The following is a 57671-nucleotide window of genomic DNA, read 5'->3' as shown; positions in this document are numbered from 1 at the left end:
ATTACTTGAGTATCACGCTATCTTTATACTCAAAATAAGTCGAGAGCACCAATAAAGCAATGAAACGCACCTTCAGGCTACATAAAACCGTTATTATCGTTATCTGCGTTGCGCTGGTAACTTTACTGATGCACGGCATTTCTTATTTGGGTTATAGCCAAAATCAAAGCCGAATCGAGCAATTTAAACAATTGACTTATGTTCTTGCCGAGCAAGTTGCTTTCAGCTTATCTGATTATATTGTTCCCGGCAGCAAAGATTTTAATTTAGAACGAATTAATGCCAATTTAAATAATGTGGCAAAAGACCGCTATATTTTGGATGCCAGTATCTACACTGCAAGTGGCACACTGGTCACCCAAGTTGGCGAACCTACAACGGTCAAAGAACGCCTCGCCATCGACAATAATTCTTCGTTACAAAATTTTCAATATCAATTAGTTGTCCCTATTCAGGGTGCAAAAGAGCCGAAAGGTTACTTGCGACTCACCATTGATACCGAATTACTGTCAGCGGAAATTCAGCAAGCAGATAACAGCACCAATGTATTACGGATTTTTATTTTATTCGCGCTGTGTATAGGTTTTGTTTTAGCTAATACTTTGCTGAAATTGAAGAAAAAGAAAGGTCACAAACAGCCGCCGCCATTAGTGGTTAATACAGAAGAGAATAACGAAGAAAATGAATCAGATAGCCAACCAGCGCTCCGAGCAAAACCCGTTCGTCTGCGGCGTAAAAAAGAACCTCGGCCTTATCGACCAAAGCGGCCTGCGCCAAAACGCAAGCCATCACAATCGGAAAAATAAGCCTTAAATTGAGGTTGTATCAAACACAATCGGGGCGATAAATTCCACGCGCCCATCGATTAACAAGCTTTCGGGCGGTACTGGGAAAGGAGCCGCACGTGAAATCGTCGCAAGGGCTTCTTTATCCAATATTTTTGTACCTGATGAATTAAACAAACTCGCGGCCACGACTTCCCCTTTGCTATCCAGCACCACTTTTACTTGGGATACCCCTGTTGAGCGAAAACGTAGCGCAGCACGTGGGTAACGCTTAGTTTTTGCAATACGCTGATGCACTTCACTTTGCCACCCTTGGTGGCCGCTCACTGCCATGGAGGCATTGCTAGAAAAGTTTGCGCTACTACTGGATTCACTGCCTGATGCAGGCGCTGATGTCACCGCAGATTCTTGGGTGGTCACAGGGGCATCTTCAAATACTTTTTTCTCTTGGGGAATTTTTTTCTTCGGCGGACGTTTTTTCTCCGTCACTTTCGTTAACGTGCCGTTCTCCACCAGTGCGGTTTCAGGCAGTTTTTCTGCTTTTTCCACCACCTCTGGCAAGGTTTCCTCGCGAGTCGCCACTTGCTGCTTAGGCGCGTGATTCACCTCGGGCTCCGCTTGTTGTTCTAGCTGATAAACCCCGAGCTGCAAAGAAATTGCGGGCGGTAATACGCCTGTTTTGGGGATGGAAGATGTAAACCATCCAATAAAAATAATTGCTAGTGTTCCGTGGAAAAGACAACTCAACGCCAAACCGCCCAGTGGACGGAAAATCGGGCGTTCTAACTTGCCCGTCATACTGCTCATATTCTGCCTCACGACTTTATTTTTTGCAGATTATAGGCATAATACAAACAAAAATGATATTCATTATTATTATTAAAAACACAATAAATAAAATAACATATTGATTTATAATAAAAAGTAATCTGAGCGGATTATTCATCAGCGCATTTAGGGCTCCCATCCTGTTATTTGCGCACTTTTGATAACATTGACACCAGTAAAATGACCATCGATAAATCCCTTGCCCGCAAAATTAGCGGTGCGTATCAGTCAACTTATAGCCAACTTGTACGGTTTTTCCGCAATCGGCTAGACAACAGCAACGATGCTGATGATTTATCACAGGATGTGTTTACACTATGGCTTAATCGCAAGGAACAAACACCGGTAAAAGAGAGCCGCGCTTACCTGTTTAAAATTGCAAATCATGTGCTGATTGACCATTGGCGGCGTAACCAGCGCCAGACCAAATCAGAAACCTCCATTGATGAGGTCGTGCATGAGCACAGTTTTGAGCAACGCGAAGCTGATCCCAGTGAAATACTGGAACATCAGCAACGCATTCAACGGTTAAGTGAAGCCCTTGAAACTTTGCCTCCTCGTCGGCGAGAAGCATTCTTGTTATATCGATTTGATGGGTTATCGCAAAGTGAAATCGCTGAACGAATGGAAATTTCAATCAGCATGGTGGAAAAACATATTGCGGCAGCATTAGTACATTGTAAAAAACACCTTGATAATCAGGGCAATAAATAGTCATGACACACGAGCCTTTGCACCAATCAGAGGATACAGACCGCATTGATGAAGAGGCTGCGCTTTGGTTTACCCGAATGCACAGCCAACGCATCAGTGAACAGGAAACCGCGCAATTTAAACAATGGCTTGCGGCGTCCTCTGAACATGCAAAAGCCTATGACTCAATGGCGTCAGTGTGGCGTGATTTTGATGCAATGCCTCGCCCTGCCAGTGCCAAAAAAGAGGAAAGTGAAAAACGTCCTTTTTTTCGTCTCTGGCGGCCGCTGGGTAATACATTAGCCGCATTTTTTATTGCCGCTATTTTATTTTTACCTTATAGCCATTTACCGTCTATGTTACTGAATAACATGACGTTGGTGACGACTGATACACCAAAAGAAGTCACGCTCCCCGATGGTTCTCAATTATTTCTCAACCGCCATACCCGTGTCCGTGTTGCCTATGAGACACCTGTGCGTAACTTGTACCTCGATGAAGGCAATGCCTATTTCAAGGTAAAATCAAACCCTTACCGCCCCTTTGTGATTCAAACTGACCAACGGCGCATTCAAGTTGTCGGTACCGAATTTGAAGTGGATAAGGCCGCACAGCAGGTTTCGGTGAATGTTAGCCAAGGTATTGTGAGTTTCCAAAGTGAACAAAACGCCCACCCCGTTTTTTTGCTCGCCGGGGATAGCGCGGTCAGTGCCAGCCCAAGCAGCAAAATTACCCGACAACACGTAGATGTACAGGATGTGGCACGCTGGCGGTTTGGCGAATTGGTTTTTGTGGATAAACCCCTTGCTGAAGTCCTTGCTGAACTCAAAAACTATTCTGCCGTCAATGTTGAGCTTTCACCTGCCACATTAGCGAACAGTAAAATCTCAGGGCGTATCAATATCCGCCAGCCAGATCTGTTTTTTCAAGCCCTTCCTTCCCTATTACCTGTCCAAGTTGTCTATCAAGATAAAAATAACATTTTGATTATCAACAATAAAAAAAATAAATGAAAAATATTTTCATTTGCAGGTGAGGATAATTCTCATTTCCCCCTCTTCTTAAGTAGTTAGTTTTTTACTGACCATTTTCCGCACACTTTTTGTGCAGCTTAAGAATAAGGGATATCCATGTCTATTCAGTTTACTCAAGGCCGGTTAAAGCCGCTTGCCCTTGCTGTGGCAGTTGGTAGCGCAATAGTTTGCCAATCCGCAGCTGCACAAGAGCTGGCATTTTCACTACCCGAACAATCACTTGCAACCTCCGTTGCAGAAATTAGCCGCCAAGGCCAAATTCAACTGCTGTACGATAAAAGCCAGCTTAATGGCTTACGTGCGCCTGCCCTGTCTGGCAACTACTCCCCACAAACCGCATTACAAAAAATACTTATCGGTAGCGGGTTAGAGCTAGTCAGTGAAAATGGCGTTTTCGTTATTCGTCAGCAAAATTTAAACCAAGGCACATTGGTTTTACCTGAAACCCAAGTCTCAGGCGTGGTACAAAATCACCCTGCAACCGATGTGATGTCAGCACCACAGTATGTTACCGCCGAAGAGATCAGCCAAAAAAATACGGGGGATGGCAACATTACTGACCTGATGAAAACCAACCCTGCGGTACAATTTGCCAACAACGATAGCAACTCCATGAACCAAGGGGAAATTAAACCTTCCCGCGTCTCAATCCACGGTTCGAGCAGCTACCAAAATGCCTATCGCCTTGATGGCGTCAGTTTTAATAATGACTTTGACCCTGCCGATAGCGGTTTAGGGGAAACCTCAACCCGCTTAAGTAGCAGCGACCAAGGGATTTACATCGATAGCCGCCTGATTGACAGCATGACGGTGTACGATAACAACATTCCTGTTGAATTTGGTGGCTTTACGGGGGGAACCGTTGAAGTAAATAGCCGCCGCTGGCAAGGAGAAAACAGCGCCCATGCCTATTACCGCTTAACACGTTCGGGTTGGAACAACTTATTCCACGATTCAACCCAAGGCATTGATACCACTAAAAATGACACATCAAACCCCGCGCGTTTCCAAAATCGCTACGATAAAAATGACTTTGGTGGTTGGTTTGAATTAGGTGTTAGCGAAAATTCAGGGTTAGTTTTCTCAGCCTCACGCCGCAGTTCGACCATTCCGATGACCGTCACAGGGGGTGAAGCCTTTGTGCTGGAGAATAACCAAATTGAACCAATTTATTCTGATTCTGGTAAGAAAAATCAGCGTCGTACTTCGGATAACTACTTTTTAAAATATTCATTGGATCTATCCGATAAGAGCTCATTAGATTTGTCCGCTAATTACGCCAATTATGATAGCCGCCTTTTTTCGTCTTCAATCAGTAACTCAGGCTATGATTCAACACACAATGGCCTAGGTTTTACCGCCTTATTCAAACACCAGCTAGATTTGGGCCAGTTAGAAGTCACGGCGAATACCCAAGATTTAAAAGATGATCGAAAAAATGATCAGAAATATTCTTTAATGGTCAGAGCAATAAAGTTTGATGATGACTGGAATTACCTCGGCATGACTGAGCGTAATAGCGGCGGACTTGGTGATTTGGAATCCAAACAAAAAACACACGGGCTAAAAACTGTGATGCGGTTTAATGCACAAGAAGATGGTTTCGGCTTAGTACACCAACCAACGCTTGGTGCAGAAGTTAACTATACCAAAGGTACCTATGTTCGTGACAATGATTACCTTCGATATACTTATTCTGGAAATGTTTTTGGTGACGATTATACAGGCCATCTAGTCAACATTAACCGCTTTAAGAAAGGCTCCTACTCTGCTGACTACACGAATTACGCAGTTTTCCTCGACGACAGTATTCAATATGGCAAATTGAATTTACGCCCAGGAGTACGTTTAGATCGCGATGATTTTGTCAATCGTACAAATATTGCCCCTCGATTAAGTGGGACTTATGATGTCTTTGGCAATGGTGCAACCCAGTTGATCGCAGGTGCAAACCGTTACTATGGTCGTTCAATGCTCACTTATGCATTGTACGGCGCACAAAATGGCGGAATGCAAAATTGTAATGGTAGTGAATGGGATCCTTGTTCCCTAATTTTAGACAATAACGATTGGGATAATAAAAAAGATTATGAGGGTATTGATTCACTAAAAACCCCCTATAACGATGAGCTCACCTTAGCACTGCAACAAGAGATCCTTTCGACTACATGGCGCTTACAATACGTACACCGTGAAGGGTATGACGAAGTTAGAACTCGCACCAAATATGACACCCGCGATGCTGATAAACGCAGTATTCGTACCTTCGATAATGGCGGGCGCAGCTCCCACGATACCGTCACTTTATCCGTGAAAAATAGCCAACCATGGGAATGGGCGGATGCTTCTCATGTTATGAATGCGTCTTTCACATGGCAACAAACAGAAAGTAATACACCAAAAGATGCTGGCTATAACTCCTTTGATCCTGCCAATAAAGTGAATCTGAATAAAGTTTGGTATGACGGTAAAGTTATTGATGCCTCAAAACTGCCTTCAACCAGCTTTAACTCACCAATCAAGTTAAATCTCGAGCTTACCAGTGTGTGGGATGAATACGACGTTACTTGGTATAACCGCATTCAATGGTGGGGAGCCCGCAGCCAAGCTGTTCGATACGACAACGCCTACGCTGTTGATCCTGAATATGGTCAATTACGCAAATACACCAAGCAAAACTTTGCCAGCAAATACACTTGGGATACCCGCCTAGGCTGGAAACCCGACTTTGCCCATGGCTTTGGTTTCTCGGTTGAGGTGAACAATATTCTAAATAATAAAAATGTTGCTGACCGCTTTGTTTTCGAAGACCGCGTGTTGAAGTCTTACGACCCGGGCCGTCAGTTCTGGTTACAAGTGAATTACGACCTGTAATACCCGTATGCCTGTCGGCAATGTGAGCCATTAAAACAACAAATGAATAAAACGTCATGAAGACATTGAAACAATTTTTCTATTTAGTAAAACCTTTTTGGGGGCAGCGTGCTGCCCTTTTGTGCTGGATACTGCTTATCGCCTCGCTGGGGCTAACGCTATCATCCGTGTGGTTCAACGTCAAAATGAACATGTGGAACGGCGACTTTTATAACGCACTGCAAAAGCTTGATGGCCAAGCGCTGTACGGCTTATTGCAGTACTTTGTTATCTTAGTCAGCGGGTTAATCTTTGTAGTGGTGATGGGGAATTACCTCAAACAAATGTTGATTATCCGTTGGCGTAAAGGCATGACTGAACAAGTCCTTGGCCGTTGGTTATCCCCCAACAGTAAACACTACCTATTAAGACTGACCGCCCAAGAGCCCGACAACCCCGACCAACGTATTGCCGAAGACATTCGCTTATTGATTGAATCGACACTCAACTTGGTAGTGACATTCCTGCACTCAATGTTAACGCTCGTTTCATTCGCGGCAATCTTATGGACACTCTCCGGTAGCCTGTCATTTAACTTTGCTGATAGTGATTGGACTATCCCCGGTTATATGTTCTGGGCTTGTATCATTTACACCCTAATTGGTATCGCCTTCACTCAGTGGATTGGTTTTCCACTACGCCGTTTGCACATGGACAAGCAGCGCCGTGAGGCAGATTACCGTAGCTCACTCATTAACTGCCGCCAACACGGTGACGCCATCGCAGGGCAGCGCGGTGAAAACCAAGACAGAAAAGAGTTAATGGGGCGTTTTGGTGAAATTATCACTAACTGGAACCGTTTGATCCGCTGCGAGCGGAATTTATCTTTTTACACCGTGGGTTACCAGCAAGTCACCGCATTAGCGCCTGTTTTATTAGCCTTGCCTAAATTCCTTGCTGGGGAAATTATGTTAGGTGGATTGATGCAATTACGCCAAGCGTTCACTAGCGTTGCCACCTCTTTAGGTTGGTTTATTTTCGCCTATAAAGAAATTGCGGCATGGCAAGCTACCGTCTCCCGTTTATATAACTTCGTGGTGTTATTGGAAAACGACAATAAAGCGCAAGTCACTGTTGATGAGCAACATGCGCCGTTAACTGCCAAAATTAGCGTATCAACGGCAGATAACCGCCTACTGGTTGAAGATGTTAATTTCACAGCCAAACAAGGCGAACTGACATTAATTTCAGGGCGATCTGGGATTGGTAAATCCACTTTACTGCGCACACTCAGTGGGCACTGGCCATTCTTTAGCGGTACGATTTCACGCACAGAGCAGGTCATGTGGGTCCCACAGCGCTTGTATTTACCTGTCAGCCGCTTAGATAACTTATTAGCTTATCCTCAAGCTACCAGCCAATTTAGCCAACACGATTTCCAGTATGCGCTGACCTTGGTGGGGCTAGAAAAACTGCACCATCAGCTCGCCTTAGAAACGGACTGGAACAACCGCCTATCTGGAGGCGAGCAGCAACGCATCATGTTTGCGCGCTTATTGCTTAACCGCCCGAAACTGTTATTGCTTGATGAAACCACATCGGCGCTGGATGAAAACAGTGCATTGGAATTACTCGCACTGTTAAAGGCGGAATTGCACGATAGCGCGATTGTCCTCGTCAGCCATCAAAGCTTTGTCGCGCAATTTGCAGAACAAAAAATTCACCTTTCAGAGTCTGCCCGTACTGACTCTTTAATGACAGGAACACCAGAATATGCTTCGTAAAATCACTTTTGCTACCTGCATCAGTTTAGTATTAGGTGGCTGTGCAGGCCATGTTGCCAACAGCCAAAATGCTCAAGCTTTACTGCCTGTGCGTAGCGACCTACAGCATTATCAATTAGATAACGGCCTGCAAGTTTACCTTTTACAACGTAGTCAGCCGGGTGTTGAACTGCGTTTATTGGTGAGCAGCGGCTCATTGCAAGAAAATGAACAACAACTTGGCCTCGCTCACTTTACCGAGCACATGGCATTTAAAGGCACTAAACATTTTCCCGGCACAACGGGCTTTAAACAGCTGGAACAGCAAGGGTTGAAGTTGGGTAGCCACGTCAATGCCATCACCAGTTTAAATTCCACTTTGTATAAGTTGTCGTTACCCGATGCAACCGCAAAACAAGTGGAAACTGGCTTGCAAGTGATGGCAGATTGGGCTGCGAATATGACGTTCGACCAAGACGCATTTGAAAAAGAACGCCCTGTGATTGTCGAAGAGTGGCGCTTACGCCAAGGGATGGGCTATCGCATTAATGATAGCCTTGAAAAATTACGTTACCACGGCAGCCGTTATGCAGAACGTAACCCAATTGGCTCCCTCGATATCGTACGCCAAGCCCCGATTGAGCAAGCAAAAAATTACTATCAAACATGGTACCAGCCACAGCGCATGACCCTGTTAGTGATTGGTGATTTCAATCGTTCTTCAGTTCGCAATCAGGTCAATAGTTTATTTGCCTTACCTAAACCTGAAAAAGTGGCGGAAGATAACCCGCAATGGAAGCAATTTACTAGCTCCACCAATATGTTAGTGCAAGAGGTGTTTGATAAAGAGCAAGGTGCACGTTATGTTCAATTCGCATTGCAAAAAGATGTTAGCGCACCACTGAATACCCGCTTAGGCCAGCAAGAAGACCTACTAGACAGCTTATGGCTCGCTATTTTAAACCAACGCTTCACCGTGATGGTGGATAATGGCGTTCTGCCGTCAATCAGTATCAATGAGCAAGGGGCAATGCTGGATAACCAACGTTTACAGCAATTGATGATTATCCACCCGAAAGGTAATGACTATGCTGGTGCCACGCAAATTCTGTTTACGGAATTACAGCGGTTAGCCACAGAGCCCGTGACCCAAGAAGAGCTCGATAGCGCAAAACAAGCGATGTTGAAAAAGCTCAGCTTACAAGCTGCTTCTGAGCAGCGTTACAGCAATGATTATCTGGCAGGGCAACTGACGACCGCCCTTGAGTATGACATGCCAATGTGGAATAAACGCCAGCAATTGGATGGTAGCTATCAATTGATTAATGGAATAAAACCACAAGCATTACAGCAACATGTGGCAAAATTCCTGCAAGTCGCTTCCCCGCGCTTAGCGCTAATTGGCCCAGATACCGATGCCCCAACTGTGGACAAATCCACATTTAATACCCAATGGCTCAACGCTCGTCAAAGCTCACCGGGGCCATTTACGTTACGCTCAAAAGCGATTACCTTGCAACTGCCTGAAGTGGCAAAAGGCGCTATTGTTGATCAAGCCAAATTACCGGTCGATAAAACCGAGCAATGGACATTAAGTAATGGCATCAAAGTGATTGTTAAAACGGATAAAAATCTTAAAGATGATATTCAGTTTAACCTGCAATTACCGGGAGGTCGTTCCTTAGAAACCCAACAAACCGCAGGTTTAACGGACTGGGCGCTGAAACTGCCTGAAAGCAGCGGTTATGGGAATTACAGCGCCCGTGATTTAGCGCTACTCGCGAAACAAAACCAAATATCGCTACGCCCTTACAGTGAGTTACTGACACACGGTTTTCGCGGTAAAACCCCTGTCGATAACCTCGAAACGGCATTACAGCTGCTGAATTTAAAGCTCACGGCACCGCAATTTAGTGGGGAAAAACTCGAGCAACAAAAGCAGTCTTTCGCGTTAAATTTATCGAAAACCCCGGTAGAGCGAACGTTCCTCGATAATATTAATCAGGAAAGCTACACCCACGGTGAATTTTTAGTCATTAACCCACAAGGTGGCTGGAACCAATTCACCGCGCAGCAATTGCAACAAGCCAACCGCCAGTTGCTAACCTCAACGGCGGATATGACGTTAGTGATTACTGGGGCGATGAGCAGCAAAGACCTTAAACCACTACTGGAAAAATGGATTGCTTCACTACCCTATAACGACCAAAAGTTGGTCTCGCGCGATCAAGGCATCATGCCAAAAATGGCGAGCTTCAATAAAACCTACCCAATCAGTAGCAGTGACAAAAGCATGGTAAGCATTCAATTTTCGGCGCCAGCGGTTTGGTCGCAACAAGATCAACTCGCATTGCAATTGATTGATACCCTTGTTAGCCAACGCTTACGCAGCGAGTTACGTGAAAAAGCCAGCGGAATTTATGCCCTCGGTTTTTCGCAGATGTTAGCAAAAAAACCACAGCCTTATTATCTTGCTCGCTTGAACTTCACCACCTCCCCTGAGCGTGCGCAGGAAATGACGGCAATCGCGCAAAAAACCATTGCGCAAATTCGCCAATCAGGAGTGAGTGAAAAAGAGTTAACGGAAGCCAAAAATATTTGGTTAACGGAGAGTTCGCAAGTGACTGACAGCGCTAGCTATTGGACAGAAGCACTGGCACAAATTGCCTCTGATGATGGGCAATATCAACGTTTAAACCAAGAGCAAGCCATTGTGCGACAGCTCACAGTTGAAGATATAAACCGTTTGGCTCGCCAATATTTAGGGCAAAATAGCAAAGTGTTTATGATGACGCCTTAATATAAAAAATAATAGCCAACAGTCCATATATGAATGTTGGCTATTATTTAAAAAAACTAATAGAATCAAACAATCCCCATTTAAGAACGACCCAATTTAAATTTAATTAATTTATTTTTCAATCTATTTAAGGCGTTAAATAATTTAAAACGAATCATATTCAACGTTACTATTATTGGGTTTAAAGGCTTAACATTGATACCCTCAAATATTGGCACCTCCTTATCCTCGTCAATTTTCACCTGAACATGCCCATCTAATTTTGTTTTTATTTTATCAAGCGTTTGTTTTGATAACGTTGAATGCGCTTGTCCCAATATACTATCGAACTTAAATTTAAATACAGCTGGTTCCTCATTTCTTTTTAATTCAACAACCCTATCCCTAAAGTCATTTAATAATTTATCAGAAATATCTTTTTCTCTATTTAACTCAGACACCATCAAGCTAAGCTCAAAAAATAAATTTTTCGAGTCATCCTGATTTAAGCTAATCGGTAACGTACTAATAGCATTTTTAATTGATGTATTACTTTGAATTTCATTGTCTATCTCAAGAGGCTGATTTAATTTGTCCGTTATTGTGTTAATTTTCATTGTAACTTGCCTTTCATCAGACATAACCTCCAATAAATCATAAATCCTTGTAGAAATTTCATCTGAAGATACCTGCTTTTTAACATTTTCCATTTCTAATTGAATAATCGCCAAATCTTCTTTTTTTATCTTATTTTTTTCTAATGAGCGATAAAATCTTTCTTCTAGCTCATCTGGGTTTAAAATAGCATCAATTAAGTGAGGTAGTTTTGGTCTAACCAATATCGTTAACTCTGATTCATTTCTTTCTACAATCGCCAGAATCGTACTTTTGGGGAATTCATCATATTTAATTTTATCAACTAATTTATTTTCCGCTTCTATTTTACTTTTACATTTGAATAAATTTAAAAAATTATTTTTTCCTACCTGAGCTATTTTTTTGATTTTCTTATTAAAACCAGCTTTATTTTTAGATAGAACGTTATCCTTAGGATAATTAGCCTTATCAATAGAACTTTGCGTGTTTTTATCGCTTTTTAATTCAAACATAATCAGCATTCCTCTAGTATCTTTTAATGAAATTTACCCAAAATCATATATAAGCCAACAGACTTTCGATATCAGATAGCGATTTCCTTATCGCCTTTTAAATTCAACTAATAAAATGTAATGTGACTAATTGATTTATATACCCTTGTTAAGTTGACAGAATATGGTTTTAATGTGATTAATACTCATCTAAAAGCGATAATAAGAGAAAATCATGAGCGACGTAATCATACGCAGAGCAACAATGGCAGATATCCCCGCCATCACACAAATCCACGCAGACTATTCGGCTTACGCCAATACATTACAACTGCCATACCCAACAGAAAAAACATGGGAAGCGCGTCTTGGGTTGAATGATCCGCTTGTAACGCAGTTTGTCGCCACTATTGATAATATTGTTGTAGGATTACTGGTTATCAGCCAACCAGGTCAAGTTCGCCGCCGCCATGTGGCCACCTTTGGCATCACAGTTAGCGAAGCACACCAAGGGAAAGGCATTGGCTCAAAGCTGATGCAAGTGATGGTGGATTACTGCGATAACTGGCTGAATGTACGCCGTATTGAGCTCGAAGTGTTTGCCGCAAATGGTAGCGGAGTTGGGCTATATGAAAAATTTGGCTTTGTGCAAGAAGGCCGGATGCGAGACTACGCCTTTCGTGATGGGCAATACATTGATGCCTTGATGATGAGCCGAATAAAAAGTTAGTCCTAAAATTCGCCCTATTCATTGCGAGTGGCTTGGAGCTATCTTAAACTAATAAATATTCTGTGCCCCCATAATTTGAGATAATAAATAAAATGCAAAATCATTTATCTAAGCCATTAAATCAAACACTTCCTCATAAGAGTCCTGTTGCTTTAGTTAAATCAGCACCTAAATCGGAATGGAAAGAAATACATAAAATCGCCATTGATGCATTCAATGAATTCGAAGAGCAAGAGGGTCTATTTACCGATGATGGTGAGTATGGAGTAATTTGATGCCGCAATATGCCGTATACCGTAATAAGTCCATTAAGTCTAAAGAACAATACCCTTATATTATTGATATCCAAAATAACTTACTTGATGACTATCATTCACGAGTAATTATGCCTATTGCTCCGCTATCACAAAAAAATGCGCAAATAAAAGTCTTATCACCAATAATCACAATTCACGGCATCCATCATGTAATTATTACAAAATCAATTACAACCGTTTCTAAAAATAAACTCAAACCAAATGACCTTGTTTGTATTATACCAAGCATTCATACCAAAATTATTTCTGCTGTTGATATGATCCTTTCAGGCATCTAGTCGCTATTTAAGCAAAAAAATGCCACGCAATACGTGGCATTTAGAGAACTCTTTTTTATCGAATCAAACGATTATTTATCGCCTAACAGAACAGAATCCAGTGCGATTTCAATCATTTCATTAAATGTGGTTTGGCGCTCATCAGATGTGGTTTGTTCGCCAGTTTTGATATGGTCAGATACGGTACAAATTGCCAGTGCACGCGCACCGTATTCCGCAGCAACACCATAGATACCCGCCGCTTCCATTTCAACACCTAAGATGCCGTATTTTTCCATCACTTTGAACATGTCTGGATCTGGTGTGTAGAACAGGTCAGCAGAGAACAGGTTACCCACACGGACGTTAACTTTTCTTGCTTTTGCCGCTTCAACCGCGTTATGAACTAAGTCATAGTCTGCGATTGCCGCGAAATCTTGGTCTTTGAAACGCAGGCGGTTAACTTTAGAGTCTGTACAAGCGCCCATACCGATAACAACATCACGCAGTTTCACATCATCCATCACTGCGCCACATGAACCTACACGAATAATCACTTTCACACCGAAATCGGTGATCAATTCTTTTGCGTAGATTGAGCAAGAAGGGATACCCATACCGTGACCCATGACAGAAATTTTACGACCTTTATAAGTCCCTGTAAAACCTAACATGCCACGAACATTGTTCACTTGGCGGACATCTTGCAAGAAAGTTTCTGCGATGTATTTTGCACGTAATGGGTCGCCTGGCATCAGAACGACATCAGCGAAATCACCCATTTCTGCATTAATATGTGGAGTTGCCATGATTATTTCCCTTTAAACGATAAAATATTTTTAAAATGAATAAGGTGGTTTCCCACCTTATTCATAAACGTAATTTTTGCTCTTAAAGCATTGGTTTACCATACTCCATCGGCGACAAATCAAAATACTTAGCGACTGTCTGACCAATATCTGCGAATGTTTCGCGGTGGCCTAATGAACCTGGTTTAACTTTTGGCCCATATACGAGAACAGGGATGTGTTCACGTGTATGGTCTGTACCCGGCCAAGTTGGGTCACAGCCATGGTCAGCGGTTAAAATCAGAATGTCATCTTCTTTAACCAGTTTCATTAATTCAGGTAAACGGCGGTCAAATAACTCAAGCGCGGCGGCATAACCTGCAACATCGCGACGGTGACCATATGAAGAGTCAAAATCAACAAAGTTAGTGAACACGATAGTGTTATCACCAGCCAGCTTCATTTCTTCAATTGTTGCATCGAATAAAGCATCTAAACCCGTTGCTTTAATTTTCTTCGTGATACCAACGTGCGCATAAATATCTGCAATTTTACCGACAGAAACAACTTCACCTTGTTTCTCTTCCACTAATTTTTTCAGTACCGTTGGTGCTGGTGGCTCAACCGCTAAGTCGTGGCGATTACCTGTACGCGAGAAGTTACCTGCTTTGTCACCCACAAATGGACGCGCAATAACACGGCCGATGTTATAACCACCTTTGGTTAACTCTTCACGGGCGATTTCGCACAGCTCATACAGTTTGTCTAAACCATAGGTTTCTTCGTGGCACGCAATTTGGAACACGGAGTCAGCGGAGGTATAGAAAATCGGTTTCCCAGTTTTCATATGCTCTTCACCCAGTTGGTCGAGAATGACTGTACCTGATGAGTGGCAGTTACCTAAGTAGCCCGGCAGATTCGCTTTTTCAACTAAGGTATCCAGCAATTCTTGTGGGAAGCTATTTTCTTCATTGGAGAAATAACCCCAATCGAATAACACAGGCACACCTGCAATTTCCCAGTGACCTGATGGGGTATCTTTACCGGAAGAAATCTCGCTCGCATAACCATATGCACCGATAATTTCTGCATTAGGATCAAGACCCGCAGGGAATGAACCGCTTGATTCTTCTCCTGCTTTACCTAAACCTAATTTTGTTAAATTAGGTAAATGCAGAGGCCCTTTACGACCAATGTCCGCTTCGCCGCGTGCGCAAGCATCTGCAATGTGACCCAACGTATTTGAGCCTTCATCACCAAATTTATGTGCATCGTGTGCAGCGCCGATCCCAAAGGAATCCAAAACCATAATAAATGTGCGTTTCATATTTTTCTCCTGCGGTATTTATTAGAACGATATACCACTAAAATCTATGTGTATTACTCGCTGATTTGGCGATAAACCATCGGCGTTTGCTCAGGGGAATTTTCACCAATAACCATGGCTGCGCGCACTTCTTTTGCCGCTTCTTCCCATGCTTTTTCACTGTTCGCATGGATAATTGCCAATGGTGTTTGTGTATCCACTTTCGCGCCTAACGCTGCGATATCACTCAAACCAACACTGTAGTCAATTGGGTCTGTGGCTTTGCGACGACCGCCACCTAATGTCACAACGGACATGCCCAATGCACGCGTATCCATTTGCGTGATAATACCGTCTTTCGGTGCATAAACAGCTTTGCTCAGCACGGCGGTTGGCAGGTATTTGTCATAATTTTCAACAAAGTCTGCTGGGCCTTTTTGTGCAGCAACCATACGACCAAACACTTCGGCTGCTTTACCGTTATCCAGTACCGCTTGCAGTTTTTGACGTGCTTCTTCACGGGTAGCCGCGAGTGAGCCTGAAACCAACATTTCCACACAAAGTGCCATCGTCACTTCATACAGACGTGGGTTACGGTATTCGCCAGTTAAGAATTGCACTGCTTCGCGTACTTCAACCGCATTACCCGCACTGGATGCCAGCACTTCGTTCATGTCGGTTAACAATGCCGTCGTTTTACAACCTGCGCCGTTTGCCACTTTAACGATTGACTCTGCCAGCTCTTCTGATTTCTCATAGGTTGGCATAAATGCGCCAGAGCCGACTTTCACATCCATGACCAAGGCATCAAGGCCTTCAGCCAGTTTTTTACCTAAGATAGATGCCGTGATCAGCGGAATCGAGTCAACTGTTGCAGTAATATCACGGGTTGCGTAAAAACGTTTATCTGCAGGTGCTAATGAATTGGTTTGCCCAATAATCGCCACACCCACATCTTTGATAATGTCACGGAAACGAACATCATCGGGGAAAATGTCGAAATTAGGAATAGCTTCCAGCTTATCCAGCGTACCACCTGTATGACCCAGACCACGGCCTGAAATCATTGGAACATAACCGCCGCACGCCGCCACCATTGGGCCAAGCATCAAGGAAGTCACATCACCGACACCACCTGTGGAGTGTTTATCCACTAATGGGCCATTGAGGTTGAGCGATTTCCAATTCAGAACCGTTCCTGAATCACGCATTGCCAGCGTCAACGCGACACGCTCAGGCATCGTCATATCGTTAAAATAGATGGTCATTGCTAATGCAGCAATTTGACCTTCCGAAACAGAGTTATCACGAACACCATTGATAAAGAAGCGAATTTCCTCTTCGCTTAATGGTTTGCCATCGCGTTTTTTACGAATAATTTCTTGTGCCAGAAACACGATATACTCCTTTAAAGTCGAATTTATCGGCTAACAATAATGCGAAAATTAATAACTGCTGCTTGATTTTTTAACGTCGTAACCCAGCGTGTTTAATAAATTTGCTAATAAGCTTGATGCACCAAAACGGAAGTGGCGGCTATCAGCCCAATTGTCACCTAAAATTCGGCCTGCTAATGCTAAGTAATCAGCAGCTTCTTCAGCAGTACGTACACCACCGGCAGGTTTGAAACCAACGGTTTTTGCAACACCCATATCACTGATGACTTGCATCATGATTTCTGCGCTTTCTAATGTTGCATTAACAGGAACTTTACCTGTTGAGGTTTTGATAAAATCAGCACCCGCTTTAATTGAAATTTCAGACGCTTTACGAATCAACGCTGCATCTTTTAATTCGCCGGTTTCAATGATCACTTTCAGTAATACATTGGCAGCAGCACACGCGTCTTTACACGCTTTCACTAAATCAAAACCGATTTGTTCATTACCTGCGAGCAGCGCACGGTATGGGAATACCACGTCAACTTCATCCGCACCATAAGCGATAGCCGCTTTGGTTTCTGCTAATGCGATGTCAATATCATCATTACCGTGTGGGAAGTTGGTTACGGTCGCGATGCGAACGTCAGGCGTGCCTTGCTCACGCAGTGTTTTGCGCGCAATTGGAATGAAACGAGGGTAGATACAAATTGCCGCTGTGTTACCCGCAGGGCTTTTGGCTTGATGGCATAATGCGATCACTTTTGCATCAGTGTCGTCATCATTTAATGTGGTTAAATCCATCAGGGTCAGCGCGCGTTGTGCGGCTGCTTTTAAATCAGTCATATAACTCTCCAACGTTATTAATTCTTCAGAACGACACGTTCTTTGTTGGCGAGCGGGCTTGGTTCCTTAAAGATGCCAGCCGGATGCGTCCGAGCTGAGCAGCTGAGTTCCTTCTCACCGCACGATGCCCTAGAGTCACTTGACTCTGAGAACTAGCAGTTCCATTAGCAGCTTACTAGTGTCTATTTGACCATGGAACAGCGTCATTTTATGTGCTACAAATCACATTAATCGACTGAATGTTACATTATTAAATATAATTATGTGAATCAGATCTCATTATACCTGATCTGCATGTTAATTTATTCACTCAAATCGCTTTTCTTACCATAGACAATCATTAATTGACTAAGTTAAGAATAGTTGAAATTTTGCCGTTGAATATAAAAGATAGCAAATGAATATAACCGATAAAAATAAAAGCGAAAGAGCAACGCCCTTCCGCTTCTATTGTGAACAGGTTTGATAAACCCGCCTAAAATTCTACATCATGCTTTTATGCTAACGCAGTGGCACCCAAGGTCAAGAAGAAACCAGCAATAGTCGCGCTCATTAAATTAGATAATGTCCCCGCCATGACAGCTTTCATACCAAGGCGTGCAACATCGCCACGACGATTTGGTGCCATGCCGCCTAAGCCACCAAGCAAAATGGCCACGGATGATAAGTTCGCGAAGCCACACAATGCGAATGAAATAATCGCTTTAGTATGGTCAGACAGCACTTGCTTACCAGCCGCAATCACCTCAGCATCCGCCTTCATGTATTCACCGAAATTCATAAATGCAACGAATTCATTCACAACTAATTTCTGACCAATGAACGAGCCCGCAATAGTCGCCTCACTCCATGGCACGCCAATTAAGTAAGCAATCGGTGCAAACAACCAACCTAATAACAGTTCAAGAGACAACTGAGGGTAATCAAACCAACCACCGATACCGCCTAAAATACCGTTGATTAATGCAATCAATGCAATGAAAGCTAGTAACATAGCACCAACATTCAGAGCTAATTGCATACCCGATGAAGCACCTGCTGCTGCGGCATCAATAATATTTGCAGGGCGCTCATCTTCGGCAACTAAATCAGTTGCGTTTACTCTGTCACGTACATCTTCTGTTTCAGGTACCATCAATTTTGCGAATAACAGACCACCCGGTGCCGCCATAAATGATGCAGCAATCAAGTATTCCATTGGCACACCCATTTGTGCGTAACCCGCTAAGACAGAACCCGCCACTGACGCTAAGCCACCACACATAATCGCGAACAATTCAGAGGTGGTCATGGTTGCGATGTAAGGACGAACAACTAAAGGCGCTTCGGTTTGCCCAACGAAAATGTTCGCAGTCGCAGACAAGGACTCTGTTCTTGAGGTGCCAAGCACTTTCTGTAAACCGCCGCCTAATACTTTAATCACCAACTGCATGATACCTAAGTAATAAAGTACAGCAATCAACGATGAAAAGAACACAATGATAGGCAGAACACGGAAAGCGAAAATAAAGCCGCCACCACCAAATAATTCAAACATTTTGTCGGACACTAAGCCGCCAAAAATAAAGCTCATGCCATCGTGGCCATAACCGATGATTTTAGAGACGCCATCAGACATCCCTTGCAGTACGCTGCGCCCAGCAGGTACATATAAAACTAATGCGCCAATCGCTAGCTGTAAAATAAAAGCACCACCCACAGTGCGAAGTCTTATCGCTCGGCGATTGCTCGAAAATAGGACAGCTATCGCGATGAGTACCGCCATTCCTATAATACTCATAATGAGTTGCATGGAAGGATCCCTGTTCACTTGATTCTAGGTTGATATATAAGGAAACGTGTAAGTCACCTTGTCTCTTTGTGGGATAATTATACCTAGTCATCATCAATAACCCGCAATGTTCATCACAAATACGAGGTGCAAGAAACACTGAAAATTCAAATAATGTGATAAAAATCACAAAATCAAGTCAGTTTTATCTGGAAAGACGCTAAAGGTGTCATATGTCATGGTAAAAGCTGAATGGATTAAATCAGATGGGAAACAGATTTATATAAGCATTACTTATCGTTTAAACTGTTTTTACTTTGTCAGATTAAATAACGACAGGCTATTATTGTAAAGTTGTTGGGCGATTTCTTCTGGAGATTCGTGGCGAAGCTCACAAAACGAACGAAAAATCCATTCAATACGCTCGGGTCGATTGGGCTCCCCCTGAAAGCCAGAAACAGGCATATCTGGCGCATCGGTTTCAAACACTAATGAGGTAAGTGGCAATTGCGACATCACATGGCGCGTTTTATTCGCCCGCTCATACGTTATCGTCCCTCCCACACCAATATAATAACCTAGTTTAACAAAGGCTTGTGCTTGAGATAGGCTCCCTGCGAAACCATGTACCACTCCGCGAGCAGGCACATCAATACGACGCAGTATCGCGGCTAGTGGGTCATGGGTTTTACGTGAATGCAAGATCACGGGTAAATCGAACTGTTTAGCCAGTTTGAGTTGCGCTATTAACAATTGCTGTTGGCGCTCAAATTGGGGATTGTGCATGTATAAATCGAGGCCAATTTCCCCCACCGCGACACACTTTTTATTTTTTTGCGCAAGATAGTCCACTAATACATCAAAGTGTGCGTCTTGATACTGACTGATATACAGGGGATGAAACCCCATCGCGGCATGCAATTGCGGGTATTGCTGCGCCAATTGCCACACGCGAGCAAAGTTATCTAAACTCACCGTTGGGATAACAATTTGTTCTACACCACTTTGTTTTGCAAGATGCAGGCTTTCAGTGAAATCGTCACTAAAAGGCGGAAAATCAAAATGGCAATGTGTATCAATAAATTGGGGTTTATCCATTACGATTTTCATTCACTGGCAATATGATTGAAGGCGCCTCGGCAAGCTCTGGTACAAGTTCTTCAGGCATTAATGCATTTTGCTCTGAAGGCTCAATGTCAATCTCAAGAGGATTGCGTTCTATCTTACGCGCCAAAGTTTGGCTGAAACTATTTTGGTTCTGACTAAACCCTGCACCAAGAGCAGCAATAAAGTAGCGCCCACAGCGCCGCCCTGTGTGATAGTCTTCATTTAACGAAGAGACTTTACTGCCTAGCGCACTGCTTTTTAGCGGAACAGGTGGATAAATTTCGAAAACCTGCACATCTTTAGGCGGGTTTTCAATAAATTCTTGTGTCTTGCGGTAGCTTTTCAGGTGTACTTTCAGCATCGCTGCCATACGTTGTAACCCGTTATTATCCCCTTCCAACCAGCGTGTCATTCTTTTTACCCATTCAGGGGTGAAATACATCTGGGAAGGTACGGTGCGGATCACGACAATAGTATCAGCCCCGCGTCGGTAGGCTTCTTCAACCGGAATTGCCGCGCTAATACCGCCATCATGGTATCGCGTACCATCAAACTCAACCCCTTCGCGGTAAAAACCAGGGATTGCACTGGATGCGCGAATAATATCCAACCAAGTATCTGCATCAGGTTGTAAAAATTCAGCAGAAAAATCATCGCTGCGGCTAGCACCCATATAAAATTCACGGCCTGAATCCAACAAATCCAGCCCCGCTTCCATTCGTAAAGGAAATTCTTTTGCCGTGGTTTCTATCAGCCAGTCTAGGTCAATGAGGTGACCACCCCGGATAAAACGCAGTGGATTAAAAAACGCAGAATTGGTGGTATAGCGGGTGATCACACGGCGTGCATAACCTGCTTGCCCACAAATATAAGCAGATAAATTTTGCGCTCCTGCGGAGGTGCCAATCATTAAATCAAACGGATTAAAGTCAGAAATTAGAAACTCGTCTAGTACACCCGCTGTAAAAATCCCTCGCTGCCCGCCACCTTCACAAATCAGTGCGGTTTTCCCCGAGTTGATGTTATCTAAAAATGCGAGCGGCTCAATGGTGCCTAAAGTGACTGAAACGTGTTTTCCCATAATACCCCTGAATAACTTGAACGCTTTAATTGACTCAAAAACAGAATGAGCTTCCCTTTGAAAGCTCATCCTAGCGACATTGTACAATAAACGTTCAACAATTTGGGCTATTGAGACATTTATTTACAGATTAGTTCGCAAGCACCAATCCATTTTGCACTGATTTCACGCCATTAACGCGGGAAGCAACTTGCGTAATTTTATCGATTTGATCCGCAGATTTCACGAAACCAGAAAGGTAGACCACACCGTTAACGGTTTTTACCGATACGCTATTACTAGAAATTCCCTTGGTACCGAGTAGCTTACCTTTTACATCCGCAGTAATTGCTGAATCATCAATGTATTCGCCTGTGTTTTTAGCGCCGCTAGAAATCGCATTACCTGTATCTTTACCTGCCATTTCAACGGTTTTTGCCGCACTGTCCCACGTTTCAGAGGCTTGTTTTTTCAGCGCGCCGTCTGATGATGAGCTGCATGCAGTGAGTGCAAAGCTCAGTCCAATAGCAGTTAAACTACTTAATAGTATTGCCTTTTTCATAAGAACCTTCCTTTCACTGTGGTAGACGAGTCAACGTTACTAGCCTAAGTAAAAAAACGGAAAAAATAAAGAGCCCCAAAGGCAAAGACAGAATATTCTTGATGAAATAGCTTTAAAGACAGGGAAAGGCTCTTAAAAAGAGCATTAAGAAGAGACAACCCGCTACCTCATAATGAAATAGCGGGTTAAAAACAAGATTAGTGTTCGCGCGTTTTACGGAACCGAACGTCTGGGTAACGTTCGCTGGTCAAATTGAGATTCACCATCGTTGGGGCGATATACGATAAGTTATCACCACCATCAAGGGCTAAGTTTTGCTCATTTTTGCGCTTAAACTCTTCGAATTTCTTCGCATCATCGCACTCAACCCAACGTGCCGTAGAAACGTTAACCGCCTCGTAAATGGCTTCAACGTTGTATTCGCTCTTCAGACGCGAAACCACCACATCAAACTGTAGCACCCCCACCGCACCCACGATTAAATCGTTGTTAGTCAATGGACGGAACACCTGCACCGCACCTTCTTCAGATAACTGAACCAGCCCTTTTAGTAGCTGTTTTTGCTTCAGTGGGTCACGTAAACGAATACGACGGAACAGTTCTGGTGCAAAGTTCGGAATACCGGTAAATTTCAGTTCTTCACCTTGTGTGAACGTATCACCAATTTGGATGGTTCCATGGTTGTGCAGACCAATGATGTCCCCTGCGTAGGCGTTTTCAACCTGAGAACGATCCCCCGCCATAAAGGTTAATGCATCGGAAATCACCACGTCTTTTTTGATACGAACTTGACGTAACTTCATGCCTTTTTCGTAGGTACCTGACACAATTCTCATGAACGCAACACGGTCACGGTGTTTCGGGTCCATATTGGCTTGAATTTTAAAGACAAAGCCAGTGAATTTTTCTTCGGTGGCTTCAACTTCACGCACGTCAGTTTTGCGAGCTTGCGGCGCTGGCGCCCACTCCACTAAACCATCTAGCATGTGGTCAACACCAAAGTTACCTAATGCAGTACCGAAGAAAACAGGCGTCAGCTCGCCTTCTAAGAACGCATCATGGTCAAATTCATGTGAAGCACCTTGAACCAGTTCTAATTCATCACGTAATTGAGCCGCCAGTTCATCACCCACTGCCGCATCCAAGTCAGGATTATTTAACCCTTTGATAATGCGGACTTCTTGGATTGTATGACCTTGACCTGTTTGATAAAGGATAGTTTCGTCACGCAGTAAATGATAAACACCTTTGAATAACTTACCGCAACCAATAGGCCAAGTGATTGGGCAACAAGCGATTTTCAGCTCATTTTCCACTTCATCCAGCAGCTCCATTGGGTCACGAATATCACGGTCAAGTTTATTCATGAAAGTTAAGATTGGCGTATCGCGCAGACGGGTAACTTCCATCAATTTACGGGTACGATCCTCAACCCCTTTACCGGAGTCGATGACCATCAAACAGCAGTCAACCGCGGTTAACGTACGATATGTATCTTCCGAGAAGTCTTCGTGCCCCGGGGTATCGAGTAAGTTAACTAAGCAATCATTGTACGGAAACTGCATCACAGACGTGGTGATCGAAATACCACGTTGTTTTTCCATTTCCATCCAGTCGGATTTTGCATGTTGATTTGAGCCACGGCCTTTTACTGTACCTGCACGTTGAATAGCGTGCCCGAACAGCAATACTTTTTCTGTAATCGTGGTTTTACCCGCATCGGGGTGAGAGATGATAGCAAACGTTCTACGCGTGCTAACTTCCTGTAGAAAATTCTGATCTGTCATTTAACCGTTCTTTTCGTCTGAATACAGATTTATAGCGGCACGCGCCTTGGCTCAATGTGGCACTTTGCGGTGCAAATCCGTGTTGTTAAACATAATTGGAGGATATTTTCGCAGATCTTGGGGGTATTAACAATCAAAGCATCGAGGTACAGTGAAAACAATACCCCGACGCAACGTAGAAATGGCTTAAATAACCAACATATTATGCCAAAATCAATTGAGTGATTTCATCGCCTAATGCCTGAGTACTCGCATTTCCGCCCATATCACGCGTCAAATGGCGACGCTCTTTAATCGCCGTTTCCACCGCAGCCATAATGCTGTCGTGCATTTCAGGGCAACCTAAGTGTTGCATCATCATCGCTGCCGCCCAAATCGTACCAATTGGGTTGGCAATATTTTGCCCTGCAATATCTGGGGCTGAGCCATGCACAGGCTCAAACATGGATGGAAACTCTTTTTCTGGGTTGATATTGGCAGATGGTGCAATCGCAATGGTTCCCGTACAAGCTGGGCCTAAATCAGACAAAATATCACCAAATAAATTTGACCCCACAATCACATCGTAAAATTCAGGCATGCGCACTAAATTTGCTGCAAAAATATCAATGTGGAATTGATCAACTTTAATCTCTGGGTAGGACTTCGCCATTTGCGCTACACGGCTATCCCAATACGGCATGGAGTGGAATAATCCGTTAGATTTAGTGGCAGAGCTTAGGTGTTTTTTCTCACGAGTTTGCGCTAATTCAAACGCATATTTTAAAATACGGTCTGTGCCTTTACGGGTAAAAATGCTTTGTTGCAGCACCATTTCATCTTCCGTGCCTTCATATTGAATCCCGCCAATGGCGGAATATTCCCCTTCCACGTTTTCACGCACCACATAAAAATCAATATCCCCCGGTTTTTTATCTGCTAGTGGGCATTTAATCCCTTCAAATAAACGAACTGGGCGCAGGTTAACATATTGGTTAAATGCCCGGCGGATAGGCAATAGTAAGCCCCATAACGAAATATGGTCAGGTACACCGGGGAAGCCTACCGCACCAAGAAAAATTGCATCAAACTTTTTCAATTGTTCTAAGCCATCTTCTGGCATCATGCGCCCAGTGCGGTGATAGGTTTCACATGACCAATCGAAATGTGTAAAATTGAGTTTTACATTGTGTTTACTCGCAGCGGCTTCTAAAACTTTTAACCCTTCTGGGATCACTTCCGTACCAATACCATCCCCCGGAATAACCGCTATATTGAATTGTGACATGGTGAAAACCTCTGATAAATGAATTAGGTGTGTTTTTCTCCAGTTTAGGGATTGCTGTGATAAAGTATAGGCATGAACTGTAATCCTTAGGTTTACAAACTATGAACAAGCTCCCTGCGTTAGAGGACATTCGCGTTTTTGTCACCGTCGCCCGCTTAATGAGTTTCTCTCAAGCGGCAGCGCAGCTATTGGTTTCACCAGCATATATTTCTAAGCGGATCAAGCTGTTGGAAGAAAACCTAGGGCAAACACTTTTTTTTCGAAGTGCTCGTTCGATTAAACTCACCCATGAAGGGCAAATTATTCTGCGCAGTAGCGAGTTGATGTTAGCTGAACTTGAGCACATGCAAGAAGCGCTCAACGCGTGTCGTGAAGAAATCCGTGGTTCACTGCGGATCAGTTGCAGCACAGGGTTTGGCAGCACCTATATCAATCCGTTTATTCTATCACTCCGAGCTCAATACCCGTTATTGGCTATCGACCTCACATTGACGGATAAATCCGTCGATATTATCAATGAAAACATTGATGTGGATATCTGTATCGGCGGAACTATCTCGGATCAGTTTATTGCCAAACGGATTGCAGAAAACCAGCGTATACTCTGCGCTGCGCCCAGTTACTTAGAAAAAAATGGCTCCCCGAAATACCCGCAAGAACTTGAGCAAAAACATTTTTGTATTGCTATTAAAGAGCGCAACCAAGCCCCCGCAGTGTGGAAACTAGCGCAAAACCAAGAGAATATGACCGTTACTCCGAACAGTAAACTCACGGTGAATAATGGTGAAGTCGCAAAACAGTGGTGTTTAAGCGGGGAGGGCATTTTATTGCGCTCATTATGGAGCGTCTTACCCGAATTAGAATCGGGACAGCTCGTGCGCGTCCTCCCAGAATGGTACCAAACCGCCGATGTTTATGCCGTTTATTCGAGAAGTATTCGAACAAGTGCTAACCTTAGAGTTTTCATTGAAAACCTCGAACAGTACCTTACAACCCATTTGCAAAATGGATTTATGGCAAAACCTTCAGTAAAGGTAGATAGCAATTGATGACAGAAACAGAGACATTCAAAGAACGTTTATTAACGCTGCTCAAACAAAAGAAAATGAGCCAACTTAAGGCCGCACAAGCCCTTGGTGTCTCCCGAACCGCCGTCAATAAATGGACAAAAGGCGGTATGATTGACGAAGACAACCTTGATAAGCTCGCTACATTACTGGATGTCGATAAAATTTGGTTAAAATACGGCGAATACACCAATAACCAAATCACCGTCACCAATGCAGGTGTCATGCGCAACATCAACGAAGTGCATCTGCAAGAGTCTGCCGATATCGTGACGTGGGAATGGGATTTACTCACTGGCGAATTAAACTACTCAGATAACGTCGAAGCCGTTTATGGCATTAAAATCACGACCAACGAAGATTTCTGGACATTAATGGCGCCTGAATCCAAAGAAAAATTGGTGAATGGTTACTCAAAGATCATTCGCGAAGGCGGTGCCCATGAGATGGATTTTAAAATTAACTGGGAAGGCGAATACCGTTGGATCACCTCCCGCGCAACTGGCGTTAAAGGCCCTAATGGCAAAGTGACTAAATTGGTTGGGATTAGCCTTGATAATACCGAGCGTAAAAATAATGAATTAAGTCTGCGAAAAACCAAATGCTACTTTGATGTTTTACTCGCCCACTTCAACCATTTAGTTGTTTTCACCGATAAAGCGGGAGAAATTCTCGCCAGTAATTTACACAGCCAATCCACTGAAATTGACTACCTCGAACTGCAACGTTTATTGTACCAACTTGTCATTAACCACAAAACTTGGCTAGAAGACGTGTGCCAAGCAGGCCGCGGGCAAATTGTTTTTCAAGATAAGCAAATCACTGCATATCAACATTTTAATGATGAAAACCAACCGTTTTTGATGTTTGAACTCAAGCAAGCTTAATGATTTACCCCACATATTGCAGTGGGGTGAGCAGTTTATAAATCAAGCACTAACCGTTTGCTTTTCGCCCGGGAAACACACAGCATCATGGTTTTTTGTTCCGCTTTTTCATCATCATCTAAGTAATGGTCACGGTGATCTGCCTCACCTTCAAGGATCGCCGTTTCACAGGTTCCACAAACCCCATTGCGGCACAAACATTCCACATTAATGCGCTTATCGGCCTCAATCACCTGTAAAATAGACATATCTTTGCCAACGTCTAAACTAAAGCCTGAACGCTGAAAGTAAACTTCGAAAGAATCCCCTTCACTGGCGACCTCGCCAAAGTTTTCAAAATGGACGTGTGATTCTCCAAGATGTTGATTCCCTTTTTCAATCACCTCATTAATTAATGATTGCGGGCCGCACACATACACATGGCTTGATGGGTGCTGAGACTGAATCAACGCCTCGACAAGCATCCTCTGACCTTGGCTACCATCATAAAGGTGCAAACGAGAGCCGATACGTTCTTGTAAGTGTTCGATAAACGCAGCGGTTTTTGCATCGCGAAAGCAATAATGCAACTCGAAGTCCATGCCGCCTTGCTCTAATTCATACAAGTAAGACAAAAACGGTGTGATGCCTATCCCCCCCGCAATTAGCAAGTGCTTACACTGGCTATCTTGTTCAAGGGAAAAGAAATTCTGAGCAGGTGAAAGATGGATACAATCCCCCACAGACAGCTGCTCATGCATAAATGCCGATCCACCTTTCGAGTTTTCATCACGCAAAACTGAAATGCAGTAACTGCCACTGTGTTTTGGGTCGCTAATCAGAGAATAAGCACGCTGTAACCCCGTTTGCTCCCCCATATGCACAGTAACATGACTGCCTGCACTAAAAGGCAAGAAACTGCCCTCTTGGGCGACAAACTCAAACATTTTAATCGTTGAGCTAACCTGTTCGATTCGGCTGACATTCACTGCAATTTTTTCTTGGCTCATCACCGTTTCCCTCTTTTTAGCCAATATCTAAGCACAGGTATTTGATACTTAAGTAATCTTCGATGCCATATCGAGACCCTTCTTTTCCTAGCCCCGATTGCTTAACCCCACCGAATGGCGCCACTTCATTAGAAATCAACCCTGTGTTGATCCCCACCATGCCACTTTGCAGTTTTTCAGCAACACGATAGACACGGTTCACATCACGGGAGAAAAAGTAAGCCGCTAGCCCATAAATGGTATTGTTTGCTCGCGTAATAACTTCATTTTCATCCGTAAAGCGGATCAGCGTTGCAATCGGACCAAAGATTTCTTCATGTACGATATCCATTGAATCATCAACATCCACCAGCACTTTTGGATTGAAAAAATGACCTTGCTCTTTGATTTCATTACCCAAAACCAGCTGCTTTGCACCCTTTGCCAATGCGTCTTGCAATAGTGCATTCATGCCATCAATAGCTCGAGTGGTAATCATTGGCCCAATATCTGTACCAGCATCCACCCCATTCCCAACGTTCAATTTAGCGACTTCTGCAACAAACTTGGTCTTAAATTCGTCGAAAATGGCATCATGAAGGTAGAAACGGTTGACGCAAACACAGGTTTGCCCACCATTACGGAATTTCGCTTGAACTGCACTGGTCACCGCTTTATCAATATCAGCATCATCGAAGACAATAAACGGCGCATTTCCGCCAAGCTCTAGTGACGTTTTCTTGATGGTTGAGGCACATTGTTCCGATAACACTCGGCCGACTTGTGTTGAGCCCGTAAATGAAAACTTACTGATAAGCTCATGTTTTGTCAGCCTTTCACCTAAAATTCGAGAATCCCCAGTGATGACGTTAAATATCCCTGCTGGAATACCGGCTTCATCCGCCAGCTGCGCTAATGCGAGAGCAGTAAAAGGTGTTTCTGTCGCGGGTTTAATAATAATGCTGCACCCTGCCGCCAAAGCAGGAGCCGCCTTGCGCGTGATCATCGCCGCTGGGAAATTCCACGGGGTGATAGCGCTACAGACACCTATCGGCTGTTTTATCGTTGAAATACGGTTACTGCCAACAGTTTGCGGAATGGTTTCCCCATACACGCGCTTACCTTCCTCCGCAAACCATTCAATAAAAGAAGCCGCATAGCGGATTTCTCCTTTGGCTTCATGCAGCGGCTTGCCTTGTTCAAGGGTCATGATAAGGCCGAGATCGTCGACATTGGCCTCGATCAGCTCAAACCAACGGCGCAAAATGATTGAACGAGCCTTCGCGGTCAGTTGTTTCCAACCTTCCATTGCACGGTGAGCCTGCTCAATTGCCTCATCCACTTGTGCTGCCGTTAGGCTGGGAATATTTCCCAGCACAGATTGGTCAGCAGGGTTAGTCACAGGAATTTTTTTATCTGAATCAACCCATTGCCCGTTGATATAACAAGACTGGCGAAAAAGCGTCAGGTGAGTGACTGTCTGCATGTGTGACGGCTCCTTTGGTGATTATTTAAAAATTATTCAGTGTGTGCGCCAGCAACAATTTTGTGGAAGTGCGCCACACCGTGCTCGCTGATCCCACTACGTTGCCTATCCGCCATAATACGGCCTTGGCCACGGTAGCCACGGGATCTCAGCCCTTTTTGAACACTTTCAACTAAGCGTAAATCTTCTGGGCGGAACACAGTGCGATACCATTCCACTAAGTTTTTCTGATATTCAGTCAGCTCTTCATTGAGGAAATAAATATCATAGTGCTGCAAAGTCTCCCCTGCGTTCACTGGGAATTCATAAATAACGGTCATGAAATCCCCACCCGGCGGCATGTTGAACATGGTGCTTGGCCAAATCCAAAAACCAAAGAAGCGCGGGTCTAAAACTGACTCATCAAACTGATAAGAAGACTCAGACGGTTTGGCTTTACCAATTTGCACCGTCCAATTATCCAGAAGTTGGTGCTCGTAAACATTCACATCCACAGAACTGGCGAAGCTAACGTGGTTTGTTGGGCAGTGATAACATTCAATATAGTTATCAACGATTGTTTTCCAGTTGGCTGGCGTATGGCTAACAAAACGCGCCGCCAGTTTTAAATCGCCGATCACTGCACAAGCTTCTTGCATTTTTTCCGCAAGACCCGGTAATTGTTCTTCAATTGGCTGCGGCTCACCCACTGTCATATTCACATAAATAAATCCAGCATGTTCAATCACATGGAAGCTGCTCAGTGACATCGCATCAGACTCAAAATTATTCACGTTTTCACAGTTTGTCGCATGGGCTAGTTGGCCATCGAGCTTGAACGCCCACGCATGGTAAGGGCAGGTAATCACATTTTTAACTTTACCACTGTCACCGCTAATTAATTGGTGTCCGCGGTGAGGGCATACGTTATAAAAGCCCCGTAGAACATCGTCACGGCCACGCACAATGACTAAGCTTTCGCCAATTAATTCACGGGTGATATAGGCATTTTTTTCTTTAACCTCACTAATATGTGCAACGCAAACCCATGAGTTAGCAAAGATTTTTTCTTTTTCATATTCAAAAACATCATTAGACGTGTAATAACGTGCAGGAATTGTCCATGCGTTATCAATATCAAGGTGATCATTAATCGAAATGACTTTTGCTGCATTGCTCATAATTGCCCTCACTTATGTAAACTTATAGTTAACATCTTTTTTGTGGATGTTAACGAAGATCGCATAAATGATCAAACAAAATATTGTGTAAAATTCAAACAAAAACAATTAATCATTTTAAATCAAAAGATTAAATTAAAAATAATTAATTTTAATGTTAATCTTTGGTTAATTACTTGTTGACTACACAATCTTTGCATGGCTATTCTCTGTAAACCTAAAGTAACCATTATTAGCTGTACCCTTAAAAAACAAACAGGCATTCCCTGCAAGCCAACTCTCATAAAAGACAAAAAATAAGTGAGCAACTGGAGAAGAGGTATGATGAATCATAAGAAATCTGTATTCTACGTGTCGTTAGCCATTAGTTTGGCTATCATCAGTGTGGGCGCGTTTATTCCAGACAAACTGGAAGCATTTTCACATTCTGCTCTTAGCTTTATCTATAACAACCTAGGCTGGTTCATTCTGGGCTCTGTTTTTATCTTTTTTAGTTTCTGTATGTTCCTTGGTTTTTCTAAATTCGGTCATATCCGTCTTGGTGATGACAGCGATCGACCGGAATACAGCACGGTGACATGGATTGCCATGTTATTCAGTGCGTCTATCGGTATTAGCTTGATGTTCTGGGGTGTTGCTGAGCCAGTCTCTTACTATATCAGCCCACCGATTGGCCAAGGCTCAACAGAGCAATCCGCAAAAGCGGCTATGCAATATGTCTACCTTCATTGGGGTGTATCGGCATGGGCGTGCTATGCGTTAGTCGGCGTTGCTCTCGGTTATTTTCAATTTAGAAAAAAACTACCATCTTCACTCAGTTCAGTGTTTTACCCACTAATTGGCGACAGGATCTACGGGACGATTGGTAAATTGATCAACGTATTAGTGATCTTATCCGTTGTTATCGGGATCGCCACCTCATTAGGCTTTGGTACACTTCAAGTTAACAGTGGAATGAATTACTTATGGGGACTGCCCATTAGTATTTATGTTCAGATTGGCATTATTGTGCTGGTTACGGTTGTGTACATCACATCAACCATTTCAGGGTTACAAGGGGCGATTAAACATCTATCCAATCTTAATATCATCCTCGCATTAGCATTGATGGCATTTATCTTTATCTCTGGCCCAACGCAAACCATTTTGAAAGTGTTATTCCAAGGTATTGGCGATTACGTGCAAAACTTTGTCAGTATGTCATTTCGTACCGAGCCTTATAACGATGGCACTTGGATTGCTAACTGGACACTGTTTTACTTCGGCTGGTGGATTGCTTGGGCACCATTAGTAGGGAGTTTTGTTGCGCGTATTTCAAAAGGCCGAACCATTAAAGAATTTATGATTGGTGCAGTATTTATTCCAGTATTAAGTGCATTTGCATGGTTTGCCGTGATGGGCGGTTCTGCTATTCACTTAATTCAAAATTTAGGGCAAACCGCACTCGCTGACGCAGTAAAAACCGATGTAACATCAGCGCTATTTAAATTCTTAGATTATTTTCCTGCATCCACTTTCATCAGTGTGCTTGCTATTGCATTGGTGTTGATCTTCTTTATTACTTCTGCAAACTCTGCGGTGTTTGTATTGGGAATGGTCAGTGAAAATGGTAACCCGAACCCGTCTCACATCACCAAAACCATTTGGGGTGTTGTGATTGCTGCGATTGCTGCTGTGCTCATCATGACGGGAGGGTTATCCGGTTTACAATCGGCGTTAGTTGCCATGGCAGTCCCTCTTTCCATGATGATGCTAGTCATGTGTTATTCCACCTATAAAGGGCTAAATGAAGAAGTGAATGCACAGGCCGCAGCCAAAAAACAGATAAAAGAACCTCTTTCTATTACTAATGAATCAGTATTACCAGAACCAGAGAAGTAATTAGTAAGTGAATTAATAATGTCTCAATAACAAAAACCCCAGAACATTTGCCATGTGCTGGGGTTTTTTACTCGCTTTCAGGCGCAATTATTCGGAGCCAAACAGTGTGAGCGCTAAAACTAATGCGTCTTCTCGACCTTTCTTAGCAGGGTAATAGTCTTTTCGTACAGTGACCTCATGAAACCCGAGCTTTTCATACAAATACAATGCAGAGGAGTTTGATTCTCGAACTTCTAGCCAAAGCGTCATAATACCTTTATTAATTAGCTCACTAATCAACTGTTCTAACAATAAACGCCCATATCCCCTGCCTTGAAAATCAGGGTGAATAGCGATATTAAATAAGGTTGCTTCATCAAGAACACATTGTGTTATTGCATAACCAACAATCTGATTATTAACAGAAATTTTTAGGTTATGATACTTTTCCCCTTGATTCCCATAAAAAACCCGCTCAGTCCATGGAAAATCATGGCTTAGCTTCTCAATTAAGAAGGCTGTAGCAAGGTCAGATTGCTTTAGTGTTGAAATTTTCATCATATTGATAAATTTGTTTCCATAGTGCCTGTTTGGCGCTGATACTCGTCATAAGTTCAGACAAAACAGGTGAAAAGTACGTCATTTTTGAACCTTCTGGATGGACTTCTCCCCCCAGAACCCAACAAGGAATTGTTATTGGCGTTGGGATTAAATTTAGCTGCTCAGAATTTATGCAAACGACGTCATCCTGCGCAATTTGCATTGAGAGGAAAATATCTTTTAACAGCTGGCTATTTAAATCAAGGTTCTCATCAGTAATAATAATAAGCTTAGTCGACGCTGGGATCCTGACACCACGTTCACCACGTAACACAGCCGGATTTCTCACCATCCATTGAGTGATCCCCATTTGTTCTAAAAGCCTGTCACGTCGTGTCATTTGTTTTTCCAGTCGCAATTTTACAACCCCATCTTATCAAAGGGGATTAATAGCGCCAACAGAGCAATGCGATTTCTCGCATTTCTGGTATGGTGTTAGCAGTTTTTATCATTTTAGGAGATTGACAGAATATGTCATTACTGACACCGGCCAGTGAAGTTATCCAGCGCCATCTTGAGCATTTTACGGATCGTCATGTCATTTTGGCTGGTGACATTCAGGATGAATTGGCTGCCACTCTCGAAGCCGCAAGCGTTCGCGTCGTAACCAATCAATACCACCGTTGGAAAAACCTACAGCCATTAATGGGCGAAATGGTTTTATTTTCAACCACAACACCCGCTGAATTTATCCAACCTTGCGATACGTTGATTTACTTCTGGCAAAAAAATAAACAAGAAGCGTGCTTCCAACTGGACGACCTGTGCACTCATCTTGCTGCGGGTAGCCAAATTTTTGTTGTCGGTGAAAACCGCAGTGGCGTCAAAAGTGCAGAATCCATCATGGAAGGCATCGCGACCTTGCAAAAAATCGACTCAGCCCGCCGTTGTGGTTTGTATTATGGTGAATTAGAACAACCAACGACCTTTGATATTGCACGTTGGTGGCGTCACTATGATCTTGATACTGTTAGAGTTAACGCACTTCCTGGCGTGTTTAGCCATAATGAGCTGGATATTGGCAGTGATTTACTGCTTTCGACATTAACAGAACCAATGAAGGGCGATGTTCTCGACCTCGCTTGCGGTAATGGCGTTCTTGCAACTGTTATTGGAACGCAAAACCCGGATGTTAAGCTAACATTAAGCGATGTTAGTGCTTCTGCATTAGATTCCGCAGCATCCACACTTGAGGCCAACAAGCTCACGGGTACAGTGGTTGCAAGTGATGCTTACTCCGATATTCACGACAAATTCGATTGGATTATCTCTAACCCACCTTTCCATGATGGGCTAAATACCAGTTACAATGCCGTTGAAAACATGATTTACCAAGCACCTAAGTTCCTGAAAAAAGGCGGCCGCTTACGTATTGTTGCCAATGCGTTCTTGCCTTACCCTGACTTATTAGATAAAGCCTTTGGCAGCCATGAAGTGCTGGCAAAAACGGGTAAATTCAAGGTTTACCAAGCCACAAAACGCTAATGATAAGCTGTATTTTCGTACAATTTAACGGTCAGCCTAATGTGCTGGCCGTTTTTTAATCAAACAAAAAATTGATGATTAAAAAAATATTGACGTCCGCTAAAATTAGCCTAAAATCCGCTGCGTATTATCGTTGTAAGAAAAGTTAGATTTGGCATTGCGAGGGTGGCGGAATTGGTAGACGCGCTAGCTTCAGGTGTTAGTGTCCTATGGACGTGGGGGTTCAAGTCCCCCCTTTCGCACCACTAACTTTCAAATAAAACACGGTAATTCAGCATTGACGAAACAGTATTGCGAGGGTGGCGGAATTGGTAGACGCGCTAGCTTCAGGTGTTAGTGTCCTTCGGACGTGGGGGTTCAAGTCCCCCCTTTCGCACCACTGGTCAGTGAATGTTATTCCTCTAGCAACCTTGCACATATCCTTCTTAAACGTCCTCTGGTTACATTCAACTCAATGAGTGCTTTCGCTCATCAAGCTACCTTTGCAACACAAAAGCCATCAGAAAGCACAGCAATGAAACCACTGCTGGAATAATTAACAAGCGGCGAGAACCTCGATTAAATAACATCCCCGCTGTCGCGATCATCATGGTGATCATCACCACTTTTAGGTTATCAAACCCCATATTGCTGAGGACATAAGCAATGCTCAGCAATACCACGGCAAAAACTCCCCATAGACCTGCGCCTATACGCCGTAAACCTGCGGTTTTTGATATGCTAGTTGGCATCGTGACCTCAACAATCTTAAATGATAATGATTATCAATCATATCTAATTTTTAGTGAATTTCAATCGTTTTTATTCAGAAACTACTTTAAATTAACATGCTTTTTACAAAATAGGTAACTTAAGAAAACCAATAAACAAAATGAATATCTTCAGGTTCAAGGGCAAACAGTTCAGGGTCAGGCGTTTCAATCAAGCCACATCCCATATATTGGTAAAAGTGCACCGTGTTTTCAGAGGGTGTTGCAGAGATATACAGGCCTTTTGCCCCTTTTTGCGTTGCAATGCCCACACATTGTTGGAATAACATCCCTGCAAGCCCCTTGCCTCGATCTGCATGGCTCACGTGCAAAAAGGACAGTTGCAGTAAATTCTTTTGCTCCCCTCGCCAAATATTATCCACGCTCGCAGCCGCAATGATTTTTCCTTCTTCAAAAACGCCCAGAAAAATCGCCCCTTGGTCATAACTGTCTAATAAATGAGGGGTATAGGCCTCTGGTTCGCCTTCTGGCCAACCTTTCATATCAAAACGCTGCCTCGAAAGCACCAGTTTGCCTTCTTGATGTAAATAAAGGTGTTCAATTAATTCAGTGCGATCAATTGACCAAACAGACGGAATTTCATCTCGTTGTAGCTTGCGGGTTTCTCTCATGACCTTGTTCTCATTATCTGCACCAATATAAGTGCGCTTTATTGTTATCAGGTGAATTTGTGCCCCACGATAACGGATAAAAAAACAAGTTCAACAATTTCAGTAAGTCGTTAAGGCAAGGTTGAAATAAAGGCGAGAAATTAAATAGAAATGGAGACGCAAAAATAAAAATTCCCCACAACATCCGTATTGTGGAGAATTTACACTACAGGGTTGGTTTATTGCTTCAATCCCATTGCATCACGCATGGTAAAGAACAAATCGGTTTGGTCAGTCAGACCCATCACGTTCGCAGCATGTGGACCATAAGCCGCTACACGTAGCTGAGCACCTGTATGCTCTTGTGAATCATCTTCTTCAGAGTTACCGTAATTCACCACCATCACAGAACCGTCTTTGGTAATCAACGCTTGGGTCAAACCCGTTGATTTCGTACCTTCAGGAATGATTTGACTTGAATGTGAATGGTCAGCCGTGACGATAACTAAGGTATCACCATGTTTTTTCGCGAAATCTAAGCCTACTTGTACCGCTTGGTCAAGGGCAACTGTTTCACCAATTTGGCCACATGGGTTGGCTTTGTGATCCTGTTTATCGATAGACGCACTTTCAACCTGTAAGAAGAAACCATTTGGGTTAACTTCTAATAGATCGATGGCCTTTTGTGTCATTTGGGCTAACGTTGGCGCGTTTGGATCTAATTTCGGATTTGGTTTACACTCCAGTGGCGCATTGTTGATGTTGCCATAATGCACGGCTTTCGGGCCTTCCCACGCGACGGTCATGTTGCCATCGTGGAATAATCCAAGCACAGGTTTGTCTTGGTTCGCCACTTTCACATCGTTCAGCGACTGTGCATCACGTACGATGGTGTAACCACGTTCAACAGCTTGTTGTTCAAGCGTTTTACCTTTGTAGTCACCCGCTTTCGCTTCTTGTTTGAAGCTCTTCGCACCACCGCCTAATGTAACATCTGCGCGGGTCACCAGTAACTGTTCAGAAATTGAACCACGACCGCCATTTTCAAGGGCATTGGTTCCACATTTTTCTGAGGTTTCCTCTGGGCCGTAACATTTACGTGCAGTCACGTGGGAGAATTGTGCCGCTGGCGTTGCATCTTGAATTTCAGAGGTCGTCACGTTACCTGTCGCTTTACCGTTACGTTTAGCAATTTCAATTAAGGTTTCGTGGTCTTTACCGAACACATCAATCCCTAACGCGCCGTTATAGGTTTTCACACCAGAAGACCATGCCGTTGCGGATGCCGCTGAATCTGTGACGTAATCAGGTTTTTGCGTCTTTTTATCTAACGCATAATGCGTATATTGGCCTGTAATTGGCAATGCATCGATACCTTTAAAGAAGCCAGAAGCCCCTTCAGCGTAGTTACGTGCAACGGTGATTTCAGAATCGCCCATCCCATCACCAATAAATAAAATCACGTTTTTCGCTTTGCCATTATGCAGTGCGGCTTTCATGATATCCGTTTGCTCGGTCGCTAAGCGGCGTGCACCACCAAATTTAGTGATATCACCTTGCGCTGCGCGGTTTTCTGAAACCGCATCATTTTTATCCACCGCATAAGCCGGAAGGGTGCTACCTAACATTAATGTGCTGACTGTGACAGCTAAAAGGGATTTCATAAAATTACCAGTCATAACTGTTTTCCTTGCCAATCAATAATGAAAAAAGAGGAAGTATGCTTCAAATAATGACAGGCATGCTAAAGTAGCTAGATGACAGTTGAATGACGCTTTTGTGGCGAAATGAAGACGATTGTCATAAATGTGAAAAAAGCAGCGCATTATCCGCTGCTTTTCTATTGAAATTAATGCGCGATTACCACTGAGAAGTGAGCTGTTTAGAGCCTTCATATAATGTTTCACACCAAGAAACATAATCGTGCCCACTGGGTAATTCGATGGCATCAACGAAATAGCCTTTATGTTTCAATACTTCCAGTAACTGATAATGGTTTTGAATGATCCCGCCCCAACTTCCCCGTTGCTCAAATAACCCTGCTTCAAGGAAAAAACGAATAGGCTGCGGTGGCATTGTTTCTATTTCACTGATTAACCATTCAGGGTCTTGCCCTTTGGGTGCCCACCAATAAGACCCAGACATACTCAGAACATTGCCAAATATTTCAGGGTGTTGTAACGCATTCCATGTCGCCCCTAGTCCACCAAAACTTGAGCCTGCAATAATGGTATGTTCCGCTTTGGCACCAATGCCTTTTTTCGCCAATTGTGGCATTAATTCCTCCGCCAGCAATTGCGGGAAAAGCGCATTAGGGGGCAGCTCCTCACCCCGCTTATCAGCGCTAATGCTATCGACAAATACGATATTCATTGGCGGCAAATCCCCCTTATTCATCCAGCTATCAAAGAATTTCGCCATTTGGTAGGTATGAAGGTAAATTTGCCCATCTAAAAGCACCAATAAAGCAGGTTGTTTCATCGGCACATTTGGGCGGTACACGGTAATTTGCCGCTCGTTATTTAATATTTTGCTAGATAAGGTAAAGGTCTCTAACTGCCCTTTAATTTGATTTTTTTCAATGGCAGGAAATTGGCACTGACGAATATTGGGAGTCAATGATAGCAAGGAAAAACGGTTATATTTATCCGTTGAGGCAGAAGGAATACTTTGCGGATTATAAGGGTCAGCCTGTGCGGTGACTAAAATGGCTTTACGCTGGGCAAACCCGCCTTCTGGCACCGTTGGGATATCAGGGGCAATTTTATATTGGGTTAAAGTATCGGCTGGAATGATAAAAGAACGATACCAAATATCGGTTCCTTCTATTTGTGCCATCCTTTCATGGTTGCCTGAAGGTGCCCCAAGAATATACGCATTGGATTTTGCACCGCGCCATAAAAATGTGACCCGTTTTTGCCGACCGATGAGGTCTTCAATCAGCGGCGTTCCTTGTGCGGCAACCGCCTGCCAAAACGCCTTGGTATCGCCATGTTGATAATGTGCATCGAGCAGGCTTTGCAGCTTAGGGCTTATAGGCTCGTTATCTTTTTTAATCGCTAAAGGCAGATAATCGCTCACATTAAACTGGAGCTGCCATGGCCGCCCCGGAGAGCCTTGTAAATCAAGGTAATACACCCCATTTTTTGGAACGATATAATCCGCTGAATGGGGTTCTTTGTCAGAACCATATGGCTGTAAGACACGGACAGGCTGCTTGTCAGCATTCAACAAAACAACTTGAGAGACCCCCTCACCGCGCTGCTTAATAAAATCTTGCTGCGAAGCCTCAAAATAAACGCAGCTATGGCCTTCGCTATCATGTACGCCTTCTACAGAAGAAAGCTCACCTAAACGAATGCAGTCCGATTGCGAGGCCATCGCTGCACAAGAGAACAGGATACAACCTAAAAGCGGCAAAGATTTCACATCTAATTCCAAGGAGTCAACTGATAATAATTATTACTATCAAAAAACCTTTTTAAACTCAATGGGTCGCGGTATGTTTTTCCATCAGTTGGTTAATCAACTGAAGAGTACTGAGTAACCGGTGCCGTTGTTTTTGGGATATTTTCAAATAACGCCTTGTGGCTGGAACGCGGCTGACCAGTTCCGATGCAGTAAAAGGTTCAATTTCACAACGCCAGTGACCCTGATTAAAGGTTATTTGGCATGAATTAAAATCTAATTCTTCCAGTGTTTCTCTAATAATTGGGTAGGCATTGAGCCAATCAATCACTTTTTGCCCATCAGGTTGCTTCGACACAAAATGAATGTGTTTTTTCCTCACGCTCCCGCGTGTTTTCACAACAATTTTTGCATGTAAATTTTCATCACAAAAACCTGACACTGCAAAACGACTGTATACAATAAACGCGAGAAATAATTTCCTAACGCGCTCAGTGACGTCGATAGTCAACGAGGGTTGCGGTTGGATAAGAAGCACTCCCGGTGCACCCCATTCACAAGGATAAGGCGCCATGTCCCGCTCAATGCGATTTAGCGTTAATCCAGCTTGGTAACCTGTTGGTAACCGTTTTTTCGTTAAGCCACCTAGACGCTGTAATAGCGAAGGTTTAGGCGAGGTGACGTAATGGCTCAAGTTGTACCTCCTCATGCTCTTCATCTCTAAATGAATTAGACAGAACAACTTCAACATCAACGGGTTTGAACGGATTGACCCTCTGGACAAACACCGTCCAAATTAGTGCGTAACCTGATGTTAAACCTAACATTATGGCAAACGGAATATACACATCCGACTTATTCATACCCGGCGGGGTGATATACACTATCGCTAAAATAATCCCCACACTGGAAATAATTTGCGGAATTGGGAAGAACGGTGAACGGTAAGCGCGGTGTAAATCAGGGCGACGAATACGTAATAACACCACGGAAATAGTGACTAATAAATAGGCCGTACCCCAAGAACACACCGCTGCGAGTACTAATGGAATAATACGGTCAAGGTCGCCTTGGATAGCAAATGCATGCAAGCATGGGATCATCACGGCCACTAGAATGCCGAATACGGGTGTTTTAAAACGTGGATGCAAATATGTGAAGATGCGCGGCAATGCCCCATCCAGTGCCATGCCATATAAAATACGCGGTACAGCGGCCATCAGTGTATTAATGGTTGCCCCACCTGCTAATAACAGCGCAACACCAATCCAGTATTTACCAAATTCGCCCATGACACGCTCAGCAAACGCAGGGATTGCCATCGGTGTTTCCAGTAAACGCGTACCCGTTTGTGGGTCAACGACGACGTTTTCAACTTGGTTGGCTAACGCAGCCCCAAACAGCACCATGCATAAGGCTACGCAGAATAAACCGGTTGTCATGGCACGGGGGATCACTTTGGCCGAGTTTTTAATTTCTGGCGCCATTGGCGTCACCAATTCACAGCCCACAAACATAAACATCGCCATACCGACAAAGCTTAAAACCAGTGTCGGATCGGAGATATTTAGCTCCGCACCAAACCACCCTTCCATCGGTACATTAAACGGTAGCATTAAACCCGTAATACTAAAGATCACTAATGTAGACCACATGGCGAAAGTCAGCACCACTTCAACCTTACCAAACGCTTCAATACCGAAAGCATTTAAGATACCGAAAGTGACAACTAAGCCCACGCCAACCATCCACGATGAATTACTGGTTTCCAATACGGTATTCAGGTGCTCAAAGTTTACTAGCGCCATAATCCCCGACAGAATGGTTTCTGCGGTTCCCGCAAAAACGTGCACAATCAAATAGGCGGACAGCGCGCCTGTAATAGCCCAAAAGCGCCCCATTCCACAAGAAATATAGTCATACACTGAGCCAGAGGTGGGTAGGATCGCCGCGGCCTCAGAAAAGGTAGTCAGCTGCGCCTGCATCATAATAAAGCTCAGCAGCACCGCTAACGCAAAGGTATCGCCACCAATACCAAATCCACTGGTGACCGTTAAAATAACAGGGCTCGCCATAATTAAGCCCGCAGAACTCGCCAGCGTCGTTGGGAAACCAACTTTCCCCTTTTCGAGGTGTGACGACAATTTTGAGGATAGATTCATTTTGTTTCCCTCTTGCTCTCAATGCAGTCAAAAATGTGAATTTTTTGTAAAAATAGCGTGACTACATTGCCACTATAGAAAGAAGCACAAACCAGCCACCATCGTCCTAAAGAACGATACCCAGAGGGAGGGGGGATTCTTGTAACTATCCGAAAAGTACCAAGAAAATCAGTAGAAATAAAAATATACGCTTGAATATCAATATATAACAATCATTTCAGTCATTAATATATTAATAATAATTTGACAAAAGATACCAAATCCTAATAAATCAAGACCAAGCCACTTTTTATCAGTTTTAAATACTGTTATCGACCTCACGTTATTAACATGTTTATTTTATGTTAACAATAATAAGGCGCATGATAATTACCTGACTCACTATGGAAGGTAATCAAATGAGCCCACCTCAATTTAGCGACCACCAGCAAACATTAATTGATTGTTGCCTAAATACTATCGCGCACATTATTCCGATTTCTGCGTCAGTATATTACCTTGTCAACGACCACTGGCAGCCTGACAACTATGTGTTACATGGGATCCCCGCTCAAATGCATCGTGATTATCTGGCTTATTTTCACCAGCTCGATCCACTCCACCCCGATAAATTTCGTGGGGATGATCTACGATTGGTGAGAATGGATCCTGAAGTCCGCCAGCAAAATCAGGCTTTCTTTCATGATTTTATGCAGCCAAATAACCTAACCGATATGGCTGAGATTTTTATTCGCCGGAAAAATAAAATTATTGCGGGGATTTCGGTATTGCGGGATAGCCCATTTTCTCAACACGAGATTATGCGGTTAAACGCTATTTTACCTGTCGCTGAGTTGATGACGTTTGATATCCTGCCAGATTCGTTGGTGTCCTACACACCAAAAGAACAGGAAATCATACATTTAGTGCGTGAAGGCGCGAGTAACAAGCGCATCGCATTGTTATTGGGCGTGTCATTATCCACAGTCAAAACTCATCTGCGTAATATATTCACCAAAGCCAATGTTACTAACCGAACTGAACTTGTATCGTCAGGGTTTATTATTCGCCAGGAAAAGTTTTAATTAACTAGCGGCCACCCGCCGCATCAATAATCGAGCCCGTCACATAGGATGAGGCATCACTCAGCAGCCATGAAATAATTTCAGCAATCTCTTCAGGCTCGCCGCCTCTTTTCAGTGGTAACTGTGCCGCAACCCGATCAACCCGCCCCGCCTCACCGCCATCTTGGTGCATTTGTGTATAAATATAGCCGGGACGAACGCCATTTACGCGTATCCCTAACTCAGCTAACTCTAATGATAGTCCCTTAGTAATGGAGTCTACTGCGCCTTTTGACGCAGCATAATCGATATATTCTCCAGGCGCACCTAAACGTGCTGCCGCTGACGAAACATTCACAATCGCTTTTTTATCAAAGTGGTTAAAATGGCGGGCCAGTTGGATAAACTCACGGCAGCAGATCAATAACCCAGTGACATTTGTGGCCAGAACCGTATTAATTCGCTGTGCTGTTAACGCCTCTGTTTTGCATTGCTGAAATAAAATACCCGCATTGTTGACTAAGTAGTGCAAGTCACCATGTTGCTGCTTAATGGTCTCGAACAACTTAACAACCTCACTTTCACTACTTATGTCACACGCTAATGCATACGCAAGGCCACCAAATGCCTGAATCTGTGCGATCACCTCTTTTGCCGCCTGATGATCACTTTTATAGTTAATGAGTACTCGCATACCAAGCTGTGCAAGCTGTATTGCAGTTGCACGACCAATACCTCGGCTTCCGCCGGTGATCAATACTGTTTTCATATCATGACCTAGCTCAACGATAATAGATTGCTATCATAGCCATAATTTTCATGTCAAGACGACTAAAAGCATAAAAAAACCCGGCACGATGGCCGGGAAGCAGTTGAACAATACTCAAGATTAACCACTAATAACGCACCATGACAGATTTTAATTCGGTGTAATACTCAATAAAGGCACTGCCAAACTCGCGGCCAATACCTGAAGATTTAATACCACCAAATGGTACCGCAGGGTCAAGGAAGGTATGCATATTCACCCAGACTGTGCCCGCTTCAATACGTGAAATCATTCGCATCGCCTTGCTGAGGTCATTTGTCCACACGCTAGCTGCTAAACCGAATGGCGTGCTATTCATCATCTCAATAAGTTGTTCTTCATCATCGTAACTTAAGAAGGTGCCGACAGGACCAAAGGTTTCTTCCTTCATCAACGCATCTTCTGGGCTATTCGCTCGGATGATTGTAGGTGGAACAAAATACCCTGCTCCTGCAATAGGCTGACCACCATAAATAATTTCGCTGCCATCTTGGCGTGCTTTCTCAAACAAGCTGAGAATTTTTTCATAGTGGGCTTTGTTGGCAAGCGGGCCCATTTCCGTTGTTTCGTCTAATGGAGAACCAATTTTTATCGCAGATAAACGGGTTTTAAGCTCAGCCAACACCTCATCCATTAATTTGGATGGAATGTAAAAACGCTCTGCCGCCGCACAGATTTGCCCTTGGTTTAGGTAACCCGCTTCGATAATGCCATTAACGATTTTTTCGACAGGTAAATCGGCCAAGAATGCCGCACCGTTTTTACCCCCCAGCTCTAAGGTCACACGGGTTAATTTTCCTTCCATCGCTGTGCGCCCTACCGCCAGCCCAGTCGGTACAGACCCCGTAAAGGTCACTTTAGAACATAATGGATGTTGAATAAGTGCAGGCCCCACTTCACGACCACCACCATTGACGATATTAATCACACCGTCTGGGATCCCTGCTTCTTTCGCTAATTCCACCACGCGTAACATGGTCAGTGGCGTAAACTCGCTCGGCTTTAATACAATCGTACAACCACAGGTTAATGCAGCCGCCAATTTCCAAATAGAAATCATGATGGAGAAATTCCATGGAATGATCCCTGCAACTACCCCAACAGGCTCACGCTGCGTAAACGCAGAATACTTTTCACCGTTAAATGATGGCAGTGACACATTTAACGTTTCACCGCTAATTTTTGTTGCCCAACCTGCGAAATAGCGTAAAAACTGCGCCGCTGAACCTACTTCAAGGAAACGTGAAAGTTGGATAGTCTTCCCTGAACATAAGGTTTCGAGCTGCGCGAGTTCTTCAAGGTGCTTCTCAAGTAAATCCGCAAGGCGGTTTAGGCAGTTACCCCGTTCCATTGGCGTGGTATTTGCCCAAACACCTTTGAATGCCGCGTGTGCCGCATTCATTGCTGCATCCACTTCCGCTAATGTCCCTTCTTTGACTTTAGCGATAATTTGTTCTGTGGCTGGATTGACGACGTTAAAAAAAGTCTCGCCTTTGCCAGAAACCGGCAACCCATTGATAAAATGCCCATGTTGACGTTTCAGAAATTCGCTGACTTCAGGTAATAGGGTTAACTCACTCATCGCAATCACTCCACTAAATAGAAATTAATTAAGCATTCACACAAGCTAGGTAGTGCTTAACGAAACGTGGGGCATCAATTTCCCATAAAACTTCAGTACCTTTCGCTGCAAACCATGTATCACCTTTATGGTATTCAACGGTCACACCCGTTTTGACATCGGTTAATTTAACTGAGCCTTCATGCACTGTTGCCATTTCATCAAATGGATAAACCATCTTAAACTTGCCTGTTGTGCACGCAAAAATACCGCAAGTCAGGTTATCAGTTGGCTCACCGTGCACCATAGCCACGCTTGCTTGTGGATCGCCCTCGACTACCACAGAGCCTAAGTTTGTTACGCTACCAATGTTCAGCAGTTCTGGAAGTGGTTTATTCAGCAGTAATGGACTAATCATGATGTTTACCTTTAATCGATTTCAATAAAATAATTAAACTGATACGAATTAGCGGCGACCCTGCCAGTAACCCGATGTTTGGTGCATGATTTTTGCAAGTGAAACAATCACATTGCGCATGCTGTCTTTACCAATAATATTCGCGTGAGGAATCGAACTCATTAAGTCATAACGGTGAGAACCTTCCACCATTCCTTCGGCCAATACCTTGCACACAATTTGGCTTGGCGTGACACCAAAACCTGAGTAACCCTGCGCATAAAACACATTTTTATGTTGAGGCAACGAACCTATTTGCGGGAAAAGATTCGCGCTACAGGCCATTGGCCCACCCCATGCTAATTCGATTTTGACATCTTTTAGGTAAGGGAAGACTTTCAACATTAAATTACGATTCCACGCTTTTAAATCAGACGGAATGTACTCAAGAAAATGCGTTGAACTACCGAATAACAAACGGTTTTCGTTGGTCACACGGTAATAATCAATCACAGGGCGAATATCACTATAAGCGCCGCGAATTGGGCTGATTTGCTCAATTAACTCGTCAGACAGCTCTTCTGTCATTAACTGATAGGCATAGGTGTTAATGGTTTTTGGGTAAATCGTTGGCTCAAGGCCATTTAAGAATGAGTCACATGCCCACAGCATTTTCTGGGCTTTCACGGTGCCCATCGCGGTTCTGACTTTGATGGTATTACCATACTCAACATTCAAAACTTGGCTATTTTCAAAAATTTTAGCGCCATAAATTTCGCTAACCGCTTTCGCCTCACCCAATAACAGATTCAGCGAGTGTACATGCCCACCACCCATATGTTTGATACCACAGGTATAAGCATCTGAACCGATAATCTGTTTTAGCTCAGAGCCGCTGTAAAATTCAATTTCCTCATCGGGGTCAACCGATTTGAAATCTTTCAGCCAGCTACGCAGTGTTTTTTCTTGGCGAGCGTTGCTCCCTAAATAAGCATATCCACGGCAAAAGTCCGCATCAATATCATATTTAGCAATGCGCTCACGCATAATTCCAGCACCCATATTGCTGAGCTTAAAGATGGTTTCTAGTCCTTCAGGACCCACATATTTTTTGATTGCATCAATGTCATGGCCAATTCCTGCCATCACTTGACCACCATTGCGCCCAGAACCACCGTAACCGAGGTAACGTCCTTCCAAAATAGCGATATTGGTAATCCCTTTCTCGCACAATTCAAGCGCGGTATGGATACCTGAAAATCCTCCCCCAATGATCACAACATCTACATCAAGGTCTTCTTTCAATATTGGAAAGCGTAAGTCGTATTTTTTAGTCGCCGAGTAATAAGTTAATGATTCTACTTGGTTATTCATAATGGATACCCTGTTTAGTATCTTGCAATACCTCGATTATCTTAACCTTACATTAACAATTACATAGCCCTTTAGGGACATTCGAAACATTAAGTTAACATTTGTGAGCCAAGTAGAATATTTAAATAAAAATAAAATTTTAATAAATTATTGTTTGTTATTTATATTCAATGAATTAAGTAAACATTTCGATATTAACAATATTTTTTACGTTTTTTTAACAAAAATGAATGGAGTATAAAAAAAAATGAAAAAATCCGTAATCACATGATTAATAACATAATTAATATTACTTATTATTCTAGCTATATTTACACTCACCTAACACAATCACTGGGTAATTCGATTCATTAATAAATTAAACAATTCCGCTTGTGAATTAATATTCAATTTTTGATAGATGTTTTTACGATGATTTTTGACGGTACCAAGACTAATGAAAAGTGACTCGGCAATTTGAGGAGATCCCTTACCTTCAAGGATCAACTCCACCACTTCACACTCCCTTGGCGTTAAACCGAAACGTGTTTGCCTATCTGCCATTTGATAATGGCTCGATACCGCATTGGGGGAGACCTCTTTATGCAATCGGGCCATACTACAAATAATTTCAAACGCTTCTTTTAATGGGGCTTGCGTGTATTTTTCAGAGAAAAATGGCCTATCTTCATTACCGAAAAATATGCCCAACTGCCTGTCCGCAGAAATTTCCAATAGCAATCCTGCCTCATCACACCAACCTGTTTTACGGTAAAAATTAAGGTAATAATCCGTATGATAAAAACCTTTAGGCGCTAACTCTTTCAAGGTAAGAACTTTAGAAGTCCCCCCTTTTTGGATCTCTTGATAAAACGGATCCATTAAATAAGCGCCGCGTTGATAGATTCGGTTCACACTGTCGCTATTTCGCCTTTCAACCTTGGACAAAAAGCGAGGAGGAGTTCCTTTCTCAAAGGAATAGACTATCGCATTATCAAAAGCGATAAAGGACGATAACCATGATAATAAATTAGGGTAAAACTGGTTAGTTGCAATAGAATCAATTACATCCGGTAATTTGGTAAGATAATTATCCATTTCGCCCCCAAGTTTATTAACTTATTAATGAATTAAATTTGGCTCGCAAATGCATTAGCCCAAAAGGATATAAAAAACACATTATTTGCCTAAGCTCAAACCACTTGTTATTAATATGTTAATCAAATCACAGTATCGTCCAAAAGTATTAATATTTTGTTACTAAATATTTGATGTGGGATAAGCAAACCAGAAGCGGATCACATGAAACTCTCTCATAATTTATTAGTCTAATAATTAATAAAAATGGCTTTATACAAGGAGATACGATGCCTTTACACAAAATTATTTTGGATTGTGACCCTGGGCATGATGATGCCATGGCTATTTTATTAGCCCTAGGTAATCCGAATGTAGAATTGCTAGCGGTCACGACGGTTGTGGGAAATCAAACCCTAGAAAAAGTCACTCACAATGCACGTGCTATCCTAGAGTTTGCAGGCGCTAAACATATTCCGATTGCTGCGGGTTGCCCACGCCCTTTAGTTCGGGCTATTCAGAATGCCGCTGAAGTACACGGGATTAGTGGCTTAGATGGTACCCACCTCCCAGAACCTACATTACCCCTTGATAAGCGCCATGCTGTTGACTTGATTATTGATACCCTTAAATCGCATCCCGCGAAAACGATCACTTTAGTGCCAATCGGTGGCTTAACAAATATTGCCCTTGCAGTGAGAAAAGCCCCTGAAATTGTTGAGTTAGTAAAAGAGGTCGTACTCATGGGGGGCGGGTATCATACGGGGAATCGCTCCGCTGTTGCCGAATTCAATATCGCCATTGATCCAGAAGCGGCCCATATTGTTTTTAACGAAAAATGGCCATTAACAATGGTTGGACTGGATTTAACTCACCAAGCAAAACCAACAGATGCCATCATGGCTGAAATTGCCGCACTCAATACACCGATTAGCCGGTTTGTCGTTGAATCATTGAATTACTACACGGCGGGATATCGCCAACGTAACGGCTACAGCGACCATGCGCCAGTACATGACCCGTGTGCCGTTGCCTATGTTATTGACCCATCAATGATAGAAACGTGCAAAGCCCCTGTTGATATTGAACTTCAAGGGACATTAACGCTTGGGATGACAGTAACCGATTTTCGTGCTCAAGCCCCCGCGGATTGCCATACACAAGTGGCAACGAAGCTTAATAATCAACGATTATGGGAAATGTTTATTAATGCACTAAAGCAATTAGGTAAATAATAAAAAGGTAGCTTATCCGACTGAATAAGCTACCCATTTAAACGATTAGGCTTTTAAGATATCTTTTAATTTCGTATAGCGTCTAATTAAGCGCCATTTTAATTTTACCGTTGTCGCATGGTTCCACACAATTTCCCAATACCCTTTATCGAAAAATTGCTGCACCATTTCTTTGCGAATTTCAGGGGATTTAATTGCAAGTAAGGCTTGAACAACCCCTAATCCCTCTTTACCTACTTGCCAAATGCATGCAGGCGCTTGTTTGACTTGCTCTGGATAACGCTGGTAAATCGCTAACAACATATCAATAATTTTTAAATAAGTATTAATCTTACGCACCGACCGCTCATCACCACTCAATGAATGAGAAACAGATTGGTTATGGATCAGGTAGCGATAGTATTGCTCATTAATAAACTGCACGCGCTTTGCAACCAGTAAAACTTCCGTTGTCCACGGAATATCTTGGTGGTGTAGCTTCGGCTCAAAGAAAAAGTTATGTTGACGTAACATATCTAAACGGTACAAATTCAGCCAAGTTACATGTAGAAACTTACGGGAACTCAGCCCTTTTTCTAGCCATTCAGGGCCACTAATTACCCCTGTAGAAGGCACCTTATTTGGCGGAAAAATCGCTTTTGGTGCATCACCATTCGTATAAACATAGGTACCATTACAAGTTGCAACGTCCAAGTCACCCGCTAATGCGATTTCTAACAACCTGCCATACATTTTGGGACTAATTTCATCATCAATATCAGGAAAGGTAATGTACTTCCCTGTTGCTTCAACCATTCCAGTATTACGTGCAACTGATACGCCTTGGTTTTCTTGAGACAATATTTTCAACTGACTGAATTTATCCTCATACTCTTTGATAATTCCTTCGCTATTATCCTTAGAGCCATCATTAACCACAATGAGCTCCCAGTTTTCTAAATTTTGTGCTAACAGACTGTCAAAGAATTGAGGTAAAAATTTTTCACCATTATAAACCGCAACAACAATACTCAAAACTGGCTGAGAAGACATGAATTAACCCTATACCAATCAATTTAAAATTACTAACCCAAGGCAACATTGCTAAAGACAACAAATGGAAACTCATTTTCAGAGTTTGCAGAAATTCACTAGTTAGAAAAGAAAAAAGTGCTTTGGTTCCATTGTCATAAAAATTTCATAATCAAATAATACTGGAGATAAGTAATAAATGCGTTATTTAAAACTTAAATAAGTTATTAAGTGAGAATGAACTTATTATCACTTAACCAGCCTAATAAACATTAACAACATCTTAAACAAACTTAATAGAGGGTTTGCGGTGGCAGGAAGTAGCTTACTAACATTACTGGATGATATTGCAGCTGTACTTGATGATGTTGCAGTGATGACGAAAATGGCTGCAAAAAAAACCTCTGGGGTTTTAGGGGATGACCTTGCTTTGAATGCTCAACAAGTGACGGGTGTTCGCGCTGAACGGGAAATTCCTGTTGTTTGGTCCGTTGCTAAAGGCTCATTTATCAATAAATTAATTTTAGTTCCTCTGGCTTTATTGATCAGCGCATTTATTCCTTGGGCTATCACGCCGTTATTAATGTTAGGTGGCGCTTACCTATGCTTTGAAGGCGCAGAAAAAATAGCCCATAATATTTTTCATTCCGATGAAAAAATAGCCGTACAAGTGCACCCCCTATCCGAAGATAAACTGGCTGAATTTGAAAAAGAAAAAATCAAAGGCGCTATCCGCACTGATTTTATTTTATCCGCCGAAATTATTGCGATTACATTAGGTATAGTATCTACCACCACATTAGTTAACCAGTTTGCAGTTCTGTCTCTTATTGCCATTATCATGACCATTGGCGTCTATGGACTCGTTGCTGGGATTGTTAAACTTGATGACTTAGGATTTTATCTCCAAAAGAAAACCTCTACGCTATTACAAAAACTAGGTAATGGCCTTATTTATGTAACGCCCTATTTGATGAAGACACTTTCCGTTGTCGGTACTGCTGCCATGTTTATGGTTGGAGGCGGGATTATCACACATGGCATTCACTACTTCTCTGATTGGATTGAAGAATTATCTTTTACTGCCCTATTAACCCCTGTCATTGGTAGTACTATGCAATTTATCCTACCAACAATAATTAACTTATTCTTTGGCTTCATCATAGGCATGTGTCTTGTCATGCTCTTCGCTTTGATCAAGAAAATTAAAAAATTCTAATATCAAAAATAGAATAGTGCGTTTTATTCACATTATTCTATTTTCTTACTCGCTCACTCGATGAAATAAAAAATACCTTTAGTCAATTTTTTATTATTTCATTGTCTTTTACATCATCGATATATAATTAAATACATATCGAAGATTTCAAATTTTGAGTATTTACGATATATCCTGCACCCATTTTTTTACAGGATAAAAATATTCAGTCTGATCTAAATCAAAAGAAACTCATCTTTAATTTACGTTATAATACGTAATCAGAGTAAGAAAAACAGCAAACAAATATAATTTTAACCTTATCTATCAATACATAAGATTATATTTAAGTTTTTATACTCTCTTTTGAAAGCACTGTATGCTGAGTAAATCTCTTTAAGTTAATACTAAAGTAGTATATTTAATAAAGTTGTCTTTATGAACAATAGAGCCAACCTAACCTTAAAGCTGGCTTCATTATGGATTTTTGAGGACCCCAAAATGCCGACTCTGTATCGTCGATTTTCGATAATAAACCAAGTCATTGGCCTCATGCTACTGATTGCAATACTTGGTATTATTGGTATGACGATTTCCAATCGTATGATCATCAGCGTGCAAGGTAATGCGCACGCAATCAATAAGTCTGGCTCATTACGCATGCAAAGCTACCGATTGCTTTCATTGGTTCCTCTTAATCAACAAAATCAACACTATCTTGACGCTCTAGAAAAAGATTTGCTAAGTCCTGAACTCACGCAAGTTGTTAAAGTTGAAAGTTTAACACCACAATTTAATGAGCTTCTCAATTTTTGGCTACAAATATTACGCCCTGCATTAATGGATGCTAACACGCCAAATGACGCAAGATACGAAGTCATATCTTTCGTTAATAAACTAGATGAGTTGGTTCATAATATTGATGAAAAGACTGAAAGAAAAATAGCTTATGTCGCCATGACACAACTTATTTTCATTAGTTTAGTATTTTTGCTGTTAATGGGCACTATATGGCACTTACGTCGAAAAATTTACTACCCATGGATGAAATTACTGTCCATGGTGACGGCTATTGGGCAAAAGGATTTCAGCCAGCGCTATCCCAAAAATAACCGGCAAGATGAATTAAATGCACTGGGTGAAACGCTAAATCAGATGTCTGAAGAACTCGCACAAAGCTATCATCAGCTAGAAGAGCGTGTTGCAGAAAAAACAGCCGATCTAACAACTAAAAACCGAGTGCTTTCCTATTTATACCAGTCTAATCAAATACTTCACTCATCTGAACCACTTTACTTAAGGCTGCAAAAAGTTCTTATTGAGCTGAAGAATATTACCATATTAAACAATCTGGCTTTACGGTTATACGAAGATAACAATGAAGCCTATTTTCATGAAATCAATTGCCAATCAATAGGGTTACACGACGAACTACCGCAGCTAAATGAAAGACAAGATAGCCCATCCGAAAATCAAAAACTGCTGACTATACAGTGGGAATTATCAGACAATATGCATCGTTATGGCGTCATTATTGGTGAAATAGAGCACGGTCAAGCCTTATCTGATGAGCAAAATAACCTAGTCTCTGTACTGGTAAAGCAAATATCTGGCATGTTAGCGATGGAGCACCAAATTGAACAACAACAACAGTTGTTAATTATGGATGAACGCTCTGCCATTGCACGTGAGCTGCATGACTCAATTGCCCAATCGCTATCTTGCTTAAAAATGCAAATTAGCTACCTACAACTACAGCCTGAGCCATTACCCGAAAAACCACAGCAATTATTAACTGAGATGCGCAGTGAAATTAATACGGCTTACAGTCAGTTGAGAGAGCTTTTAACCACATTTAGGTTAAAACTAACGGAACCAGGGCTGCTCCCATCCCTAGAAAGTACGATTAGTGAATTCAATGAACGAATGGGCTATACGATTAAGTTGCACTATGATATCCCTGCGAAAAGTATCTCGCCACATCAATCAATTCATATTATACAGATAATCCGAGAAGCCCTAAGTAACATTTTAAAACACGCAAATGCAAGCTGGGCTGAAGTCTCCTTAACGCAAAATTCAGGCATTATTTGTATTAAAGTTACCGATGATGGTGGTGGAATTACATCAAATGCCGATAAACTTAATCACTATGGCCTAATTATTATGAGAGAAAGAGCCCTCAGCCTTAATGGTGAATGTCTTATTATTCCCAGACCTCAAGGCGGAACCGAAGTTAAGGTTACTTTCCCTTTATCTGAAGCTTAATACACCGGAGAAAATCATCTATGGAAAATACAAATACAATGAATGATAAATCAACCATTCTACTTATTGATGATCATCCGATGCTGAGAAATGGAGTCAAACAACTGATTAGTTTAGAACCTTCATTACAAGTTATCGGTGAAGCGGGCGATGGAAAGGCTGGAATTCAAATTGCAGAAGAACAAGACCCTGACCTCATCCTACTCGATCTAAATATGCCAGGAATGAATGGTTTTGAAACACTTGATGAGCTAAGAAAAAGAGAGCTTTCGGGTCGAATTATCCTCTTTACTGTCTCAAATTATAGTGATGATTTAGTGAATGCTTTAAAGCGTGGTGCAGATGGCTATTTATTAAAAGATATGGAACCAGAAGAACTGATTGTTGCACTCAAAGAAGCTGCAAGTGGGAAGTTAGTTGTCAGCCCTACCCTCACATCCGTTCTTGCCGAATCTTTACGTGATAATCCGACCCATGATGAAAATAATATAGCAACACTAACACCACGGGAGGCGGATATCTTAGAACTTATTGCACAAGGTCTTTCTAATAAAATGATTGCACGCAAGCTAGATATTGCAGAAAGCACAGTAAAAGTTCATGTAAAACACTTACTTAAAAAGCTAAATTTAAAATCTCGTGTTGAAGCTGCCGTTTGGGTTTTACAACAAAAGTAGATAATGGGAATGGCAGTATCAATAATGATATAGCTGCCATTTTTATCAAAAAAGTAAGTTCGTAAAGGTGCAATAAGTATCTTAAATAAATAGCTCAAATCTACAATTTTATTTTTTTTATTATAATAGACTGCTGCAATAACTTTAATGATGGAAATATAACAAGATGGAAGACGATTTAATTTTAGTTAATGAAAATGATGTTGCTATAGGTACTATGCCTAAATTACTCGCACACCAGCTCGGGCGCTTACATCGTGCATTTTCCATCTTCATTTTTAATGAACAGAATGAGCTCTTAATTCAACAAAGAGCTGCTCATAAATACCACTCTGCTGGCCAGTGGGCTAATACATGTTGCAGCCATCCAAAACCAAATGAAAAAACACTTGATGCAGCTGAGCGAAGACTTCAAGAAGAACTGGGCTTTACTACACCACTAACCCATGTAGGCTCTCTTCTCTATCGAGAAGATGTAAATGGCGGATTAATTGAACATGAATATGACCACCTATATATTGGTCACTACGATAAAATAGTCTCGCCCAATATAGAAGAAGTCATGTCCGTCCGTTGGGTTAGTATTTCTAAACTTATTGATGAAGTTAACCAACAACCGGAGATTTTTACGCCTTGGTTTAAAGAAATTCTAAATAAGTACCCATCATTAAATTTCAATACAAATTAAATAACAGCTCGATGATTATATTTTATAATTCAAAATATAGTCATTTATCAATTTTAATTCTTTCGAAAGTGACTTATCTTCGCCATTTAAATCAATATATTCACATATCCCACGATAAATATCTTCTGTTTTTGAAGATAATAGATAAGAGGGCTCCTTTTCTTTTCTTAAATTAATTGCTTGCACAACACATAAAAATACTATCGAAATTAACTCATACCCATATATTAATTGGCTTTGTAATTTTTCAGCAACGAGTTGCGCATTCGTAGCGGTATCTTCAACACCTCCTGCGACAGGAAAATAATCTAATGAAACAGGCATTGCTAGATTTTTAATTCTCATTGCTAAAGCAACTGCAGGTTTTTCAATAGCACCGAGTGCATGAAATGCAGTCGCATTACCTAAAAATCGAGTTAGTTGTGTAAAATAAGGGTCATTGAGTTTTACTATCTGCTGCATGCTTGCTAAAGCATGATGAGCAACTGCCAAACTTAATTTTTCGATAGCTAAGACCCAAGGTAATGTTTCAAAGTTCCCACTGGGAAGCACCACCTTATAACGATAATTCTCAGCCAAATTATTATGCACACTCTCAGTAAGCACACATGGATTATCATTTGATCCATTTACTTGAATGAGAAGCTGTGCTTTCGCTTGTTCATAACTTAAGTGTAACTCCGCAAGTCGAAATACCCCGCAACGATAACTTAATGGATCTTGTAAATGTCGTTCATCGTCATAAGACTCCAATGTAGAGCCTGCTAATAAACCTCTAAGCTTTGCGCCCATAGCAATTACCTCAGGGTAAGCTGAAGCATTCAAAACCTGTTGATTTAAAGGTGAGATATTACCATTTAAGGCTTGAAGATTTAAACAATATAGTAATTCACTTATCTTTATGTAATGCGCTATTTTTAATAACGCAACTACTGCTATAGCAACAGAATAAGCATTTGAACATAATAAAGAGAGTGAATCTTTTGCCCAAGGCTCTATGGGTGCAATACCAGCAAATTGAAGTGCCTTTAAAGACGGCATTGTTTTACCTTGATAAATGACCTCACCTTCTCCTAGCATTGCAAGCCCTATATGGCTCAGTATTGTAATATCGCCTTCATCAATAGAACCAATACTTGGTATAAAAGGAATGATATTTTTGTTAAGCAATTCAACGTAAGTATTCACTACTCTAGGTTGAACTCCACTATAGCCATTCAGCAACATGTTAATATGAATTCCCATGACTGCCCTAGCTAAACCGCTATCTATAGACTTACCTATACCTACAGAATGTGCACGTATTAGTTTTTTGTTAAAAATCGTTGATTTTTCAATTAATTCCTTAGTAAAACCTCCATTTAATTTTATATATTCCATGTCTTTATTTAAGCCAACTCCTACGGTTAAACCATATATTTTTGCGCCCTTTTCCGCTTCTGATATTAATATTTTATGGCTTTTCTCTAATTTCTCCATTACTGCACAACTCACAGCAATATCTTCACCATTCATAATTAGTTCCACATCATGAAAGCTCATATTTTTTCCATTTAATAAAACCATACCTCCCCCTTTAAAAATAAATAAAGTGATAATAAAAAACCGTCTTTCTCATTTATTTATATTAAACACCAAATTTTTTCATCTTTAAACTTTAACTAACAGTCATTATTAATTAGGAGAGAACAATAATTATAATGAAATAATTTTATTGAATTTAAAAACCCTCAATAAATATAGTGAGTAACTAACAGCTAAACTTCTAATTATTTAATTTTATTTTTCACGACCACCATAACATAGGCCAATGGTGCTTATATGTAGCTATAATTAATACAACAACAGGTGATAGCATATAAAAATTCAAGCAAGATGAGGAGTGTGATAATACAAGTTAATTTTATAGCAATCCATTGATTAACTAGAATTTCCCATTCTCCTACCGCAAGACTTAACGAAAAAACAAACCAAGCTAAGTACCACTCTTTATTATCAAGTACGTTTAAATTATAAAAGTGCCATAAACCGATAAGTTAGTTGTTGAGTGGATTATTGATTAACAATAACAAGAAGTGGCATAAATACAGAAGACGATTTTCGATGTGAAAAGGGAGAATAAAGGAAGCTAACATGATGAAACCGTGATAACCCCGGTAATTACTAAGTGAACTACTAATTGCCTTATGATTAACTAATCTCTTCATCTTTAAGCATTACCAATGCTACCCCCCCCACAACAAGATTGCCCGCTAACCTTTATCAGCCTCACTTACGCAACTACAGTACCATAAACAGATAAGTTAGTTACTAAGTAAACCACTGATTGGCTTATGATTAACTGACAAAGAGCTTTATCGCTTCATCTTCAGGCCTTACCTACGCTAAAAAGACAGCACCCACAACAAGAATACCCGCTAATCTTTACCAGCCTCACTTACGCAACTACAGTGCCATAAACAGATAAGTTAGTTGCTAGGTGGATCATTGATTAACCTATGGCTTTTGAGCCGCTTCCTCTTTCAACTATAAAAAGGAACGGGCAGAGTAAACAAAGCGAAGCACACCACGTGGCTCACACCACCGTAAATTGCGCCATTTCCCGTTTCCCCAAACGCAAAAAAGCCACCCATTGGGTGGCTTTCTCACTAATTTAATGTCTGGCAGTTCCCTACTCTCACATGGGGAGACCCCACACTACCATCGGCGCTACGGCGTTTCACTGCTGAGTTCGGCATGGGGTCAGGTGGGACCACCGCGCTATTGCCGCCAGACAAATTCGGTTTCGTTCCCGTTCAGCTCACTTTTGTGTACTAAACCAGAACATCAATCTTAAACAAGCTGTGTGTCCTTCACCTTTCGGCTTCTCACTCTTTCATTGAATCAACTCATCTCTCTAAAACACCTTCGGT

49 protein-coding genes, 2 tRNA genes and 1 rRNA gene are annotated in these 57671 nt (G+C 42.3%); 21 read left to right on the top strand and 31 right to left on the bottom strand.

The features are described from left to right. The first annotated feature begins 59 nt into the window (after positions 1–59). Positions 60–806 (top strand): AhpA/YtjB family protein, encoded by a 747-nt coding sequence (locus AC4IFO_RS02550; protein WP_490731603.1) that lies wholly within the window; start codon positions 60–62, stop codon positions 804–806. Between the two features lie 3 nt (positions 807–809). Here the strand turns inward: AC4IFO_RS02550 and AC4IFO_RS02545 are convergent, their stop codons facing one another. Next, positions 810–1592: an energy transducer TonB gene (locus AC4IFO_RS02545; protein ID WP_490731601.1), complete on the bottom strand. Its 783-nt coding sequence runs from the start codon at positions 1590–1592 to the stop codon at positions 810–812. Positions 1593–1793: 201 nt separating this feature from the next. Between AC4IFO_RS02545 and AC4IFO_RS02540 the strand changes: the two genes are divergently transcribed. The 5 genes from AC4IFO_RS02540 (at position 1794) to AC4IFO_RS02520 (ending at position 10756) form a co-directional block, all read left to right on the top strand. Beyond that, entirely contained in the window at positions 1794–2327 is a 534-nt protein-coding gene (locus tag AC4IFO_RS02540) for an RNA polymerase sigma factor (protein ID WP_353244308.1), read from the top strand. A gap of 2 nt (positions 2328–2329) precedes the next feature. Next, complete coding sequence (locus tag AC4IFO_RS02535) at positions 2330–3319, top strand: FecR family protein (RefSeq protein ID WP_490731598.1); 990 nt, start codon at positions 2330–2332, stop codon at positions 3317–3319. A 117-nt stretch (positions 3320–3436) separates the two neighbouring features. Continuing rightward, a complete protein-coding gene (locus AC4IFO_RS02530; protein WP_490731596.1) occupies positions 3437–6214 on the top strand; it encodes a secretin and TonB N-terminal domain-containing protein in 2778 nt (925 codons plus the stop codon). A 56-nt stretch (positions 6215–6270) separates the two neighbouring features. Beyond that, positions 6271–7977 (top strand): ABC transporter ATP-binding protein/permease, encoded by a 1707-nt coding sequence (locus tag AC4IFO_RS02525; protein WP_490731594.1) that lies wholly within the window; start codon positions 6271–6273, stop codon positions 7975–7977. Beyond that, positions 7967–10756 (top strand): M16 family metallopeptidase, encoded by a 2790-nt coding sequence (locus AC4IFO_RS02520; RefSeq protein WP_490731592.1) that lies wholly within the window; start codon positions 7967–7969, stop codon positions 10754–10756. Before AC4IFO_RS02525 ends, AC4IFO_RS02520 begins: the two co-directional genes overlap by 11 nt. Before the next feature lie 80 nt (positions 10757–10836). Here AC4IFO_RS02520 and AC4IFO_RS02515 read toward each other — a convergent pair whose 3' ends face one another. Continuing rightward, positions 10837–11844 (bottom strand): hypothetical protein, encoded by a 1008-nt coding sequence (locus tag AC4IFO_RS02515; protein WP_490731590.1) that lies wholly within the window; start codon positions 11842–11844, stop codon positions 10837–10839. Positions 11845–12058: 214 nt separating this feature from the next. Between AC4IFO_RS02515 and AC4IFO_RS02510 the strand changes: the two genes are divergently transcribed. From AC4IFO_RS02510 to AC4IFO_RS02500, 3 genes are all read left to right on the top strand, one after another. Beyond that, the gene (locus tag AC4IFO_RS02510) at positions 12059–12553 is read left to right on the top strand and encodes a GNAT family N-acetyltransferase (protein ID WP_490731588.1); all 495 of its coding nucleotides are present in this window, start codon (positions 12059–12061) and stop codon (positions 12551–12553) included. A gap of 92 nt (positions 12554–12645) precedes the next feature. Continuing rightward, on the top strand, positions 12646–12828 hold the full coding sequence (locus AC4IFO_RS02505; protein ID WP_490731586.1) for a type II toxin-antitoxin system CcdA family antitoxin: 183 nt from the start codon (positions 12646–12648) through the stop codon (positions 12826–12828). Continuing rightward, the gene (locus tag AC4IFO_RS02500; protein ID WP_273804487.1) at positions 12828–13148 is read left to right on the top strand and encodes a CcdB family protein; all 321 of its coding nucleotides are present in this window, start codon (positions 12828–12830) and stop codon (positions 13146–13148) included. Before AC4IFO_RS02505 ends, AC4IFO_RS02500 begins: the two co-directional genes overlap by 1 nt. A gap of 71 nt (positions 13149–13219) precedes the next feature. Here AC4IFO_RS02500 and deoD read toward each other — a convergent pair whose 3' ends face one another. From deoD to AC4IFO_RS02450, 10 genes are all read right to left on the bottom strand, one after another. Further along, a complete protein-coding gene (deoD, locus tag AC4IFO_RS02495) occupies positions 13220–13936 on the bottom strand; it encodes a purine-nucleoside phosphorylase (RefSeq protein WP_206084491.1) in 717 nt (238 codons plus the stop codon). 82 nt (positions 13937–14018) lie between these two features. After that, positions 14019–15242: a phosphopentomutase gene (deoB, locus tag AC4IFO_RS02490; RefSeq protein WP_490731584.1), complete on the bottom strand. Its 1224-nt coding sequence runs from the start codon at positions 15240–15242 to the stop codon at positions 14019–14021. Positions 15243–15295: 53 nt separating this feature from the next. Further along, positions 15296–16618 carry a thymidine phosphorylase gene (gene deoA / locus AC4IFO_RS02485; RefSeq protein WP_219245644.1) on the bottom strand — a complete coding sequence of 441 codons (1323 nt, stop codon included), beginning with the start codon at positions 16616–16618 and terminating at the stop codon, positions 15296–15298. 48 nt (positions 16619–16666) lie between these two features. After that, positions 16667–17446, bottom strand: coding sequence for a deoxyribose-phosphate aldolase (gene deoC, locus AC4IFO_RS02480; protein WP_490731581.1), 780 nt, complete (start codon positions 17444–17446; stop codon positions 16667–16669). A 496-nt stretch (positions 17447–17942) separates the two neighbouring features. Further along, positions 17943–19226 carry a NupC/NupG family nucleoside CNT transporter gene (locus tag AC4IFO_RS02475; RefSeq protein ID WP_490732044.1) on the bottom strand — a complete coding sequence of 428 codons (1284 nt, stop codon included), beginning with the start codon at positions 19224–19226 and terminating at the stop codon, positions 17943–17945. A 303-nt stretch (positions 19227–19529) separates the two neighbouring features. Continuing rightward, positions 19530–20315: a TatD family hydrolase gene (locus AC4IFO_RS02470; RefSeq protein WP_490731579.1), complete on the bottom strand. Its 786-nt coding sequence runs from the start codon at positions 20313–20315 to the stop codon at positions 19530–19532. Then, positions 20308–21405 (bottom strand): patatin-like phospholipase family protein, encoded by a 1098-nt coding sequence (locus AC4IFO_RS02465; RefSeq protein ID WP_490731577.1) that lies wholly within the window; start codon positions 21403–21405, stop codon positions 20308–20310. The genes AC4IFO_RS02470 and AC4IFO_RS02465 overlap by 8 nt, the downstream gene beginning before the upstream one ends. Before the next feature lie 130 nt (positions 21406–21535). After that, the gene (locus AC4IFO_RS02460) at positions 21536–21946 is read right to left on the bottom strand and encodes a BON domain-containing protein (protein ID WP_490731575.1); all 411 of its coding nucleotides are present in this window, start codon (positions 21944–21946) and stop codon (positions 21536–21538) included. Positions 21947–22143: 197 nt separating this feature from the next. Then, the gene (prfC, locus tag AC4IFO_RS02455) at positions 22144–23733 is read right to left on the bottom strand and encodes a peptide chain release factor 3 (RefSeq protein WP_490731573.1); all 1590 of its coding nucleotides are present in this window, start codon (positions 23731–23733) and stop codon (positions 22144–22146) included. A gap of 202 nt (positions 23734–23935) precedes the next feature. Then, positions 23936–25000 carry a tartrate dehydrogenase gene (locus AC4IFO_RS02450; protein WP_490731571.1) on the bottom strand — a complete coding sequence of 355 codons (1065 nt, stop codon included), beginning with the start codon at positions 24998–25000 and terminating at the stop codon, positions 23936–23938. A gap of 101 nt (positions 25001–25101) precedes the next feature. Between AC4IFO_RS02450 and AC4IFO_RS02445 the strand changes: the two genes are divergently transcribed. Both AC4IFO_RS02445 and AC4IFO_RS02440 read left to right on the top strand, forming a co-directional pair. Then, positions 25102–26049 carry a LysR substrate-binding domain-containing protein gene (locus tag AC4IFO_RS02445; protein WP_490731569.1) on the top strand — a complete coding sequence of 316 codons (948 nt, stop codon included), beginning with the start codon at positions 25102–25104 and terminating at the stop codon, positions 26047–26049. Further along, on the top strand, positions 26049–26954 hold the full coding sequence (locus AC4IFO_RS02440) for a helix-turn-helix domain-containing protein (RefSeq protein ID WP_490731567.1): 906 nt from the start codon (positions 26049–26051) through the stop codon (positions 26952–26954). Before AC4IFO_RS02445 ends, AC4IFO_RS02440 begins: the two co-directional genes overlap by 1 nt. A 35-nt stretch (positions 26955–26989) precedes the next feature. On the opposite strand, the gene AC4IFO_RS02435 is transcribed toward AC4IFO_RS02440, so the two are convergent. From AC4IFO_RS02435 to AC4IFO_RS02425, 3 genes are read right to left on the bottom strand one after another with little or no spacing between them, the layout of a single operon-like run. Beyond that, on the bottom strand, positions 26990–27943 hold the full coding sequence (locus AC4IFO_RS02435) for a PDR/VanB family oxidoreductase (protein WP_490731565.1): 954 nt from the start codon (positions 27941–27943) through the stop codon (positions 26990–26992). Positions 27944–27959: 16 nt separating this feature from the next. Then, entirely contained in the window at positions 27960–29408 is a 1449-nt protein-coding gene (locus tag AC4IFO_RS02430) for an NAD-dependent succinate-semialdehyde dehydrogenase (protein WP_490731563.1), read from the bottom strand. Between the two features lie 32 nt (positions 29409–29440). Next, positions 29441–30568: an aromatic ring-hydroxylating oxygenase subunit alpha gene (locus tag AC4IFO_RS02425; RefSeq protein ID WP_490731561.1), complete on the bottom strand. Its 1128-nt coding sequence runs from the start codon at positions 30566–30568 to the stop codon at positions 29441–29443. A 321-nt stretch (positions 30569–30889) separates the two neighbouring features. On the opposite strand from AC4IFO_RS02425, the gene AC4IFO_RS02420 reads away from it, so the two are divergent. Beyond that, positions 30890–32449, top strand: coding sequence for a BCCT family transporter (locus AC4IFO_RS02420; protein WP_490731559.1), 1560 nt, complete (start codon positions 30890–30892; stop codon positions 32447–32449). Between the two features lie 87 nt (positions 32450–32536). Here AC4IFO_RS02420 and rimI read toward each other — a convergent pair whose 3' ends face one another. Together rimI and AC4IFO_RS02410 are read right to left on the bottom strand one after the other, a co-directional pair. Beyond that, entirely contained in the window at positions 32537–32989 is a 453-nt protein-coding gene (gene rimI / locus AC4IFO_RS02415; RefSeq protein WP_490731557.1) for a ribosomal protein S18-alanine N-acetyltransferase, read from the bottom strand. Then, positions 32958–33368, bottom strand: coding sequence for a DNA polymerase III subunit psi (locus tag AC4IFO_RS02410; protein ID WP_219245631.1), 411 nt, complete (start codon positions 33366–33368; stop codon positions 32958–32960). The genes rimI and AC4IFO_RS02410 overlap by 32 nt, the downstream gene beginning before the upstream one ends. A gap of 131 nt (positions 33369–33499) precedes the next feature. On the opposite strand from AC4IFO_RS02410, the gene rsmC reads away from it, so the two are divergent. The 3 genes from rsmC (at position 33500) to AC4IFO_RS02395 (ending at position 34892) form a co-directional block, all read left to right on the top strand. Next, the gene (gene rsmC, locus AC4IFO_RS02405) at positions 33500–34513 is read left to right on the top strand and encodes a 16S rRNA (guanine(1207)-N(2))-methyltransferase RsmC (RefSeq protein ID WP_490731554.1); all 1014 of its coding nucleotides are present in this window, start codon (positions 33500–33502) and stop codon (positions 34511–34513) included. Between the two features lie 159 nt (positions 34514–34672). Continuing rightward, a tRNA-Leu gene (locus AC4IFO_RS02400) sits at positions 34673–34758 on the top strand. 48 nt (positions 34759–34806) lie between these two features. Then, positions 34807–34892: transfer RNA gene (locus tag AC4IFO_RS02395), tRNA-Leu, on the top strand. Between the two features lie 97 nt (positions 34893–34989). Here AC4IFO_RS02395 and AC4IFO_RS02390 read toward each other — a convergent pair. From AC4IFO_RS02390 to AC4IFO_RS02365, 6 genes are all read right to left on the bottom strand, one after another. Further along, complete coding sequence (locus AC4IFO_RS02390; RefSeq protein ID WP_353244289.1) at positions 34990–35244, bottom strand: DUF1435 family protein; 255 nt, start codon at positions 35242–35244, stop codon at positions 34990–34992. A 119-nt stretch (positions 35245–35363) separates the two neighbouring features. After that, positions 35364–35894: a GNAT family N-acetyltransferase gene (locus tag AC4IFO_RS02385; protein WP_490731551.1), complete on the bottom strand. Its 531-nt coding sequence runs from the start codon at positions 35892–35894 to the stop codon at positions 35364–35366. A 218-nt stretch (positions 35895–36112) separates the two neighbouring features. Next, positions 36113–37552 carry an alkaline phosphatase gene (gene phoA, locus AC4IFO_RS02380; protein WP_490731549.1) on the bottom strand — a complete coding sequence of 480 codons (1440 nt, stop codon included), beginning with the start codon at positions 37550–37552 and terminating at the stop codon, positions 36113–36115. A 181-nt stretch (positions 37553–37733) separates the two neighbouring features. Then, the gene (locus AC4IFO_RS02375) at positions 37734–39302 is read right to left on the bottom strand and encodes an alpha/beta hydrolase-fold protein (RefSeq protein ID WP_490731547.1); all 1569 of its coding nucleotides are present in this window, start codon (positions 39300–39302) and stop codon (positions 37734–37736) included. Positions 39303–39360: 58 nt separating this feature from the next. Continuing rightward, a complete protein-coding gene (locus AC4IFO_RS02370) occupies positions 39361–39975 on the bottom strand; it encodes a DUF3156 family protein (RefSeq protein WP_490731545.1) in 615 nt (204 codons plus the stop codon). After that, the gene (locus tag AC4IFO_RS02365) at positions 39950–41443 is read right to left on the bottom strand and encodes an APC family permease (RefSeq protein ID WP_490731543.1); all 1494 of its coding nucleotides are present in this window, start codon (positions 41441–41443) and stop codon (positions 39950–39952) included. Before AC4IFO_RS02365 ends, AC4IFO_RS02370 begins: the two co-directional genes overlap by 26 nt. Positions 41444–41841: 398 nt before the next feature. Here AC4IFO_RS02365 and AC4IFO_RS02360 point away from each other — a divergent pair, with 398 nt between their 5' ends. Beyond that, complete coding sequence (locus AC4IFO_RS02360) at positions 41842–42507, top strand: helix-turn-helix transcriptional regulator (RefSeq protein ID WP_490731541.1); 666 nt, start codon at positions 41842–41844, stop codon at positions 42505–42507. Positions 42508–42511: 4 nt separating this feature from the next. On the opposite strand, the gene AC4IFO_RS02355 is transcribed toward AC4IFO_RS02360, so the two are convergent. From AC4IFO_RS02355 to AC4IFO_RS02335, 5 genes are all read right to left on the bottom strand, one after another. Beyond that, positions 42512–43255 (bottom strand): SDR family oxidoreductase, encoded by a 744-nt coding sequence (locus tag AC4IFO_RS02355; RefSeq protein ID WP_490731539.1) that lies wholly within the window; start codon positions 43253–43255, stop codon positions 42512–42514. Positions 43256–43382: 127 nt separating this feature from the next. Then, on the bottom strand, positions 43383–44876 hold the full coding sequence (locus AC4IFO_RS02350) for an aldehyde dehydrogenase family protein (RefSeq protein WP_490731537.1): 1494 nt from the start codon (positions 44874–44876) through the stop codon (positions 43383–43385). Between the two features lie 28 nt (positions 44877–44904). Next, positions 44905–45273: a cupin domain-containing protein gene (locus AC4IFO_RS02345; protein ID WP_353244298.1), complete on the bottom strand. Its 369-nt coding sequence runs from the start codon at positions 45271–45273 to the stop codon at positions 44905–44907. Between the two features lie 48 nt (positions 45274–45321). After that, positions 45322–46626, bottom strand: a complete 1305-nt coding sequence (locus AC4IFO_RS02340; protein ID WP_490731534.1) for an NAD(P)/FAD-dependent oxidoreductase — start codon at positions 46624–46626, stop codon at positions 45322–45324. Between the two features lie 330 nt (positions 46627–46956). Continuing rightward, positions 46957–47703, bottom strand: a complete 747-nt coding sequence (locus tag AC4IFO_RS02335; protein WP_490731532.1) for a helix-turn-helix transcriptional regulator — start codon at positions 47701–47703, stop codon at positions 46957–46959. A 269-nt stretch (positions 47704–47972) separates the two neighbouring features. Between AC4IFO_RS02335 and uriH the strand changes: the two genes are divergently transcribed. Then, positions 47973–48917, top strand: coding sequence for a uridine-preferring nucleoside hydrolase UriH (uriH, locus tag AC4IFO_RS02330; RefSeq protein WP_490731530.1), 945 nt, complete (start codon positions 47973–47975; stop codon positions 48915–48917). A gap of 45 nt (positions 48918–48962) precedes the next feature. On the opposite strand, the gene AC4IFO_RS02325 is transcribed toward uriH, so the two are convergent. Next, on the bottom strand, positions 48963–49949 hold the full coding sequence (locus AC4IFO_RS02325) for a glycosyltransferase (RefSeq protein WP_490731528.1): 987 nt from the start codon (positions 49947–49949) through the stop codon (positions 48963–48965). Positions 49950–50238: 289 nt separating this feature from the next. Here AC4IFO_RS02325 and AC4IFO_RS02320 point away from each other — a divergent pair, with 289 nt between their 5' ends. The 4 genes from AC4IFO_RS02320 (at position 50239) to idi (ending at position 54759) form a co-directional block, all read left to right on the top strand. Further along, positions 50239–51147 (top strand): DUF808 domain-containing protein, encoded by a 909-nt coding sequence (locus AC4IFO_RS02320; RefSeq protein ID WP_490731526.1) that lies wholly within the window; start codon positions 50239–50241, stop codon positions 51145–51147. A gap of 480 nt (positions 51148–51627) precedes the next feature. Next, positions 51628–53394 (top strand): nitrate/nitrite two-component system sensor histidine kinase NarX, encoded by a 1767-nt coding sequence (narX, locus tag AC4IFO_RS02315; RefSeq protein WP_490731524.1) that lies wholly within the window; start codon positions 51628–51630, stop codon positions 53392–53394. Positions 53395–53414: 20 nt separating this feature from the next. Further along, entirely contained in the window at positions 53415–54071 is a 657-nt protein-coding gene (narL, locus tag AC4IFO_RS02310; RefSeq protein ID WP_490731522.1) for a two-component system response regulator NarL, read from the top strand. Between the two features lie 166 nt (positions 54072–54237). Next, the gene (gene idi / locus AC4IFO_RS02305; protein WP_490731520.1) at positions 54238–54759 is read left to right on the top strand and encodes an isopentenyl-diphosphate Delta-isomerase; all 522 of its coding nucleotides are present in this window, start codon (positions 54238–54240) and stop codon (positions 54757–54759) included. 15 nt (positions 54760–54774) lie between these two features. Here idi and AC4IFO_RS02300 read toward each other — a convergent pair whose 3' ends face one another. Further along, positions 54775–56325 carry an aromatic amino acid lyase gene (locus tag AC4IFO_RS02300; protein WP_490731518.1) on the bottom strand — a complete coding sequence of 517 codons (1551 nt, stop codon included), beginning with the start codon at positions 56323–56325 and terminating at the stop codon, positions 54775–54777. Between the two features lie 1092 nt (positions 56326–57417). Beyond that, a 5S ribosomal RNA gene (gene rrf / locus AC4IFO_RS02295) occupies positions 57418–57533 on the bottom strand. Between the last annotated feature and the right edge of the window lie 138 nt (positions 57534–57671).

The organism is Providencia sp. UF-224 (assembly GCF_058245955.1).
Note: the sequence above shows the minus strand (reverse complement) of the source record. Positions and strands in the feature narration are given on the sequence as shown.

What these genes read in the sequence shown, in the direction of transcription:
- AC4IFO_RS02550 (WP_490731603.1), top strand. Translation starts at nt 60, where the DNA reads ATGAAACGCACCTTCAGGCTACATAAAACCGTTATTATCGTTATCTGC.
- AC4IFO_RS02545 (WP_490731601.1), bottom strand. Translation starts at nt 1,592, where the DNA reads ATGAGCAGTATGACGGGCAAGTTAGAACGCCCGATTTTCCGTCCACTG.
- AC4IFO_RS02540 (WP_353244308.1), top strand. Translation starts at nt 1,794, where the DNA reads ATGACCATCGATAAATCCCTTGCCCGCAAAATTAGCGGTGCGTATCAG.
- AC4IFO_RS02535 (WP_490731598.1), top strand. Translation starts at nt 2,330, where the DNA reads ATGACACACGAGCCTTTGCACCAATCAGAGGATACAGACCGCATTGAT.
- AC4IFO_RS02530 (WP_490731596.1), top strand. Translation starts at nt 3,437, where the DNA reads ATGTCTATTCAGTTTACTCAAGGCCGGTTAAAGCCGCTTGCCCTTGCT.
- AC4IFO_RS02525 (WP_490731594.1), top strand. Translation starts at nt 6,271, where the DNA reads ATGAAGACATTGAAACAATTTTTCTATTTAGTAAAACCTTTTTGGGGG.
- AC4IFO_RS02520 (WP_490731592.1), top strand. Translation starts at nt 7,967, where the DNA reads ATGCTTCGTAAAATCACTTTTGCTACCTGCATCAGTTTAGTATTAGGT.
- AC4IFO_RS02515 (WP_490731590.1), bottom strand. Translation starts at nt 11,844, where the DNA reads ATGTTTGAATTAAAAAGCGATAAAAACACGCAAAGTTCTATTGATAAG.
- AC4IFO_RS02510 (WP_490731588.1), top strand. Translation starts at nt 12,059, where the DNA reads ATGAGCGACGTAATCATACGCAGAGCAACAATGGCAGATATCCCCGCC.
- AC4IFO_RS02505 (WP_490731586.1), top strand. Translation starts at nt 12,646, where the DNA reads ATGCAAAATCATTTATCTAAGCCATTAAATCAAACACTTCCTCATAAG.
- AC4IFO_RS02500 (WP_273804487.1), top strand. Translation starts at nt 12,828, where the DNA reads ATGCCGCAATATGCCGTATACCGTAATAAGTCCATTAAGTCTAAAGAA.
- deoD (WP_206084491.1), bottom strand. Translation starts at nt 13,936, where the DNA reads ATGGCAACTCCACATATTAATGCAGAAATGGGTGATTTCGCTGATGTC.
- deoB (WP_490731584.1), bottom strand. Translation starts at nt 15,242, where the DNA reads ATGAAACGCACATTTATTATGGTTTTGGATTCCTTTGGGATCGGCGCT.
- deoC (WP_490731581.1), bottom strand. Translation starts at nt 17,446, where the DNA reads ATGACTGATTTAAAAGCAGCCGCACAACGCGCGCTGACCCTGATGGAT.
- AC4IFO_RS02475 (WP_490732044.1), bottom strand. Translation starts at nt 19,226, where the DNA reads ATGAGTATTATAGGAATGGCGGTACTCATCGCGATAGCTGTCCTATTT.
- AC4IFO_RS02470 (WP_490731579.1), bottom strand. Translation starts at nt 20,315, where the DNA reads ATGGATAAACCCCAATTTATTGATACACATTGCCATTTTGATTTTCCG.
- AC4IFO_RS02465 (WP_490731577.1), bottom strand. Translation starts at nt 21,405, where the DNA reads ATGGGAAAACACGTTTCAGTCACTTTAGGCACCATTGAGCCGCTCGCA.
- AC4IFO_RS02460 (WP_490731575.1), bottom strand. Translation starts at nt 21,946, where the DNA reads ATGAAAAAGGCAATACTATTAAGTAGTTTAACTGCTATTGGACTGAGC.
- prfC (WP_490731573.1), bottom strand. Translation starts at nt 23,733, where the DNA reads ATGACAGATCAGAATTTTCTACAGGAAGTTAGCACGCGTAGAACGTTT.
- AC4IFO_RS02450 (WP_490731571.1), bottom strand. Translation starts at nt 25,000, where the DNA reads ATGTCACAATTCAATATAGCGGTTATTCCGGGGGATGGTATTGGTACG.
- AC4IFO_RS02445 (WP_490731569.1), top strand. Translation starts at nt 25,102, where the DNA reads ATGAACAAGCTCCCTGCGTTAGAGGACATTCGCGTTTTTGTCACCGTC.
- AC4IFO_RS02440 (WP_490731567.1), top strand. Translation starts at nt 26,049, where the DNA reads ATGACAGAAACAGAGACATTCAAAGAACGTTTATTAACGCTGCTCAAA.
- AC4IFO_RS02435 (WP_490731565.1), bottom strand. Translation starts at nt 27,943, where the DNA reads ATGAGCCAAGAAAAAATTGCAGTGAATGTCAGCCGAATCGAACAGGTT.
- AC4IFO_RS02430 (WP_490731563.1), bottom strand. Translation starts at nt 29,408, where the DNA reads ATGCAGACAGTCACTCACCTGACGCTTTTTCGCCAGTCTTGTTATATC.
- AC4IFO_RS02425 (WP_490731561.1), bottom strand. Translation starts at nt 30,568, where the DNA reads ATGAGCAATGCAGCAAAAGTCATTTCGATTAATGATCACCTTGATATT.
- AC4IFO_RS02420 (WP_490731559.1), top strand. Translation starts at nt 30,890, where the DNA reads ATGATGAATCATAAGAAATCTGTATTCTACGTGTCGTTAGCCATTAGT.
- rimI (WP_490731557.1), bottom strand. Translation starts at nt 32,989, where the DNA reads ATGATGAAAATTTCAACACTAAAGCAATCTGACCTTGCTACAGCCTTC.
- AC4IFO_RS02410 (WP_219245631.1), bottom strand. Translation starts at nt 33,368, where the DNA reads ATGACACGACGTGACAGGCTTTTAGAACAAATGGGGATCACTCAATGG.
- rsmC (WP_490731554.1), top strand. Translation starts at nt 33,500, where the DNA reads ATGTCATTACTGACACCGGCCAGTGAAGTTATCCAGCGCCATCTTGAG.
- AC4IFO_RS02390 (WP_353244289.1), bottom strand. Translation starts at nt 35,244, where the DNA reads ATGCCAACTAGCATATCAAAAACCGCAGGTTTACGGCGTATAGGCGCA.
- AC4IFO_RS02385 (WP_490731551.1), bottom strand. Translation starts at nt 35,894, where the DNA reads ATGAGAGAAACCCGCAAGCTACAACGAGATGAAATTCCGTCTGTTTGG.
- phoA (WP_490731549.1), bottom strand. Translation starts at nt 37,552, where the DNA reads ATGACTGGTAATTTTATGAAATCCCTTTTAGCTGTCACAGTCAGCACA.
- AC4IFO_RS02365 (WP_490731543.1), bottom strand. Translation starts at nt 41,443, where the DNA reads ATGAATCTATCCTCAAAATTGTCGTCACACCTCGAAAAGGGGAAAGTT.
- AC4IFO_RS02360 (WP_490731541.1), top strand. Translation starts at nt 41,842, where the DNA reads ATGAGCCCACCTCAATTTAGCGACCACCAGCAAACATTAATTGATTGT.
- AC4IFO_RS02355 (WP_490731539.1), bottom strand. Translation starts at nt 43,255, where the DNA reads ATGAAAACAGTATTGATCACCGGCGGAAGCCGAGGTATTGGTCGTGCA.
- AC4IFO_RS02350 (WP_490731537.1), bottom strand. Translation starts at nt 44,876, where the DNA reads ATGAGTGAGTTAACCCTATTACCTGAAGTCAGCGAATTTCTGAAACGT.
- AC4IFO_RS02345 (WP_353244298.1), bottom strand. Translation starts at nt 45,273, where the DNA reads ATGATTAGTCCATTACTGCTGAATAAACCACTTCCAGAACTGCTGAAC.
- AC4IFO_RS02340 (WP_490731534.1), bottom strand. Translation starts at nt 46,626, where the DNA reads ATGAATAACCAAGTAGAATCATTAACTTATTACTCGGCGACTAAAAAA.
- AC4IFO_RS02335 (WP_490731532.1), bottom strand. Translation starts at nt 47,703, where the DNA reads ATGGATAATTATCTTACCAAATTACCGGATGTAATTGATTCTATTGCA.
- uriH (WP_490731530.1), top strand. Translation starts at nt 47,973, where the DNA reads ATGCCTTTACACAAAATTATTTTGGATTGTGACCCTGGGCATGATGAT.
- AC4IFO_RS02325 (WP_490731528.1), bottom strand. Translation starts at nt 49,949, where the DNA reads ATGTCTTCTCAGCCAGTTTTGAGTATTGTTGTTGCGGTTTATAATGGT.
- narX (WP_490731524.1), top strand. Translation starts at nt 51,628, where the DNA reads ATGCCGACTCTGTATCGTCGATTTTCGATAATAAACCAAGTCATTGGC.
- narL (WP_490731522.1), top strand. Translation starts at nt 53,415, where the DNA reads ATGGAAAATACAAATACAATGAATGATAAATCAACCATTCTACTTATT.
- idi (WP_490731520.1), top strand. Translation starts at nt 54,238, where the DNA reads ATGGAAGACGATTTAATTTTAGTTAATGAAAATGATGTTGCTATAGGT.
- AC4IFO_RS02300 (WP_490731518.1), bottom strand. Translation starts at nt 56,325, where the DNA reads ATGGTTTTATTAAATGGAAAAAATATGAGCTTTCATGATGTGGAACTA.